Annotated in this window: 50 protein-coding genes, 1 tRNA gene, 1 rRNA gene and 1 pseudogene (1 of these 53 running past the window's edge); 26 read left to right on the forward strand and 27 right to left on the reverse strand. The window is 71.3% G+C overall.

Annotation, left to right across the window (positions count from 1 at the left end; all coding sequences use genetic code 11):
* The 3 genes from BMY97_RS39835 to BMY97_RS39845 form a co-directional block, all read right to left on the reverse strand.
* A 16S ribosomal RNA gene (locus tag BMY97_RS39835) occupies positions 1-199 on the reverse strand; the annotation flags it as partial.
* 408 nt (positions 200-607) lie between these two features.
* Positions 608-1,798: a low temperature requirement protein A gene (locus tag BMY97_RS39840; RefSeq protein WP_091628081.1), complete on the reverse strand. Its 1,191-nt coding sequence runs from the start codon at positions 1,796-1,798 to the stop codon at positions 608-610.
* Positions 1,799-2,310: 512 nt separating this feature from the next.
* Positions 2,311-3,786, reverse strand: a complete 1,476-nt coding sequence (locus tag BMY97_RS39845; protein WP_091628083.1) for an MFS transporter — start codon at positions 3,784-3,786, stop codon at positions 2,311-2,313.
* A 1,265-nt stretch (positions 3,787-5,051) separates the two neighbouring features.
* Here BMY97_RS39845 and BMY97_RS39850 point away from each other — a divergent pair.
* The 4 genes from BMY97_RS39850 (at position 5,052) to BMY97_RS39865 (ending at position 9,816) form a co-directional block, all read left to right on the forward strand.
* Positions 5,052-5,723 (forward strand): FadR/GntR family transcriptional regulator, encoded by a 672-nt coding sequence (locus tag BMY97_RS39850; protein WP_091628084.1) that lies wholly within the window; start codon positions 5,052-5,054, stop codon positions 5,721-5,723.
* A 4-nt stretch (positions 5,724-5,727) separates the two neighbouring features.
* Positions 5,728-7,164, forward strand: coding sequence for an amino acid permease (locus BMY97_RS39855; RefSeq protein ID WP_091628086.1), 1,437 nt, complete (start codon positions 5,728-5,730; stop codon positions 7,162-7,164).
* A complete protein-coding gene (locus BMY97_RS39860; RefSeq protein WP_281246960.1) occupies positions 7,161-8,105 on the forward strand; it encodes an asparaginase in 945 nt (314 codons plus the stop codon). The genes BMY97_RS39855 and BMY97_RS39860 overlap by 4 nt, the downstream gene beginning before the upstream one ends.
* 85 nt (positions 8,106-8,190) lie before the next feature.
* Positions 8,191-9,816 carry a CocE/NonD family hydrolase gene (locus tag BMY97_RS39865; RefSeq protein WP_091628088.1) on the forward strand — a complete coding sequence of 542 codons (1,626 nt, stop codon included), beginning with the start codon at positions 8,191-8,193 and terminating at the stop codon, positions 9,814-9,816.
* Here BMY97_RS39865 and BMY97_RS39870 read toward each other — a convergent pair.
* Positions 9,806-10,573 (reverse strand): metallophosphoesterase, encoded by a 768-nt coding sequence (locus tag BMY97_RS39870; RefSeq protein WP_091628089.1) that lies wholly within the window; start codon positions 10,571-10,573, stop codon positions 9,806-9,808. The genes BMY97_RS39865 and BMY97_RS39870 overlap by 11 nt on opposite strands.
* 5 nt (positions 10,574-10,578) lie before the next feature.
* A complete protein-coding gene (locus tag BMY97_RS39875) occupies positions 10,579-11,202 on the reverse strand; it encodes a GntR family transcriptional regulator (RefSeq protein ID WP_091628091.1) in 624 nt (207 codons plus the stop codon).
* A gap of 47 nt (positions 11,203-11,249) precedes the next feature.
* On the opposite strand from BMY97_RS39875, the gene BMY97_RS39880 reads away from it, so the two are divergent.
* Positions 11,250-12,455, forward strand: a complete 1,206-nt coding sequence (locus BMY97_RS39880) for an aminotransferase class V-fold PLP-dependent enzyme (protein WP_177231765.1) — start codon at positions 11,250-11,252, stop codon at positions 12,453-12,455.
* On the opposite strand, the gene BMY97_RS39885 is transcribed toward BMY97_RS39880, so the two are convergent.
* Both BMY97_RS39885 and BMY97_RS39890 read right to left on the reverse strand, forming a co-directional pair.
* Complete coding sequence (locus BMY97_RS39885; RefSeq protein WP_091628093.1) at positions 12,434-13,573, reverse strand: acyl-CoA dehydrogenase family protein; 1,140 nt, start codon at positions 13,571-13,573, stop codon at positions 12,434-12,436. The genes BMY97_RS39880 and BMY97_RS39885 overlap by 22 nt on opposite strands.
* A 35-nt stretch (positions 13,574-13,608) precedes the next feature.
* Positions 13,609-14,118 (reverse strand): MarR family winged helix-turn-helix transcriptional regulator, encoded by a 510-nt coding sequence (locus tag BMY97_RS39890; protein ID WP_091628095.1) that lies wholly within the window; start codon positions 14,116-14,118, stop codon positions 13,609-13,611.
* 21 nt (positions 14,119-14,139) lie between these two features.
* Between BMY97_RS39890 and BMY97_RS39895 the strand changes: the two genes are divergently transcribed.
* The gene (locus BMY97_RS39895) at positions 14,140-14,685 is read left to right on the forward strand and encodes a carboxymuconolactone decarboxylase family protein (RefSeq protein ID WP_091628096.1); all 546 of its coding nucleotides are present in this window, start codon (positions 14,140-14,142) and stop codon (positions 14,683-14,685) included.
* A 58-nt stretch (positions 14,686-14,743) separates the two neighbouring features.
* Here the strand turns inward: BMY97_RS39895 and BMY97_RS39900 are convergent, their stop codons facing one another.
* The 4 genes from BMY97_RS39900 to BMY97_RS39915 form a co-directional block, all read right to left on the reverse strand.
* Positions 14,744-15,616 (reverse strand): hypothetical protein, encoded by an 873-nt coding sequence (locus BMY97_RS39900; RefSeq protein ID WP_091628233.1) that lies wholly within the window; start codon positions 15,614-15,616, stop codon positions 14,744-14,746.
* A 358-nt stretch (positions 15,617-15,974) separates the two neighbouring features.
* Positions 15,975-16,046, reverse strand: a tRNA-Val gene (locus BMY97_RS39905).
* A gap of 56 nt (positions 16,047-16,102) precedes the next feature.
* Positions 16,103-16,564 carry a peroxiredoxin gene (locus BMY97_RS39910; RefSeq protein WP_091628098.1) on the reverse strand — a complete coding sequence of 154 codons (462 nt, stop codon included), beginning with the start codon at positions 16,562-16,564 and terminating at the stop codon, positions 16,103-16,105.
* Positions 16,565-16,637: 73 nt separating this feature from the next.
* Complete coding sequence (locus tag BMY97_RS39915) at positions 16,638-17,072, reverse strand: DUF3052 domain-containing protein (protein ID WP_091628099.1); 435 nt, start codon at positions 17,070-17,072, stop codon at positions 16,638-16,640.
* A gap of 419 nt (positions 17,073-17,491) precedes the next feature.
* Between BMY97_RS39915 and aceE the strand changes: the two genes are divergently transcribed.
* The 3 genes from aceE (at position 17,492) to BMY97_RS39930 (ending at position 23,428) form a co-directional block, all read left to right on the forward strand.
* Positions 17,492-20,287, forward strand: a complete 2,796-nt coding sequence (gene aceE, locus BMY97_RS39920; protein WP_091628100.1) for a pyruvate dehydrogenase (acetyl-transferring), homodimeric type — start codon at positions 17,492-17,494, stop codon at positions 20,285-20,287.
* 139 nt (positions 20,288-20,426) lie between these two features.
* Positions 20,427-21,638 carry an alpha-hydroxy acid oxidase gene (locus BMY97_RS39925; protein ID WP_091628101.1) on the forward strand — a complete coding sequence of 404 codons (1,212 nt, stop codon included), beginning with the start codon at positions 20,427-20,429 and terminating at the stop codon, positions 21,636-21,638.
* Positions 21,639-21,811: 173 nt separating this feature from the next.
* Positions 21,812-23,428 (forward strand): L-lactate permease, encoded by a 1,617-nt coding sequence (locus BMY97_RS39930; RefSeq protein WP_091628235.1) that lies wholly within the window; start codon positions 21,812-21,814, stop codon positions 23,426-23,428.
* On the opposite strand, the gene BMY97_RS39935 is transcribed toward BMY97_RS39930, so the two are convergent.
* From BMY97_RS39935 to BMY97_RS39950, 4 genes and pseudogenes are all read right to left on the reverse strand, one after another.
* Positions 23,409-24,044, reverse strand: a complete 636-nt coding sequence (locus BMY97_RS39935) for a nicotinamide mononucleotide transporter family protein (RefSeq protein WP_091628103.1) — start codon at positions 24,042-24,044, stop codon at positions 23,409-23,411. The genes BMY97_RS39930 and BMY97_RS39935 overlap by 20 nt on opposite strands.
* Positions 24,045-24,865: 821 nt before the next feature.
* Positions 24,866-25,540 (reverse strand): annotated as a pseudogene (locus BMY97_RS39940) (mechanosensitive ion channel family protein); the annotation flags it as partial.
* 541 nt (positions 25,541-26,081) lie between these two features.
* Complete coding sequence (locus BMY97_RS39945) at positions 26,082-27,296, reverse strand: ABC transporter permease (RefSeq protein ID WP_177231766.1); 1,215 nt, start codon at positions 27,294-27,296, stop codon at positions 26,082-26,084.
* Positions 27,293-28,216: an ABC transporter ATP-binding protein gene (locus BMY97_RS39950; protein WP_091628104.1), complete on the reverse strand. Its 924-nt coding sequence runs from the start codon at positions 28,214-28,216 to the stop codon at positions 27,293-27,295. The genes BMY97_RS39945 and BMY97_RS39950 overlap by 4 nt, the downstream gene beginning before the upstream one ends.
* 147 nt (positions 28,217-28,363) lie before the next feature.
* Here BMY97_RS39950 and BMY97_RS39955 point away from each other — a divergent pair, with 147 nt between their 5' ends.
* The 5 genes from BMY97_RS39955 to BMY97_RS39975 all read left to right on the forward strand — a co-directional run bounded on the left by BMY97_RS39955 (position 28,364) and on the right by BMY97_RS39975 (position 33,333).
* The gene (locus BMY97_RS39955; protein ID WP_091628106.1) at positions 28,364-29,578 is read left to right on the forward strand and encodes a PucR family transcriptional regulator; all 1,215 of its coding nucleotides are present in this window, start codon (positions 28,364-28,366) and stop codon (positions 29,576-29,578) included.
* A 215-nt stretch (positions 29,579-29,793) separates the two neighbouring features.
* The gene (locus BMY97_RS39960; protein ID WP_091628108.1) at positions 29,794-30,717 is read left to right on the forward strand and encodes an ACP S-malonyltransferase; all 924 of its coding nucleotides are present in this window, start codon (positions 29,794-29,796) and stop codon (positions 30,715-30,717) included.
* Positions 30,714-31,697 (forward strand): beta-ketoacyl-ACP synthase 3, encoded by a 984-nt coding sequence (locus tag BMY97_RS39965; protein WP_091628110.1) that lies wholly within the window; start codon positions 30,714-30,716, stop codon positions 31,695-31,697. Before BMY97_RS39960 ends, BMY97_RS39965 begins: the two co-directional genes overlap by 4 nt.
* Before the next feature lie 75 nt (positions 31,698-31,772).
* Positions 31,773-32,018, forward strand: coding sequence for an acyl carrier protein (locus tag BMY97_RS39970; protein WP_091628111.1), 246 nt, complete (start codon positions 31,773-31,775; stop codon positions 32,016-32,018).
* Positions 32,019-32,082: 64 nt separating this feature from the next.
* The gene (locus BMY97_RS39975) at positions 32,083-33,333 is read left to right on the forward strand and encodes a beta-ketoacyl-[acyl-carrier-protein] synthase family protein (protein ID WP_091628113.1); all 1,251 of its coding nucleotides are present in this window, start codon (positions 32,083-32,085) and stop codon (positions 33,331-33,333) included.
* A 60-nt stretch (positions 33,334-33,393) separates the two neighbouring features.
* Here the strand turns inward: BMY97_RS39975 and BMY97_RS39980 are convergent, their stop codons facing one another.
* The 3 genes from BMY97_RS39980 to BMY97_RS47450 form a co-directional block, all read right to left on the reverse strand.
* Positions 33,394-33,993 (reverse strand): hypothetical protein, encoded by a 600-nt coding sequence (locus tag BMY97_RS39980; protein WP_177231767.1) that lies wholly within the window; start codon positions 33,991-33,993, stop codon positions 33,394-33,396.
* Positions 33,994-34,024: 31 nt separating this feature from the next.
* Positions 34,025-34,528 carry a DUF3145 domain-containing protein gene (locus BMY97_RS39985; RefSeq protein ID WP_091628116.1) on the reverse strand — a complete coding sequence of 168 codons (504 nt, stop codon included), beginning with the start codon at positions 34,526-34,528 and terminating at the stop codon, positions 34,025-34,027.
* A gap of 231 nt (positions 34,529-34,759) precedes the next feature.
* The gene (locus tag BMY97_RS47450) at positions 34,760-35,380 is read right to left on the reverse strand and encodes a hypothetical protein (RefSeq protein ID WP_177231768.1); all 621 of its coding nucleotides are present in this window, start codon (positions 35,378-35,380) and stop codon (positions 34,760-34,762) included.
* Between the two features lie 1,678 nt (positions 35,381-37,058).
* Between BMY97_RS47450 and BMY97_RS47455 the strand changes: the two genes are divergently transcribed.
* Positions 37,059-37,511, forward strand: coding sequence for a hypothetical protein (locus BMY97_RS47455; RefSeq protein ID WP_177231769.1), 453 nt, complete (start codon positions 37,059-37,061; stop codon positions 37,509-37,511).
* A 3-nt stretch (positions 37,512-37,514) separates the two neighbouring features.
* Here the strand turns inward: BMY97_RS47455 and BMY97_RS39995 are convergent, their stop codons facing one another.
* Positions 37,515-38,909, reverse strand: coding sequence for a dihydrolipoyl dehydrogenase family protein (locus BMY97_RS39995; RefSeq protein ID WP_177231770.1), 1,395 nt, complete (start codon positions 38,907-38,909; stop codon positions 37,515-37,517).
* Between the two features lie 146 nt (positions 38,910-39,055).
* On the opposite strand from BMY97_RS39995, the gene BMY97_RS40000 reads away from it, so the two are divergent.
* A complete protein-coding gene (locus BMY97_RS40000) occupies positions 39,056-39,745 on the forward strand; it encodes a histone-like nucleoid-structuring protein Lsr2 (protein ID WP_091628120.1) in 690 nt (229 codons plus the stop codon).
* A 104-nt stretch (positions 39,746-39,849) separates the two neighbouring features.
* Here the strand turns inward: BMY97_RS40000 and BMY97_RS40005 are convergent, their stop codons facing one another.
* The 5 genes from BMY97_RS40005 to BMY97_RS40025 form a co-directional block, all read right to left on the reverse strand.
* Positions 39,850-40,581, reverse strand: a complete 732-nt coding sequence (locus BMY97_RS40005; protein ID WP_091628122.1) for a lipoate--protein ligase family protein — start codon at positions 40,579-40,581, stop codon at positions 39,850-39,852.
* Between the two features lie 13 nt (positions 40,582-40,594).
* Entirely contained in the window at positions 40,595-41,983 is a 1,389-nt protein-coding gene (locus tag BMY97_RS40010; RefSeq protein WP_091628124.1) for an NAD(P)(+) transhydrogenase (Re/Si-specific) subunit beta, read from the reverse strand.
* The gene (locus BMY97_RS40015; protein WP_091628238.1) at positions 41,980-42,282 is read right to left on the reverse strand and encodes an NAD(P) transhydrogenase subunit alpha part 2; all 303 of its coding nucleotides are present in this window, start codon (positions 42,280-42,282) and stop codon (positions 41,980-41,982) included. The genes BMY97_RS40010 and BMY97_RS40015 overlap by 4 nt, the downstream gene beginning before the upstream one ends.
* Before the next feature lie 2 nt (positions 42,283-42,284).
* Positions 42,285-43,391, reverse strand: a complete 1,107-nt coding sequence (locus BMY97_RS40020; RefSeq protein ID WP_091628126.1) for a Re/Si-specific NAD(P)(+) transhydrogenase subunit alpha — start codon at positions 43,389-43,391, stop codon at positions 42,285-42,287.
* 115 nt (positions 43,392-43,506) lie between these two features.
* Positions 43,507-44,145, reverse strand: a complete 639-nt coding sequence (locus BMY97_RS40025) for a TetR family transcriptional regulator (protein ID WP_245787749.1) — start codon at positions 44,143-44,145, stop codon at positions 43,507-43,509.
* 130 nt (positions 44,146-44,275) lie between these two features.
* Here BMY97_RS40025 and BMY97_RS40030 point away from each other — a divergent pair, with 130 nt between their 5' ends.
* From BMY97_RS40030 to BMY97_RS40065, 8 genes are all read left to right on the forward strand, one after another.
* The gene (locus tag BMY97_RS40030; protein ID WP_091628130.1) at positions 44,276-45,364 is read left to right on the forward strand and encodes a ferredoxin reductase; all 1,089 of its coding nucleotides are present in this window, start codon (positions 44,276-44,278) and stop codon (positions 45,362-45,364) included.
* 19 nt (positions 45,365-45,383) lie between these two features.
* Positions 45,384-46,505: a fatty acid desaturase family protein gene (locus BMY97_RS40035; RefSeq protein ID WP_091628132.1), complete on the forward strand. Its 1,122-nt coding sequence runs from the start codon at positions 45,384-45,386 to the stop codon at positions 46,503-46,505.
* 9 nt (positions 46,506-46,514) lie between these two features.
* Positions 46,515-46,733 carry a hypothetical protein gene (locus tag BMY97_RS40040; RefSeq protein ID WP_091628133.1) on the forward strand — a complete coding sequence of 73 codons (219 nt, stop codon included), beginning with the start codon at positions 46,515-46,517 and terminating at the stop codon, positions 46,731-46,733.
* Positions 46,734-46,823: 90 nt separating this feature from the next.
* Complete coding sequence (locus BMY97_RS40045) at positions 46,824-48,089, forward strand: sensor histidine kinase (protein WP_091628135.1); 1,266 nt, start codon at positions 46,824-46,826, stop codon at positions 48,087-48,089.
* Positions 48,090-48,117: 28 nt separating this feature from the next.
* A complete protein-coding gene (locus BMY97_RS40050) occupies positions 48,118-48,762 on the forward strand; it encodes a LuxR C-terminal-related transcriptional regulator (RefSeq protein WP_091628137.1) in 645 nt (214 codons plus the stop codon).
* Positions 48,763-48,783: 21 nt separating this feature from the next.
* Complete coding sequence (locus tag BMY97_RS40055) at positions 48,784-49,194, forward strand: YjbQ family protein (protein ID WP_091628139.1); 411 nt, start codon at positions 48,784-48,786, stop codon at positions 49,192-49,194.
* A 32-nt stretch (positions 49,195-49,226) separates the two neighbouring features.
* Positions 49,227-49,931 carry an HAD family hydrolase gene (locus BMY97_RS40060; RefSeq protein ID WP_245787750.1) on the forward strand — a complete coding sequence of 235 codons (705 nt, stop codon included), beginning with the start codon at positions 49,227-49,229 and terminating at the stop codon, positions 49,929-49,931.
* A gap of 202 nt (positions 49,932-50,133) precedes the next feature.
* On the forward strand, positions 50,134-52,338 hold the full coding sequence (locus BMY97_RS40065) for a bifunctional lysylphosphatidylglycerol flippase/synthetase MprF (protein ID WP_091628140.1): 2,205 nt from the start codon (positions 50,134-50,136) through the stop codon (positions 52,336-52,338).
* Here the strand turns inward: BMY97_RS40065 and BMY97_RS40070 are convergent.
* Positions 52,284-53,360: a DUF8017 domain-containing protein gene (locus BMY97_RS40070; RefSeq protein ID WP_091628142.1), complete on the reverse strand. Its 1,077-nt coding sequence runs from the start codon at positions 53,358-53,360 to the stop codon at positions 52,284-52,286. The two genes, BMY97_RS40065 and BMY97_RS40070, sit on opposite strands and share 55 nt — an antisense overlap.
* Positions 53,361-53,373: 13 nt before the next feature.
* Positions 53,374-55,122, reverse strand: a complete 1,749-nt coding sequence (locus tag BMY97_RS40075) for a proline--tRNA ligase (protein ID WP_091628143.1) — start codon at positions 55,120-55,122, stop codon at positions 53,374-53,376.
* Positions 55,123-55,246: 124 nt separating this feature from the next.
* Between BMY97_RS40075 and BMY97_RS40080 the strand changes: the two genes are divergently transcribed.
* Both BMY97_RS40080 and BMY97_RS40085 read left to right on the forward strand, forming a co-directional pair.
* Positions 55,247-55,603, forward strand: a complete 357-nt coding sequence (locus BMY97_RS40080; RefSeq protein WP_091628145.1) for a VOC family protein — start codon at positions 55,247-55,249, stop codon at positions 55,601-55,603.
* A gap of 412 nt (positions 55,604-56,015) precedes the next feature.
* A complete protein-coding gene (locus tag BMY97_RS40085) occupies positions 56,016-56,915 on the forward strand; it encodes a 2-hydroxyacid dehydrogenase (protein WP_091628147.1) in 900 nt (299 codons plus the stop codon).
* Here the strand turns inward: BMY97_RS40085 and BMY97_RS40090 are convergent.
* Positions 56,908-57,671, reverse strand: partial view of a GNAT family N-acetyltransferase gene (locus tag BMY97_RS40090; protein ID WP_091628148.1) — the 3' portion only. 196 nt of this gene lie beyond the right edge of the window; only the last 764 of its 960 coding nucleotides appear in the window; the start codon falls outside the window, past its right edge; its stop codon occupies positions 56,908-56,910. The two genes, BMY97_RS40085 and BMY97_RS40090, sit on opposite strands and share 8 nt — an antisense overlap.

The raw sequence follows: 57,671 nt of genomic DNA on the forward strand, positions 1-57,671 counted from the left end.
CAACCCCCCATGCGAGGAGATGTGATATCCGGTATTAGACCCCGTTTCCAAGGCTTATCCCAGAGTACAGGGCAGATTACCCACGTGTTACTCACCCGTTCGCCACTCATCCACCACCGAAGCGGTATCAGCGTTCGACTTGCATGTGTTAAGCACGCCGCCAGCGTTCGTCCTGAGCCAGGATCAAACTCTCCAACAATGAACAGTTCGATCGAGACCATTCTCAATCATTCTCAAAGAAAAACCCCGACGAGGGGGTTTCATATAAGCTCTACTGGCTTAGTTCACTAGCACACTGTTGAGTTCTCAAGCAACACACTTCGGAGAATTCCGCTTCACGCGGCCTTTTCCGAGGCATTGTTTCAAGCCGTTTGTTCAGAAGACACACCGTACACCCTGCGAAACTTGCGCTTCAGCGGGGGGTCTGGCTTGATCTCCTGCTTTGGAACCACCCACTCTACCACCTGAGGTGGGAGCTTGGTTCGTGGTCCCGGCGGCCGCCCGGTTTCCCTGGCGACTTGGAGAACTTTACATGCCCCGATCCGGCCCTGCCCAGGGGGGTGCCCATTGATCGCGTCAAGCTCCTGACCTGCGTCGATAGAGGGGCTCAGGCGAGTCGGGGCTCGCCGTGTGTCGCGATCACGGTGACGGCCACGAGCGCGGCGGCCAGTACCGCCGTCACGTGGATGGGCGCGGGGCCGAACGACGCGGCGAGCACGAGCACCGCCGCGACCGGGAAGCCGATGGCGATCGGCCGGCACTCGTTGGTCGGCCCGATGTGCAGCAGCCAGACGCTCAGCAGGAAGAGCGCGACGGGGACAGTCACGAACAGCGCCACGACCGTGCCGTTCAGCTCGGTGTGGTGGGTGTCGAAGTCGACCGCCAGCTCGAGGCCGGCGCCGACCGCCGCGGCCGAGGCGAAGATCAGGTAGTGGCCGTAGCCCCAGCTCATGGTCGTGAGCAGGGACGGGCGGTGCACCAGCCGCGCGTGGCCCGGCTGGTCGAAGTAGAGCCACCACATGGCGAACACCAGCACCAAGCCCGCCGCGGCGAGGCCGACCAGCTCGCCGATGTGCTTGCCCTCGGTCACGCTCTCCTGCACCGCGGTCGTCGCGCTCAGCACCGTCTCACCGAGCACGATCAGGGTGAACAGGCCGTACCGCTCGGCGATGTGGTGCGGGTGCCACGGGGCCCCGGCCCGGCGCTCGGCCAGCAGCGGGACGGCCAGCTCGATCGCCGCGACCACCAGGAACAGCGCGATCTGCGTCGCCCCCGAGGCCGCGAGCCAGACGACCCACAGGATCTGGCAGAGCGTGATGCCCGCCGCGTACCGGAGCGCCGACGGCCGGCATTCAGGCGCGGTCCGCGCGGCGCGCAGCCACTGCGTGACCATCGCCAGGCGCATCAGCACGTAGCCGATCACCATGACGTGAAAGTCCCCGTCGAACCCCTTGCCCACCCCCGCGGCGACGGTGAGCCCGCCGGCGATCTGCACCAGGGTGGCCAGCCGGTACGGCACGTCGTCGGTGTCGAATGCCGAGGCGAACCAGCTGAAGTTCAGCCAGCCCCACCAGATCGCGAAGAACACCAGCGCGAAGCCGGCCACGCCGTGGCCGACGTGGCCCTCGGCCAGCTGGTGGTGCAGGTTCGACGCGGCCTGGCCGACGGCGACCACGAAACACAGGTCGAAGAGCAGTTCGAGCGGGGTGGCCACACGATGGCGCTCCGCGCTGTCCCGCGGCCGCATCGGCCGGTGCCACACCCGGATCCGGTTGCCCGGCAACGATTCCTGGGTCATCAACGCTCCCCGCACTCACCTGCACGCAACGCCGTCATCCCAGCATGATCGAGGTGAACAGGCGAGTGCGACGCTCTCAACCGGGTGAGATTCCTCGGCAGCGCAGGCGCGGCGAAAACGGGAGACGGGCGGGCCCGGATCCCCCTCTCCCGGGCCCGCCCAGACGCCTTCACCGCACTCGTGGCCACCCAGGGCAGTGCTCCCGGCGGTCGCCGTACGGTCCCCCGCGGACGCCGACGAACCTTGCCTGGGAGGTGACCAGGAGTGCCCGTTCCGCAGAACGGTGGAACTCCCTGCCGCCCGGCCGGTCGACCCATCCCCGGTCGACCGAACGAATTGCCACTGTAGGTAGCCAAAGTGGCGAGCTGAAGGCTCCATAAGGTCTACCCGGTTGCTCTGAGTAGCACCAGGGCCGGAAGTGACCGATCACTCGGATGGAGCAGCAACGATCGGCGGATAGTAGTTCACCAGTAGTGGTGCGTGATCGTGATCAGTTCACGGCCGGCGCCGGCTCAGCCACGCTGCACGTCGGCCGCCGCTTGGGCCGCGCGTTGCGCCTCGGTGAGGCCGGACCGGACTCGCCGCGCGCGCAGCTCGAGGATCGCGACCACCAGGGCGACGCAGGTAAGCGCCGCGGCGCAACACATCGCGACGGACAGCGCCACCGGGTAGTGCCTGCCTGAGGCCACCACCACCGACTGGAACACCGACGCGAGCACCGAGGTGCCGATCGCGGTCCCGATCCGCTGGCCGGTCTGCAACGCTCCCCCGGCGACGCCGGCCATGGTCGTCGGCACGCACTCCAGGGTCAGCGTGGTGTTCGGCGAGATCACCATGCCACCGCCCACCCCGCCGATCAGCAGCGGCACGGCCACGGCGAGGCCGGCCGCGGACGGCGGCACCAGCTGGACCACGAGCGCGACCGTCAGCAGCCCGAACGCGACCAGGCTGAGCCCGGTGACGGTGAGGCGCCGTCCCCAGCGCGGCACGAGCCGGCCCGCGACCGCCGCGGCCACCGCCGAGCCGAGTGCGAACGGCGTGACCGACAGCCCGGACTGCAGCGGCGTGTATCCCAGTCCCTGCTGGAAGAACAGCGCGAAGACCAGCCAGATCCCGGCGAACCCGCAGAAGTACAGCGCCCCGACGGCGGCGCCGCTCGCGTAGCCGGGGGTGGTGGTGAACAGGCGGGTGTCCAGAAGCGGCGAACGGCCGTTACGCGCCCGCCGGTGCTCCCAGCGGACGAACGCCACGCCGAACACCACGGCGAGCGGGAAGAGCCACCAGAGTTTTTCGAGCCCGCGCTGCTCCGACTCGACGAGCGGCAGCAGCACCCCGAGCACGGCGATCGCGAGCAGCAGCATGCCGGCGAAGTCGATCTCCGAGCGCAGCCGCACGGCCCGGGGTTCGGACTTCGGCAGCAGCCGCAGGGCCAGTGCGAACGCGACGACGCCGATGGGCACGTTCACGTAGAACACCCACCGCCAGCCGTTCGGGTCGCCGAACACGGCCAGGATGATGCCGCCGAGCACCGGGCCCACGGCCGTCGAAATGCCGACCACCGCGCCGAACATGCCGAACGCGCGGCCACGCTCGGCGCCGCGGAACAGGTCCTGGATCAGCCCGCTGTTCTGCGGCGTCAGCATGCCTGCCGCGACGCCCTGCGCGAGCCGCGCGATCACCAGCGTGGTCGGGTCTGGCGCCGCGCCGGCCAGCGCGCTGGTGACGACGAACGCGGCGAGCGCGATGAGGAACATCCGCCGCCGGCCCAGCGCGTCGCCGAGCCGCCCGCCGGCCACCAGCACGAGGCCGAACGACAGCGCGTAGCCCGAGACCACCCACTGGATCACGCCGCTGCCGGTGTTCAGGTCGCGCTCGATCGACGGCAGCGCGGTGTTGACGATGCTGACGTCGAGCAGGCTCATGAACCCGGCCGTCAGCGTGACGGCGAGGGCGCGCCAGCGCTTCGGATCGGGCTGGTACTCGGACATCAGGCACCGAAGGCGATTCCGTGGCGGCCGCGGGGCTCGCCGACGAGCGCCGGGCGCTCGGCACGGACGGGCGGGGTGGCGATGGAATCGTTTGACACCAGCGAAAAACCTCCCCTGAAGCAGCCGGCTTCCCGATCTCCGGCGGCGGCGCGGGCCTGGTTCTTCAGCCTAGCTCGCCCGGCTCCTCGAAGCTCGGTGGCGATCTCCCGGCGGCGCGCCGAAGGCCTGCCGACGGAGCAGGCAAGCGGCCCTTGGCGATTGCCGGAATCGGGCGATCGCTGCGCTGGACGATCGCTGGGGTCGGGCGGGCTCCCGGCTGGGCGATCGGCGGAACCGGGCGGCCATCGGGCTGGGTGATCCGCGGGGCTGGGCAGGATCCCGACCGGGGGATCTTCGAAACCAGGCGGTCGCCGGGCTGGCCGCGCGGGACCGGGCGATCAGCCGGTTGGACGATCGCCGGAGCCGAACCACCTGCGGGCCAGGCAATCCGAGGGACCGGGCAGGATCCCGGCCCGGCAATCCCCGAAACCAGGAGATCTCCACGCTGGCCGCCCAGGAACACGCGATCAACCAGCCGAACAATCACCGGAACCGAACCACCTCCAGACCAGACAATCCGCGAGACCGGACAGCCACCGGGCCGAGCAATCCGCGAGGCAGGGCAGCCTCCCGGCCTGGCAATCCCCGAAACCAGGCGGTCACCACGCCGGCCGCCCAGGTACAGGCGATCAACCAGACGAACCGGACCACCTGCGGGCTGAGCAATCCCCTGGACCGGGCAAACTCCCGGCCGGGCAGCCGGAACCGGGGCACCTCCGAACGGAGAAACCACCGGGACCGAGCGATTTCCAGGCCGGGTGATCTCCGGCGATGCGGCCGACTCCCCCTTTCCGGGTGAACCGCTGGTCACCCATATGACCGTGGCCAGGAGGAGGACGGCGGCCAGGACGCAACCGACGGCCCGCGACGGGCGAGCCCGTCGTGGGCGGTCGGGGTTCTTCTCGTCCGACAGGGCATCCACGGCATCCACAGCCTCACCATCGCATCCCGCACCGACAAAAACGGCCGGGTCGGGCGGTCGGCGCCGGAGGGTGAAACCGGCCACAGGATCCGGTGGTTTCCCCAGTTCACCTGTGGTCCGCGCGCCACCGCGCCGGCCCACAGGCGCCATCGCTTGACATCAGTTCGGGCGATCTTCACGATCTCGTTCCATGAACCTGTCCGACAACCAGACAGCCGGACAAGGCCCTCGTCGCGTGAGTGCCATGGAGGCTGTGCTGGCATACCTGCGACGGGCGATCGAGCGCGGGGACTACGCGGTCGGCGACAAGCTGCCGTCCGAAGCGGCGCTCAGCCGGGAGTTCGAGGTCAGCCGCTCGGTGGTCCGGGAGGCGCTGCGCGGGTTGCAGGCGCTCGGGCTCACCGTTTCCCGCACCGGCAAGGGCACGTTCGTCACCGCCACCGGGCCGGCCGAGAACCCGACCTTCGGCGACTACTCCGCGCGCGACCTGTTCGAAGTGCGCCGTCACGTCGAGATCCCCGTCGCCGGGTATGCCGCGCTGCGACGCACCCCCGATCACCTCGACCTGCTCGGTCACCTGGTCGGGCGCATGGACGCCGAGACCGACAACAGGGCCTGGGTCGCGCTCGACTCGCTCTTCCACATCAGCATCGCCCAGGCCTCGGGCAACCCCGTTTTCGCGAAGGTGATCGAGGAGATCCGCGACGCACTGGCCCGCCAGTCGGCGTTCCTCAACCAGCTCGGCGACCGGCGGGCCGAGTCCAACGTCGAGCACCGGCGGATCGTGACCGCGATCGCCGGGGGCTCCGACGCCGACGCCGTGGCCGCGATGACCGCGCACCTCGAGCACGTCGAAAAAACACTGACCACCATCGTGCGGCCGGTCCGCGCGCCGGAGCAGAACGGGAACGACTGAAACCGTGAGCGAACAGACCCTGCAACCCACCGAGGGCGAGAGCGGGCACCGAGACGCGGGTGACGCGGGCTACAGCAAGGCCCTGAAGTCCCGGCACATCAACATGATCGCCATCGGCGGCGCGATCGGGACCGGGTTGTTCCTCGGCGCGGGCGGGCGGCTGGCGCAGGCCGGACCGGCGCTGGCCATCGTCTACGCCGTGTGCGGGCTGTTCGCGTTTTTCGTCGTGCGCGCGCTCGGCGAGCTGATCCTGCACCGGCCCTCCTCGGGCGCGTTCGTCTCGTACGCGCGGGAGTTCATGGGTGAGAAAGGCGCGTACGTCGCCGGCTGGATGCACTTCCTGAACTGGTCGACCACGGGCATCGCGGACATCACCGCGATCGCCCTCTACGCGCACTTCTGGTCGTTCTTCACCCCGGTGCCGCAGTGGGTGCTGGCGCTGATCGCGCTCGCCGTGGTGCTGACGCTGAACCTGGTCTCGGTGCGGCTGTTCGGCGAGATGGAGTTCTGGTTCGCCATCGTCAAGGTCGCCGCGCTGGTCCTCTTCATGATCATCGGCATCGTGCTGCTGGTCACCCAGCACCCGGTGGACGGCCTCGCGCCCGGCCCCCAGCTGATCGCCGCCCACGGCGGGGTCTTCCCGGCCGGCGTGCTGCCGATGGTCCTGATCGTGCAGGGCGTGGTGTTCGCGTACGCCTCGGTCGAGCTGGTCGGCGTCGCGGCGGGCGAGACGGAGAACCCGAAGAAGATCATGCCGAAGGCGATCAACTCGATCATGTGGCGGATCCTGGTGTTCTACGTCGGCTCGGTGGTGCTGCTGGCGATGCTGATGCCGTGGAGCTCCTACTCCGCCGACCAGAGCCCGTTCGTCACGGTGCTCTCGCACCTCGGCGTGCCGGCGGCGGACAGCGTGATGAACCTCGTGGTGCTGACCGCCGCGATGTCCAGCCTGAACTCCGGGCTGTACTCGACCGGCCGCATCCTGCGCTCGATGTCGATGGCCGGCTCGGCGCCGAAGTTCACCGGCGTGATGAACCGCAACCAGGTGCCCTACGGCGGCATCCTGCTCACCGCGTCGGTCTGCGTGCTCGGTGTGGCGCTGAACTACCTGGTGCCCAAGGACGCGTTCGAGATCGTGCTGAACTTCGCCGCGATCGGCATCCTCGGCACCTGGGCCATCATCGTGCTCAGCCACCTGTTGTTCGTGCGGAAGGCCAACCGCGGCGAGGTGACGCGGCCGTCGTACCGGCTGCCGTTTTCGCCGTACACCGAAATCGTGACGCTGGTGTTCCTGGCCGTCGTGGTGGTGCTGATGGGCTTCGACCACACCGGCCGGATCACGCTGCTGGCGCTGCCGGTGATCGCCGCCGCGCTGGTCGTCGGCTGGTTCTGCGTGCGCAAGCGGATCGACATGAGCGCGTTCGAAAAGGCCGAGTCGTGACGCCCGCCCACGTGCCGCTGGTCCACCTGCTGCGTGACGGCATGGTCGAGGGCGTCCACTACGGCTCCGTGGTGGCGCTCGCGCCGGACGGCTCGACACTGTTCGAGGCGGGCGACCCGGACTCGCCGATGTACCCGCGCTCCACGGCGAAGCCGCTGCAGGCCGTCGCGATGGCGCGGCTCGGGCTCAGGCTCGACGCGGCCGGCTTCGCGATCGCCTCGGCCAGCCACTCCGGCGAGGCCCGGCACCTGCAGGCCGCGGCCGCCGTGCTGGCCGGGCACGCCCTCTCGCCGGACGAGCTGCGCAACCCCGAGGACTACCCGTTCGACCCGGTCGAGCGCGACGCCTGGATCGCCGACGGCCGGGGGCCCAGCCGGCTCGCGCACAACTGCTCCGGCAAGCACGCCGCGATGCTGGCCACCTGCCGTGAAAACGGGTGGCCCGCCGACGGTTACCTCGACCCGGGCCACCCGCTCCAGCAAGCGATCCGCGCGACGGTCGAGGAGCTGACCGGGCAGCCGGTGTCGCGCGTGGCTGTCGACGGTTGCGGCGCCCCGCTGTTCGCGCTCTCGCTGCGAGGCCTCGCGAAGGCCGCCTCGCGGATCGCGACCGCCACCCCGGGAACGCCGGATTTCCTTGTCGCCCAAGGAATCCGGCGGTACCCCGACCTCGTCGGCGGCTCCCGTCGTGACGTCACGGCGCTGATGCGGGCCGTGCCGGGACTGATCGCGAAGGACGGGTTCGAGGCGGTGCAGCTGGCCGCGCTGCCGGACGGCACGGCCGTGGCGGTGAAGATCGCCGACGGTGGCGACCGCGCCCGGCCGCCCGTGCTCGCCGCCGCGCTCGGGCTGTGCGGAGTGGACGCCCGGCTGCTGAAACCGTTGACGAGCGACGTCCTGCGGGTGACCGGCCCGCTGGCCGAACACCTGCGCGCGGCCTGATTTCCCCCGGAAGTGAACGGCCGCTCCGGATCGCGCGGAACCGGGTAGCTTCGGAGTGAGCCACGCCGCGTGAAAGGGGACCTCTGTGCTGAACCGTCTCGTCGACCGGCTGCTGGGCCTGCCGAAGGCCGAGGGCCCGGCGCCGGTGGTCACCAAGGACCTGCGGGTCCCGATGCCCGACGGCGTCCACCTGCTGACCGACCGCTACGCGCCGGCCGGCACGCACTCCGCGCCGGTGGTGCTGGTCCGCACGCCGTACGGCCGCAGCGGTCTGCTGTCGAAGCTGTTCGGCGACACCTTCGCGCGCCACGGGCTGCAGACGGTCATCCAAAGCACCCGCGGCAGCTTCGGCTCGGAAGGCGAGTTCCGCCCGTTCCACCTCGAACGCGAGGACGGCGTCGCGACCGCCGAGTGGCTGCGCGCGCAGCCGTGGTGCGACGGGCGGCTGGCCATGGCGGGCGCGAGCTACCTCGGGCACACGCAGTGGGCGGTCGGGCCGTACCTCGACCCGCCGCTGGAGGCGATGTGCCTCGGCGTCACGGCGTCGCAGTTCATCACCAACTTCTACCCGGGCGGCGTGCTCGCGGCGGACGACATGGTGTCGTGGGCTTCGATGATCGGGCGGCAGGAGCAGCGGTTCGCCGCGCTGCCGAATCCGTTCCAGAACCGCAAGACCCGCGCGGCCATGGCACACCTGCCGGTGAGCGCTTCCGACGTCGCCGCCATCGGGAAGCCGGTGAAGTTCCTCGAGGACGTCACCGCGCACGCGGAGCCGGGCGACGACTACTGGGCCATGTCCGACCACAGCGCCGGCGTCGCCGATCTGACCGTGCCGGTGACCATGGTGAGCGGCTGGTACGACCTGTTCGTCCGCGCCCAGCTGCGGGACTTCGTCACCCTGCAGAACGCCGGGCGCGCGCCGCGGATCACCATCGGCCCGTGGTCGCACGGCGAGCCGGCCAGCCTGCGCGTGATGATCCAGGACCAGCTGGGCTTCCTGCGCGCGCACCTGGCCGACGACCGCACGCAGCTGCAGCGCTCCCCCGTGCGGATCTACCTGCAGCAGGCCTCGACCTGGCTGGACTTCGAGCAGTGGCCGCCCGCGTCGACGGCCACGTCCTCGCACCTGCGCCCGGTCGGCGGGCTGGGTGAGCCCTTCGACGGCGAGGCCCGGCCGACGCCGTTCACCTACGACCCGGCGGACCCGACACCCGCGGTCGGCGGCCCGCTGCTCTCCGGCGACAACAAGCAGCAGGACAACAAGGACATCGAGGCGCGCGACGACGTGCTGGTGTTCACCGGCGAGCCGCTGGTGAACGACCTCGACGTGATCGGCGACGTCAGCGCCACCGTCTTCGTGCGCACCGAACTCGGCCACGCGGACGTGTACGTGCGGGTCTGCGACGTCGACCAGGGCGGCCTTTCCCGCAACGTCACCGAAGGCATCCTGCGGCTGCGCCCCGGCCGGCCGGAAGCCGACGCCGACGGCGTGGTGACGGCGGAGGTTCCGCTGGACCCGACGGCCTACCGCTTCCGCCGCGGGCACCGGCTGCGCGTGCAGGTCGCGGGCGGCGCGTTCCCGCGCTTCGCCCGCAACCACGGGACCGGCGAACCGGTGGCCGCCGCCGTCGACGGCAAGCCGAACCGGTTCGAGGTGTTCCACGACGCGGCGCACCCTTCGCGGATCACGCTGCCCGTCTTCACCCCGTGAACGGCACCACCCGCTGATGGCTGGTGAGCCGGCCGTCGTCGTGCAGCACGTGGAGCAGCAGCGACGGCGGCCGCTCGAATTCGAGCGGGCCGCCCTCGTCCCAGCCGCGGTCGGCGCCAGGCTCGACCGGCAGCAGCGAGCCGGACACGACGCCGGGCGCGATACGGACGGGCACGCCCGCGAACGTCGTGCCCGCGCCGGTGTGGACGTGGCCGCAGAGCAGCGCGGCGATGCCCGGGTGCCGCCGGACGACCTCGGCCAGCCGTTCCTCGCCGGTCTGGCGGATGGCGTCCACGAGCGGGACGCCGACCTCCACCGGCGGGTGGTGGAACGCGACGAGCGACGGTCCTTTGTGGCCGGTGAGCACCTCGTCGAGCCAGGCCAGCGTCTCGTCGGCGAGGTAGCCGGCGCCGCGGCCCGGGATGGTCGAATCGCACATCGCGATGAGGACTCCCCCGAGGTCCGCCGCCAGGTTCACCGGCGCGTCGCCGGGCGCCTGCTCCAGCAGGATCTCGCGGAACGGCGCGCGGACGTCGTGGTTGCCCGGGCAGACGAGCACCGGCGCGGGGTTCTTGAGCAGCTCCGCGGCACGGCGGTACTCCTCGGGCCGGCCGTGGTCGGCGATGTCGCCGGTGACGAGCACGGCGTCCGCCGGCCGCGCGAGGTTGCCCAGGTAGTCCAGCACCGCCGCCGCGCGGGCGTCGGCGCGCTCGCCGCCGTCCAGGTGGATGTCGGACAGGTGCGCGAAGATCTTCATGCGGATCAGCCCCTTTCTATGTAGGCCAGCGCTTTGACCCAGTTGCGGACCAGCAGCGCCGACGCGCCGGGCAGGTCGCCCTCGCGCAGCGCGGACGCGATTCCCCGGTGCTCGTCGATGCTCTCGGCCGCTCGCGAGGCACCGCCGAAGTACACCGCCTCGTAGCGCTTGAGCAGCGGCTTCGTCTGATCGATCAGCCGCATCAGGTGCGGGTTTCCACAGCGGGACAACAACAACGCGTGCCAGCGATCGTCCACAGCGGACAGATCCGGCCCGGCGGGCAGCGCCGCCATCTCCTCGGCCAGCCGGTCCAGCCGGTCCGGCAGCGAGGACAGGTCGAGCGGCGAGGTCCAGCGCAGGGCGAGTGACTCCAGCTCGGCCACGAGCGGGTACAGCCGCCGGGCCTCCTCCGGATCGAACGGCGCGACGAGGAACCCGCGGCCCGGCGCGGCGACCAGCAGGCCGCGGTCGGCCAGCCCGATCAGCGCCTCGCGCAACGGCGTCCGGCTGACCCCGAGCTCGCGCGCCAGGTGCACCTCGTTGATCCGGGCGTCGGCGACCAGGCGGCCGTCGAGCACCCGCGTGGTGATCTCCTCGATCAGGTCGCCGCGCAGGAGTCGCTTGGTCATGCCCGGCAGTATTGCATGCAGAAGGCCAGTACTGTATTCAGTTGGGCATGGCCAGTTTCCTGCCCGCCGACGTCGCCCGTGCCCGCGCCGAGACGCCCGGCTGCACCGGTGCCGCCCACTTCAACAACGCCGGATCCGCGCTCCCGCCGTCGCGGGTCACCGACACGATGGTCGACTACCTGCGTCATGAAGCGCTGGTCGGCGGTTACGAAGCCGCCGCCGAGGCCGCCGAGCGCACCGAGGCGGTGTACGCGTCGGTCGCGCGGCTGCTCAACGCGGACGTCGACGACATCGCGCTGACGGACAACGCGACCCGCTCGTGGCAGGCGGTGTTCTACGCGCTGCCGTTCAAGGCCGGCGACCGGATCCTGACCTCGCGCGCCGAGTACGCGAGCAACGCGATCGCCTTCCTGCAGATCGCGCGCCGCACCGGCGCCCGCGTGGAGGTCGTGGCCGACGACGACGCCGGCCAGCTCGACGTCGACGACCTGCGCGCCCGGATCGACGACGACGTGAAGCTCGTCGCCGTCAGCCACGTGCCGACGCAGGGCGGGCTGGTGAACCCGGCCGAGGCGATCGGCGCGGTGACCTCGGCCGCCGGCATCCCGTACCTGCTCGACGCGTGCCAGTCGGCCGGGCAGCTCGACCTCGACGTCACCCGCATCCGGTGCGACGCGCTGAGCGCCACCGGCCGCAAGTACCTGCGCGGGCCTCGTGGCACCGGATTCCTCTACGTGCACCCGCGGCTGCGCGACCGGCTGGAGCCGGCGATGCTCGACCTGTACTCCGCCAGCTGGGAATCGCCGACGGAGTACGTGGTGCACCCGACGGCGAAGCGGTTCGAGGTCTGGGAACGCGACTTCGCCGCCGTGCTCGGCCTCGGCGCAGCCGTCGACTACGCGCTGGAGTGGGGCCTGCCGGCGATCGAAGAACGTGTCGCCGCGATGGCCGCCACGATGCGGTCACGCTTCGGCGAGATCCCCGGAGTGCGGGTCCACGACGTCGGGGCGCGCCGGTGCGGGCTGGTTTCGTTCAGCCTCGCCGGGCTGCCCGCCGAGCAGGTCAAGGCCCGGCTGACGGAGGCGAAGATCAACACCAGCGTCACCCACGCGGTGTCCGCGCAGTACGACTTCACCGCCCGCGGCCTGCCCGACCTGGTCCGCGCGTCCGTGCACTACTACAACAACGACGACGAGATCGACCTGCTGGTCCGCGAAGTGACCCGGCTGGCTCAGGACTCCCGCAGCAGCTGACGGGCGATGACCAGTTTCTGGATTTCGCTGGTGCCCTCGTAGATCCGGAACAGCCGCGCGTCGCGGTAAATCCGCTCGACCGTGACACCGCGCAGGTAGCCGGCCCCGCCGTGGACCTGCACGGCGCGGTCGGCGACGCGGCCCAGCATCTCCGTGCAGAACAGCTTCGCCGAGGACGGGCCGAGCTTCCGGTCCTCGCCCGAGTCGTACGCCGCGGCGGCCTCGTGCACCATCGCGCGCCCGGCGGCGAGTTCGGCGTGCGACTCGGCCAGCAACGCCTGCACCAGCTGGTACTCGCCGATCGGCCGGCCACCCTGGCGCGCGGTGCGGGCGTACGCGACAGCCTCGCCCAGCGCGCGCTCCGCCATGCCGACGCACAGCGCGGCGATGTGCAGGCGGCCGCGAGCCAGCGACGCCATCGCGATCCGGTAGCCCTGCCCCTCCTCGCCGACGAGCGCGCTCACCGGCACCTCGACGTCGTCGAAGAACACCTCCGCGGTCCACGCGCCGGCCTGGCCCATCTTCTTGTCGTGCGGCCCGACGGTGACGCCCTTCGAGCCGGCGGGCACGAGCAGCGCGGAGATCCCGTCCCGGCCGGTGCTGCCCGGTTCGGTGCGGGCGAACACCACGAACAGTTCGGCGAGCGGCGCGTTGGTGATGAAGCGCTTGACGCCGCTGAGCCGGAAGATTTCGCCGTCACGAACAGCGCGGCTGGTCAGCCCGCTCGGGTCCGAGCCCGCTTCGGCCTCGGTCAGCGCGAACGACGCGATGGCCTGCCCGGCAGCGAGCCGCGGCAGCCAGCGGGTGCGCTGGTCCGGCGTGCCGTAGGCGACGATCGCCTGGCCCGCGATGCCGTTGTTGGTGCCGAACAGCGAGCGGAACGCCGGGGTCGTGTAGCCCAGTTCGATCGCGAGCCGGACGTCCTCGCCCATGCCGAGGCCCAGCCCGCCGTACTCCTCGGGCAGCGCCCAGCCGAACAGGCCGAGCCCGGCCGCCTTCTCCCGGATCGCGGCGGGGATCTCGTCCCGCTCGTCGATCTCGGCCTCGACGGGCACGACCTCCTTGCGCACGAACTCGCGCACAGCGGCCAGCACCTGTCCGAAATCTTCGGCGTCCACTCGCACCTCCACGTCGTCCTTGAGCCAGACGCTACTCAGCCGAACCAGCCCGCGACATCGACCCGGAACCCGTCGGCGGGCACCACGACGCGCAAGTCATCCTCGATCGCGCGGACGCGTTCGGCGCCGAGCGTGTCGACCCAATCGGCGCGCAGTTCCTCGAAGATCACCGCGGAACGGCGAAGCGAGTCGATCCCCCGCGGCGTCAGGCGGACGAGCTTGCGCCGCGCGTCGGCCGGGTCGTCAACGCGCTCGGCGTACCCGAGCCGGGCCAGGCGGTCGACGGTCTTGCCCGCGGCCTGCTTGGAGACGCCGAGGCGCCGTCCGAGCTCCGACGCCGTGGCCCCGTTCAGCCCGATCGCCTGCATGGCGAAGCCGTACGCGGGGCGGATGTCGGGGTGGCCCTGGCGCGCGAGCTCGGCGTGCAGGCGGTCGACGATCGTGCGGAAACCGCCGAACAGCAACAACGGCAGCTCGTAGCCGGGGGTATCCGGCTTGCCATATTCGACAACCTGGTTTACGTTTTGGTCAACCACGTTGTCCATCCTACGAGCCGGGAGTCCTCCGTGCATTTCCCCACACACACCGTCGATACCGCCCCGCCGTCCGCGCGCCGCTCCCTCACGGCGACCGCCGCCCAGTTCGGCGACGTGCCCGCTGCCGTCGCCCGCCTGGCGACGTCGCCGGAGCTGTTGAACGGCTTCCTGAAGCTCAGCGCGCTCTTCGAAACGACCACGCTGACGCCGCTCGCGCGCGAGACGCTGATCCTCACCATCGCGACCCGCAACGAGTGTCACTTCTGCGTTGCCATGCACACCGCGAAGCTGCTGAAGCTGGGCGCGCCCGCCGAAGTGGTGTCGGCGCTGCGCTCGTCTTCTGCACTGCCGTCGCCTGAATTGGAGGCCCTGCGCGCCTTCGTCCTGAAAGTGCTCGAGACGACGGGCGACGTGCCATCGGCGGACCTGGACGCGTTCCTCGACGCCGGTTTCACTCCGCAGCAGGCGCTGGAAGTGGTGCTCGGCATCGGCACCTACACGATGTCGACGTTCGCGAACCGCCTCGTGGCGGCCCCGCTGCACCCGAGCCTGGCCGAGCACGCCTGGACCGCGTGACCCGTACTCGACCGGACTGCGGGGGCGGCGGCGGAATCCGCCGCCCCCGCGGCATTCGTCAGGCCTTCTTCAACGTCACGACCGTCGTGTCGTCGACCGAGAGATTGGTGTTGTAGACGGGGTCGAGGGCGGTCGCCTGGGTGACGACCTCCGCCTGGCCCTTCTGGTACGGCGTGGTCCCGACCGGATCGACAGAGGCCTTCCACGGCACCGGCGCGCCCGGCGTGCACGCGACCTGGACCGAGTAGGTGCCGCGGATGATCACGTTGTGCTTGACCTGCGTGACCGAGCCGTTGAGCGTCACGGTCGCCGGCGCGGTGCACTCGACCGTGCCGTTCAGGCCGGCCTTGCCGTCGAGCGTGCTCGCGGTGCCGGCGGTGGCCACCTTGAGCCCGATGCCCAGCTCCGCGGGCGGGGCCGGGTTGGCGAGGTGGATCTCGCCGCGGGCGGCCGTCGCGCCGTTCTCGCAGTGCTGCTCGAACGTGGCGTCCAGCGTCTGCACGTAGCCGTGCGGACCGAACAGGATGTTCTGCACCACGAACGAATCGGTGCTCTGGTTGCAGCCGCGGCCGTTGCCGCTCAGGTCCAGCCCCGGCTGCTGGGGCGCCTGGAACGGATAGCGGTGCGCGTCGGTGTACGTGCCGGCCGCCAGGGTCTGCCCCTGGGGCGCGGCGAGGTTCAGACTCCACCAGTCGCCGTTGGCGCCGGTGAGGCCCACGGAGATGTGGTTGCCGGCCTCGTCGGCGGTCACCGAGAGCCGGTCGTTGGCCGCGATGGAGTAGGCGTACGTGCCGCCGCCGGTGATGTAGTCACCCGCGTCGCCACTGAACGCGAGTGTCCCGGTCGCGACGCCCTGCGCCCCCGCCGGTGCCGCAACGGCCACCGCGGCCGCCGCCGAAAAGACGACGAGAGCCGCCGCTCTCTTGGCCATCTTGAGAATCTGCACGAACTTCCCCCTGGTTCTGGTGCGAAACCTGCTGACCACTTTTCGACGGCGTCGCCGGTTCCGTTAGCAGGCGAACGGGTGACGCCGGCGTCGCGAAAAGGGGTTCCGGAACCCGCGGCGAAGATCACCCGTTCGGCCCAAGGCAACGATGTATCTCGCGGCCCCGCACCGGTCTCCTGAACCGTGCTACCCGCGACGTGCTGCACGGTGGCCGGGCCTGTCGAGGGGGCAGACCCGGCCCCGGCAGATGAGGCGTCAGCAGCACGAAGGCCTCCACCCCGGCGACGGTCGGGCTGGAGGCCTTCCTCTGGTCAAGGCTGATCGTGAGTGGGCTGATTTCCGGTGGGCGCAGCAGGGTTCGAACCTGCGACCGCTCGGGTGTAAACCGAGTGCTCTTCCGCTGAGCTATGCGCCCCGTGGCGACGCCCGCGCCCGGGCGAACCAGGACAACGGGCGCCGCCGGGAAGATCGTCAGGCCAGTTCGGCCACGGCCTTCTTCCAGGCCTGCTGGTCGCGGGCCTCGCCGGGCTGGTTGACCTCCGCGAAGCGCACCACACCGTCGGTGTCGATCAGGAAGGTGCCGCGCAGCGCGAGGCCGGCCTTGTCGTTGAAGACGCCGTAGGACTGCGCCACCTCGCCGTGCGGCCAGAAGTCCGAGAGCAGCGGGAACTGGTAGTTCTCCTGCTTGGCCCAGACCTTCAGCGAGAAGACCGCGTCACACGAGATGCCGAGCACCTGGACACCCTTGGTGTCGTAGTCCGAGAACTCGTCCCGGAGCTGGCACAGCTCCCCGGTGCAGACCCCGCTGAACGCGAACGGGAAGAACACCAGCAGCACCGGCTTCTCGCCCTTGAAGGACGACAGCTGGACGGGCTGCTTGTTGTAGTCGTTGAGCGTGAAGTCAGGGGCTGGTGAGCCGACCTCGACGGCCATGCGGCGATTCCTCTCCAGAGCGGACACGGGCCTGCGCCGACAACCCTATCGTGTCAGCGGCGCAGGCCCGGGCTCAGCGCTGCTTGGCCTTCGAGGACTTCGGCGACACCAGCCTCGTGCCGACCCAGTCGGCGCTCACACTGATGTTGGCGGTCTGCGCCAGGCCGACTTGCGGCACGGCTTCGGCGATCTCGCTCGGCTCGACGTGCCCTGGCTGACCTGTCTTCGGGGTCAGCACCCAGATCACGCCGTTCTCGTCCAGCGGGGTCCTGACTTCGATGAGGGTGTCACCCAGGTCGCCGTCGTCTTCGCGCCACCAGAGCAGCACGACCTCGACGACGTCGTCGGCGTCCTCGTCCAGGAGCTCACCACCGATCTCCTCTTCGATGGCGGCACGAACGTCTTCGTCGACGTCCTCGTCCCAGCCGATCTCCTGGACCACCATGTCCGGCTTGATGCCAAGCCTCTCGGCGACGCTGGCACTGCCGGCGTCTCCCGCGGCGACCACTGCTTCCACTCCTCCAACTACGACGGAGCGTGGCGTTCGTTCAGCCCTTCGGACCGGGACGGACCGCCACACTCGGGGTACACGGTTGTCATAGCGAACACTGGCGCGGCGCTGCGCGCAACCGTCCACACCGGATCTTTGACAACTCGTGTCGCAGCGTAGGGGCCCCCGGCGCCGTTACGCGACCCCGGGGCGGGTGTCCGCGACCAGTGTCCCACGACCGCTCCGACCGGGCCCGGAAACCTCTCCCCTAGGCTGGAGGAGAAAAACGCGCGCGCGTTACACCGCACGCGGGGAGTGGCGCAGCCGGGGCGTCCCTTGTTACCGCTCAGTAGCGGTGACGGGAGGCGGACCGGGGGCGACGATGGGTAGAGGCGAACACTCCCGCCCGAGAGCACAACCAGCTACAAGGAGACCCCTTGGCCCCGCAGAACGACGGCGCCTCCGGCAAGGAGACCCCGGCACGCGTACGCGTCATCCGTGACGGACTGGCGGCGCACCTGCCCGACATCGACACCGACGAGACGGCCGAGTGGCTGGACTCCTTCGACGAGGCGCTGGCCAGGGGTGGCCAGCAGCGGGCGCGATACCTGATGCTGCGCCTCCTGGAGCGCGCGCGGGAGCGCAACGTCGGTGTGCCCGCCCTGACCTCGACGGACTACGTCAACACGATCCCCACGGAGAACGAGCCGTGGTTCCCCGGCGACGAGGAGCTCGAGCGCCGTTACCGGGCGTACATCCGCTGGAACGCGGCCATCATGGTGCACCGCGCGCAGCGGCCGGGCGTCGGCGTCGGCGGGCACATCTCGACCTACGCCTCGTCCGCCGCGCTGTACGAAGTGGGCTTCAACCACTTCTTCCGCGGCAAGGACCACTCCGGCGGCGGCGACCAGATCTACATCCAGGGCCACGCGTCGCCGGGCATCTACGCCCGCGCGTTCCTCGAGGGCCGGCTGAGCGAGCAGCAGCTCGACGGCTTCCGCCAGGAGTACTCGCACGCCGGCGAGGGCGGCGGCCTGCCGTCGTACCCGCACCCGCGGCTGATGCCGGAGTTCTGGGAGAACCCGACGGTGTCCATGGGCCTCGGCCCGATGAACGCCATCTACCAGGCCCGGTTCAACCGCTACCTGCGCGACCGCGGCATCAAGGACACCAGCGACCAGCACGTCTGGGCGTTCCTCGGCGACGGCGAGATGGACGAGCCGGAGTCGCGCGGCCTGATCCACGTGGCCGCGGGCGAGGGCCTGGACAACCTGACCTTCGTGATCAACTGCAACCTGCAGCGGCTCGACGGCCCGGTGCGCGGCAACGGCAAGATCATCCAGGAGCTCGAGGCCTACTTCCGGGGCGCGGGCTGGAACGTGATCAAGGTCATCTGGGGCCGCGAGTGGGACTCGCTGCTGTCCGCCGACCGCGACGGCGCGCTGGTCAACCTGATGAACGTCACCCCGGACGGCGACTACCAGACCTACAAGGCCAACGACGGCGCCTTCGTCCGCGAGCACTTCTTCGGCCGCGACCCGCGGACCAAGGAGCTGGTCAAGGACCTCACCGACGCCGACGTCTGGAACCTCAAGCGCGGCGGCCACGACTACCGCAAGGTGTACGCGGCGTACAAGGCGGCCATGGAGCACCACGGCCAGCCGACGGTGATCCTCGCCCACACCATCAAGGGCTACGGCCTCGGCCCGTCGTTCGAGGGCCGCAACGCCACGCACCAGATGAAGAAGCTCACGCTCGACGACCTCAAGCTGTTCCGCGACTCCCAGCGGATCCCGATCAGCGATGAGGAGCTGGAGCGCGACCCGAAGCTGCCGCCGTACTACCACCCGGGCGCGAACTCGCCGGAGATCGAGTACATGGTCGGCCGCCGCAAGACCCTCGGCGGGTTCCTGCCGGAGCGCCGGCCGAAGTCCGCCAAGGCGCTCGTGCTGCCCGGCGACAAGGTCTACGAGGGGGTCCGCAAGGGCTCGGGCAAGCAGGAGGTCGCCACCACGATGGCGTTCGTCCGGCTGGTGCGCGAGCTGGCGAAGGACTCGGAGATCGGCAAGCGGATCGTGCCGATCATCCCGGACGAGGCCCGCACGTTCGGCCTCGACTCGATGTTCCCGACGGCCAAGATCTACAACCCGCACGGCCAGACCTACACCTCGGTCGACGCGAGCCTGATGCTGGCGTACAAGGAGTCCGAAAAGGGCGTCATCCTGCACGAGGGCATCAACGAGGCCGGCTCGACCGCGTCGTTCACCGCGGTGGGCACCTCGTACGCCACCCACGGCGAGCCGATGATCCCGATCTACATCTTCTATTCGATGTTCGGGTTCCAGCGCACCGGCGACGGCCTGTACGCGGCGGCGGACCAGATGGCCCGCGGCTTCGTGCTCGGCGCCACCGCGGGCCGCACCACGCTGACCGGTGAGGGCCTGCAGCACGCCGACGGGCACTCGCTGCTGCTGGCGGCGACCAACCCGGCGGTGGTGGCCTACGACGCGGCCTACTCGTACGAGATCGCGCACATCGTCAAGGACGGCCTGCGCCGGATGTACGGCGAGACGGGCCCGGACGGCAACGGCGAGAACGTCTTCTACTACATGACGATCTACAACGAGCCGTACCAGCAGCCCGCCGAGCCCGAGGGCCTCGACGTGGACGGCCTGCTCAAGGGCCTCTACAAGTACGCCGACGCCCCGGCGGGCGACGGCCCGGAGGCGCAGATCCTGGTCTCCGGCGTCACGATGCCGGACGCGCTCAAGGCCCAGCGGATGCTGGCCGAGGAGTGGGGCGTGCGGGCGGCCGTGTGGTCGGCGACCTCGTGGACCGAGCTGCGCCGCGAGGCCGTGGCGATCGACCACGACAACCTGCTGTACCCGGGCGACACCCCGCGCGTGCCGTACGTGACCGAGGTGCTCTCGGGCGTGCAGGGGCCGATCGTGGCGGTGTCGGACTGGATGCGCGCGGTGCCGGACCTGATCCGCCCGTGGGTGCCCGCCGACATGCTCACGCTCGGCACGGACGGGTTCGGCTTCTCCGACACCCGCCCGGCGGCGCGGCGCAAGTTCCTGGTCGACGCCGAGTCGATCGTGGTCGGCGCGCTCACCGCGCTGGCCAAGCGCGGCGAGGTCGCGCAGGACAAGGTGGTCGAGGCGGCGCGCAAGTACCGCATCGACGACGTGTCCGCCGCGGGCCCGCAGACCTCGGACTCGGGCAGCGCGTAACCAGCCGTGGCCGGACGGGCCCTCCGGGACGCACGATGTCCCGGAGGGCCCGTCCGTCTGGGCCCGATGTTTTTTCACCACCCCGGCCTCTAGGGTAGAGGTCGGATGTATTTCGGATGCTTGAGAAGGGTGATCGAGCGTGACCCAGCGTCGCCTGCCGCGGCCGAGCGAACTGAAGCAGATCCTGCGGCCGAAGCCGATCGTGCTCAACCCGACCGACCGGCGCCTCGCCGGCGCGCACACGATCGCCGACCTGCGGACGGTCGCGCGCAAGCGCACCCCGCGCGCCGCGTTCGACTACACCGACGGCGCCGCCGAGCTGGAGGACAGCCTCCGCCGCGCCCGTCAGGCCTACCGGCGGGTGGAGTTCCACCCCAACGTGCTGCGGGGCGTGTCCGATGTGGACACGAGCAAGGAGATCCTCGGCCGCCGCTCGGAGCTGCCGTTCGCGTTCGCGCCCACCGGGTTCACGCGGATGATGCAGCACGAGGGCGAGCGCGCGGTGGGCCGGGTGGCCGAACGCAACGGCATCCCGATGGGCCTGTCCACCATGGGCACGACCTCGATCGAAGACCTCGCCGAGGCCGCGCCGGGCGCGCGCCGGTGGTTCCAGCTCTACGTCTGGAACGACCACGGCGCCGGCGAAGATCTGATGAATCGGGCGTGGGAGAGCGGCTACGACACGCTGCTGCTGACCGTCGACACCCCGGTCGCCGGCGCCCGCCTGCGCGACGTCCGCAACGGGCTGACCATCCCGCCCGCGCTCACGCTCAAGACGTTCGCCGACGGCGCGATGCACCCCGCGTGGTGGATCAACCTGCTCACCACCGAGCCGCTGACCTTCGCCTCGCTCAACCACTTCGGCGGCACCGTGGCCGAGCTGCTGGACAAGCTGTTCGACCCGACGCTCGACTTCGACGACCTCGACTGGGTGCGCCGCACCTGGCCGGGCAAGCTGGTGATCAAGGGCGTCCAGAACGTCGACGACGCCCGTGACGTGGTGAAACACGGCGCCGACGGCGTGGTGCTGTCCAACCACGGCGGCCGCCAGCTCGACCGCGCGCCGACGCCGCTCGAGCTGCTGCCCGCCGTGCTCGACGAGCTGCAGGGCGCCGCCGAGGTGTGGGTCGACACCGGCATCCTCTCCGGCGGCGACATCGTGGCCGCGCTCGCCCGCGGCGCGGACGCCGTGCTGATCGGCCGCGCGTTCCTGTACGGCCTGATGGCCGGCGGCGAGCGCGGGGTGCAGCGGTGCGTCGACATCCTGCGCACGGAGCTGGTCCGGACCATGCAGCTGCTGGGCGTCCGGCGGATCGAAGACCTCCGGCCTTCGCACGCCACCCTGCGCTGATCTCCGGCTCGAAGCGCCCCACTGCGACATCGGGGTGGCATTGGGGCGTTTCGGGCGGACTGGGCCGGACGTGCGACACGGGTTGACCGAGGCGTGGGGTTGTGGTCAGGATCTCAGCCACCTCGTGAAACGCGGTTTCCGCCATGCGGAAGTACGGTCCCCCGGAGGTCGGCTTGTTCGTACAGGATCTCACTCCGCTGGCCGGTTCCCTCGCCGTCTCCGCGCTGGTCGCGATCATCCCGCTCGCCGTGGTGCTGGTGCTGCTCGGCGTGGTCCGGGCCAAGGCGCACCACGCCGCGCTGATCGGGCTGGCGGTCGCGCTGGTCGTGGCCATCGTGGTGTTCGGCATGCCTGTGGGCCAGGCGATCTCCGGCGCATTGCAGGGCGCCGCCTTCGGCCTGTTCCCCATCCTGTGGATCGTGGTCAACGCGCTGTGGGTCTACCGGGTGACGGTGCGCACGGGCCATTTCGACGTGCTGCGCCGTTCGTTCGGCCGGGTCTCCGACGACCCGCGGATCCAGGCGCTGATCATCGCGTTCTGCTTCGGGGCGCTGATGGAGGCGCTGGCCGGGTTCGGCGCGCCGGTGGCGATCAGCGCGGTGATGCTGGTGGCCGTGGGCTTCGGCCCGGCCAAGGCGGCGGTGGTCGCGCTGGTGGCGAACACCGCGCCGGTGGCGTTCGGCGCGATGGGCACCCCGGTGGTCACGCTGGCGCAGGTCACCGGGCTGCCGCTGGACCAGGTGTCGTCGATCGTCGGGCGGCAGACGCCGTTGCTCGCGCTGTTCGTGCCGCTGCTGCTGGTGATCATCGTCGACGGCCGCCGCGGCCTGCGTGAGACCTGGGTCCCGGCGCTGGTCTGCGGGATCGCGTTCGGGGTGGTGCAGTTCCTCGCGTCCAACTTCGTGTCGCCGCAGCTGGCCGACATCTGTGCCGCGCTCGCCGGCGCGGCGGCGCTGGTCGCGCTGCCGATGACCCGGCGCGCGGTGTCCGCCGAGGTCCGCGCGCGGGTGCTCACCGGCACCCGCACCGCGACGCTGGACCGGCCGGACGAGCGCGGCGAGGTCGTCCGCGCCTACCTGCCGTACGCGCTGATCATCGTGGTCTTCTCGCTCGCGCAGGTGCCGCCGGTGAAGAACCTGCTCGACCGGGCCACCTGGAAGTTCCACTGGGCCGGCCTCGACGTGCACGGCCCCGACGGGAAAGCCGTGTCCGGCAACACTTTCTCGCTGCCGTTCCTCAACACCGGCGGCACGCTCGTACTGCTGGCCGGAATCATCACGGTGATCGCGCTGAAGGTCGCGGCGAGCGGCGCCGCCGCGGAATGGCTGACGACGGTGAAGGAGCTGCGCTTCGCGATCGTCACGGTCGCGGGGGTGCTCGCGCTGGCGTACGTGATGAACCTGTCCGGGCAGACCGCCACCATCGGCACGTTCATCGCGGCGGCGGGCGCCGGGCTCGCGTTCCTGTCGCCGGTGCTCGGCTGGTTCGGGGTCGCCGTCTCCGGCTCGGACACCTCGGCCAACGCGCTGTTCGGCGCCCTCCAGGTGACGGCCGCCCACCAGACCGGGCTGCCCGCCGACCTGCTGGCGGCGGCGAACAGCTCCGGCGGCGTGCTGGGCAAGATGGTCTCGCCGCAGAACCTCACCATCGCGTGCGTGGCGGCGAACCTGCCCGGCGAGGAGGGCAAGCTGCTGCGGAAGGTGCTGCCGTGGAGCGTCGGCCTGCTGCTGGTGATGTGCCTGATCGTGTTCGGTCAGAGCACCCCGGTGCTCAGCTGGATGCTGCCGTGACCGGCGCCCGCCGGACGCTCTTGGCCGTGCGGTTCCAGCTCCACCACCCGTGCCCGACCAGCGCGGCGAAGACGATGTAGATGGCGGCGGAGAAGTACAGCCCGGACGAGATCTGCAGCGGCACGCCGATCGCGTCGACCACCAGCCAGACCAGCCAGAACTCCACCAGGCCGGCCCCCTGGGCCCCGAAGGCCACCAGCGTGCCGACGAAAATCGCGGCGTCCGGCCACGGCGCCCACGAAGCGTTCAGCGCCTGCAGCGCGAGCGCCATGACCACAGTGCCCGCGACGAACCCGGCGAGCATCGCGGCCCGCTCGGTCCAGCGGCCCTTGCGCACGACCACGCCGTACAGCGGATCGCTGCGGCGGTTCCACGCCCACCAGCCGTAGAGCGAGATGGCCAGGATGGCGATCTGACGGCTCGCCAGCCCGCCGAGGTGAGCGGAGATGTAGACGGAGAACAGCAGCACGGTCGCGCCGACCTGCACCGGCCACGTCCACAACGTCCGCCGCTCGGCGAGGAACACGACAGCGAGCGCGAACACCTGTCCCGCCAGCTCCGCGATCGAGATCCACTGGCCCAGCACGGTCACGCCGTGATGCAGCAGGAAGTCCACGTACCCACCCCTTCCGGTCTACCGCTCCCAACATGCAGCACCGCGGGGCAATTCCCCCACCGTTGTGAGGCGGAAGACATCCCGACCGGTGAGACAGATGCGACGGCATCCCCGGCCGAGCGATGACTCGGCACGGCGACCCACCGGGGCGGCGGTGGCCGGGTGAGACGGCTCGGCAGGCAACCCACCATGACGGCCGCGCGAGGCGACGGGGCGGACTGGCCGGACTAGATGCCTCGGCAGGGCGACCACGGGGGCGGCGGTGTGGCGCAGCTGCGCGGGATGGCACGGCGAGGCGGTCAAGGCGGAATAGCTCAGCGGACATGGCGGGGCGACCCAGGGGAGCAGCTGCGCGAGGCGGCTCGGCGGGGCGACCGTCGCGGCGGCCGCGCGAGATGGCCATGCCCACTCGACCTAGCGGGCACGGGCCCGGGAACGGCGAGGGTCCGGTGCCCACCCGATGCACCGGACCCTCGCCGAGGAAAGGCTCAGAGTTCGACGCGGCCGAACCCGGCGGGTGGGGTCGGGGTGTCCGAGCCGGGCTGGTGGCCGTTGCCCGGGTGGGTGGCCGGGGTGTCTTGGGCCTGCTGCACCCGGGTTTGCTGAGGCTGGGCCTGGGCCTGCTGCGTCTGGCCCGGCTGAGCCTGCCGCGTCTGGCCCGGCTGCGCATCAGCCTGCTGGCCCGGCTGAGCCTGAGCCGCCTGAGCCTGGGCCTGGGCCTGCCGCGTCTGGCCCGGCTGAGTCTGGGCCTGCCGTGCCTGGCCAGACTGAGCGTGCGTCTGGCCCGGCTGGACCTGCCCGCCGACCTGGCGCGACGGGGTGCCGTCGCCGCTGCCGAGCTGGCCCTGGAGGTTCGCCAGCCAGCCGCCCCAGCGGTCCTGGGCCGGCTTGATCAGGCCGCCGCCGAAGCCGACCACGATCACGCCGCCGATGGTCGCCAGCACGGCGATCAGCACGGGGCCGGTCACCGCCGTCGCGATGTTCACCTGGCCCAGCGCCGCGATGATGCCGAACGCCATGATCAGCCAGTAGGCGACGGTGCCGAGCAGGCGCCCCGCGGGACGCGCCGCCATCGCGGACGTGACCACGTCACGCACCACCTTGGCGATGGCCGCGGCCACCACGATCAGCACCAGCGCCACCAGGATCCGCGGCAGGAACGCGATGATCTCGTTGAGCAGCTGGCTGACCGGGTTCGACGCGCCGAACACCCCGAACGCCAGCTGCAGGGCGATCAGCAGAATGAAGTAGTAGACGAGTTTGACCAGGATGCCGGTGGCGTCCACATTCGCCTGCTTCATCATTCCGGTGAGCCCGGTCTTCTCGATCAGCCGCGAGAATCCGAGCTTTCCGAGCACCAGTCCGAGTGCTTTGGACACGGCTTTCGCGATCAGCCAGCCGATGAACAGGATGATCAGAAATCCGACGAGTTTCGGGACGAACGTGGCCACCAGATTCCAGGCCTGTCCGAGTCCGTCCTTCAATTGCTGACCCACGCGGGCTCCCTTCGCCGTGGTCGGCTTCGAATCCGGCGGCGTCCGCTGTGCACCGGTTCGTTGACCAGGTACCCAGCGGACGAGAGTGCTGTGCACCACGATCGAGTGAGACGACTGGCGCGGGAAGATCAATGACGGCCATACTTGTACTACCGGTGGGGACCGGGGAGACGAGGCCGTCCGGCGCAGCGAAAACCGCAAGCGCCGGGCGGCCTCGAGCATTTCCGGGAAGCAGGCCGGAAGCAATCAGCGAGTACGCGCACCGTCGCTCTGCGAATACGCTTCGGGTTTCCCCGGATGACAGCGCTTGTCCACCACGGGTTACGCCGGCGCGTTTGTGGGCCCCTCACACCGAAGCCTGACGAAGCGGCACAGTTGACGGCATAGGCGCCACCACTCCGGCCCGGAGAGCCTCGCCCCGGCCATTCGGCCCAATCATCACCGCGTGAACACGCGCCTGGCCGCTCGCGATTCAACCAGCACCACACGGATACGCGAGTGGCCACGAACGCCCACCCGGACGCTCGTGGCCACCGCCCGATCAGGCCGCGCTCAACGCGTCCCGCAGCTTGACCTTCGCACCGGTGCGCATCACGGCATTGCGGTAGATCCGCGCGGCCAGCCAGATCAGCGCCGGGATCAGCAGCACCACCAGCCCCACCGACAGCACGGCCTCCCACACCGGCACCCCGCCCATCGCCAGCCGCATCGGCATCAGCGTCGGCGCGAAGACCGGGATGACCGAAAGCACCTCGGCGAACGAGTTCGACGGGTCCGAGGGCAGCACCGAGATGCCGACCACGTAGCCGGCGATCACCAGCATCAGCGCCGGCATCGTCGCGCCGCCGACGTCCTCCTGGCGGGAGACGAGCGCGCCGAGCGCGGCGAAGACGATCGAGTACATGAAGAAGCCGAGCAGGTACCAGACGATCAGCCACACCACGGTGCCGACGGCCGCCGACACCGAGATGGTGAGCACCCCCAGGCCCAGCCCCGCGGCCAGGCCGACCACGCCGATCGCCAGCATCTGGATCAGCCCCACCGTGCCGATGCCGAGCACCTTGCCCGCCATCAGCTGCCACGGCTTGATCGTCGACAGCAGCAGCTCGACCACGCGAGACGTCTTCTCCTCGACCACACCCTGCGCCACGCTCTGGCCGTTCAGCATCAGCGACAGGTAGATGAGGATGCCGGCGACGATGCCGAGGATGAGCTGCTGGCCGTCGTAGTTGTACGGCTGCTGCAGCGGCGGCAGCTCGTCGATCGAAGCACTGTCGACGGCGGCGCCGATCTTCGCCGGATCACCGCCGAGCCCCCGGATCTGCTCGCCCAGCGCGATCTGCCCGGCCACCACGTTCAGCACGTTCTTCAGCGTCGGGTCGAGGTCCTTCTTCACCTGGACGTGCACCCGCTGCGCGTCCTGCACCAGCAGCGCGTCGAACGAGCCGTCGTTCAGCTTCGCGATGCCGGCCTGCTGGTCGGGCACCTGCTCGGTGGCGACGTTCTTGCCGATCGACTTCGCCGTGGCCTTCACCGGCGCCGCGAGCGGGGCGGCCGCGGGCACGAAGCCGATGGTGGCGTCGGTGCCGCTGCCGCCGCCGATGATCTTGAACACCACCGTCACGCCGACGATGAGGATCAGCATGACCAGTGTGCTGATGCGGTAGGCCTTCGACTTCACCCGCGTGCCGATCTCGCGCGAGGCCACCAGGCCGACCGCGGACAGCGGGCTCATCCGGACGTCGGGCTCGCTCATGCCGCAGTCTCCTGGGTCTGGTGTTCGCTCACGACGGAGCGGAAAAGGTCGGTCAGGGAAGGCAGCTTCCGCGAGAACTCGCGCACCGGCCCGGTCGCCAGTGCCGCGCGCAGCACGGCCTGGTCGTCCGCGCCGTCGCCCAGCTCCACTTCGGTCACGGCGCCCTCGCGGCCGAGCACGGTGACGCCGGGCAGCCCGGCGGCCCAGCCGTCAGCGGCCTCGGGCGCGTCGACGAGCAGCCGGACCGCGCCGCCGGAACGCAGCTCCGCCACCGAACCGCACGCCTCCATCCGTCCACTTCGGACGATCCCGATCCGGTCGCACAGGCGCTCCACCAGATCGAGCTGGTGACTGGAGAACACGACGGGCACCCCCGTGGCCGCCTTCTCCCGCAGCACCGCGCTCATCACGTCCACCGCGACCGGGTCGAGACCCGAGAACGGCTCGTCCAGCACGAGGATCCGCGGCTCGTGCACCAGCGCGGCGGCGAGCTGCACGCGCTGCTGGTTCCCGAGGCTCAACGCCTGCACCTCGCTGTCGCGGCGCGCGGCGACACCGAGCCGCTCGGTCCACCGCTCGGTGGAGGCCTTCGCGTCCGACGCCGACATCCCGTGCAGCCGGGCCAGGTACGTCAGCTGCTCGCCGACCTTCATCTTCGGGTACAGACCTCGCTCTTCGGGCATGTACCCGATGTGGCGGCGGGTCTCGTAGTTCACCGGCTCGCCGGCGTAGCGCACCTCGCCGGCGTCGGCGCTGAGCACGCCGAGGGCGATGCGCATGGTGGTGGTCTTGCCGGCGCCGTTGCTGCCGACGAAACCGAAAAGCTCCCCAGGCCGTACGTCGAAAGTCATCTTCTCCAGCGCCACCACGGCGCCGTACCGCTTGGAGACCGCGTCGATCTCCAGTCCGGGCTCTGACATAGCCCGTTCCCCCTTGCCGTCGTCTTCGGTGCCGATTGTCACCTTCGGTGATCGTAGAGAGGAGGCGCTGGTTGTTCCTAGCACCCGTCGTTGCGTGTCCGCCGCCGAAAGTTGCTGGTACGGCGCCCCCGTAGGATCGGTCCCGACATGGCTGAAACGAGTTCCGGACGCCGGGTGCCCAAGCACCACGGGCTGTCCGCCAAGACCCTGCGCGGGTTGGAGCACGCGTCCGGGCGCCTCGCGAGCGCGAGCGTCGCGGTGATGGAGCAACGGCTGGTGTGGTTCGCGCGGCTGCCCGCGGACCAGCGCGCGAGCGTCCTGCTCATCACGCAGGCCGGCGCGGCGGGCTTCGTCGACTGGCTGCGTGACTCGAAGGAGGCGTTGAAGCTCACCACGGAGGCCTTCCGCGACGCGCCCGCCGAGCTTTCGCGCTGGGTCAGCCTGCGCCAGGCCGTCGGCATGGTGCGGCTGGCCATCGAGGTGTTCGAGGAGCAGCTGCCGGAGTTCGCCGCGAACGAGGCCGAGCGCGCCGCCCTGATCGAGGGAATCCTGCGCTACGGCCGGGAAATCGCCTTCGCCGCGGCCAATTCCTACGCCGCCGCAGCGGAAGCGCGCGGTGCGTGGGACGCGCGGCTGGAGGCGCTGGTCGTCGACGGCATCGTCCGCGGGGACGCCGAGGAGGCGGTGCTCTCCCGCGCCGCCGCGCTCGGCTGGGACCCGGCTTCGGCCGCGACGGTGCTCGTGGGAAACCCGCCGTCGGAGGACCCGCCGACGGTCGTGTTCGAGGTCCGCAGCCGGGCCGCGCGGGTCGGCCGGCCGGTGCTGCTGTCGGTGCAGGGCTCGCGGCTGGTCATCGTGATCGGCGGCCCCACCGACGGCGGGCCCAAGGAGCGCGAAACGCTCTCCCGGATGTCCGCGGTGTTCGCCGACGGCCCGGTGGTGGCCGGCCCGACCGTCCCCTCATTGGCCGAGGCCCACCACAGCGCGGCGGAGGCGTTGTCCGGGCTGCGCGCGGTGGTCGGCTGGCCGGGCGCGCCGCGTCCGGTCCGCTCCGGCGACCTGCTGCCCGAGCGCGCCCTCTCCGGCGACCCGGAGGCCGAACGGCTGCTGGTGGACCTCGTCGCCCGACCGCTGGAAGAGGCGGGCCCGGCGCTGCAGCGCACGGTGGAGACCTACCTCGAAACCGGCGGCGTGCTCGAACGCTGCGCGCAGGCCCTCTTCGTCCACCCCAACACGGTGCGCTACCGCCTGCGCAAGGCGGCCGAGCTGACCGGCCGCAACGCCACCGAGCCCCGCGACGCCCTGGTCCTGCGGATCGCGCTGACCGTCGGCCGGCTCGCGCGGGCCCGCGGCCTCTGGTGACCGGGCGTCTGTCGCGAGAGGACCGTTCGCACCGCGGCAGCGACCGAATCACTCCGTGACCGACTTCACGGCAAGCAATGGTTGAATCCCACAAGGCATCTGGGTTAAGGGCGGAGATTCACGGCGGGCCTTTGGAGGTTTCCTCCAATTACGCCGGTCGGACTTGGTGACCGCCCGCATCCGGTCCGGCCGGGTCCCCGTGGTGTCATAGACAGGTGACAGTCGCAGTCCTCTCTCCCGGCCAGGGCTCCCAGGCCCCCGGCATGCTCACCCCGTGGCTCGAGCTCGACGGCGCCCGCGCGCGCGTGGCCGAGTGGTCGGCCCACGCCGGGCTCGACCTGCTCCGGCTCGGCACGGAAGCCGGCGCCGAGGAGATCCAGGACACCGCCGTCGCGCAGCCGCTGATCGTGGCGCTGTCGCTGCTCTCGTTCGAGCACCTGCAGCAGGCCGCCCCGGTGGCGGCCGACGCGCCGGTGGCCGGGCACTCCGTCGGCGAGCTGGCCGCGGCCGCGATCGCCGGGGTGCTCTCCTCGGCCGACGCGGTGGCGCTGGCCGCCGTGCGCGGCGCCGAGATGGCGAAGGCCTGCGCACTGGAGCCCACGTCGATGGCGGCCGTGATGCTCGGCGACCCCGAGCAGGTCGTGGCGTGGCTCGAAGAGCGGGGCCTGGCCGCGGCCAACCGCAACGGCGCGGGCCAGATCGTCGCGTCCGGCTCGGCCGAGGCGATCGAACGGATCGTCGCGGAGCCGCTGGAGGGCACGAAGATCCGTGCCCTCAAAGTGGCCGGCGCCTTCCACACGCCGTACATGGCGCCCGCCGAGGCGACCCTGCGCGAGCACGCCGCCGGCCTCACCCCGGCCGACCCGGTCCGCCCGCTGCTGTCCAATGCGGACGGCAAGGTGGTCACCAGCGGCGCCGAGTACCTGGACCGCCTCGTCGCCCAGGTCACCCGCCCGGTGCGCTGGGACCTGACCATGGACGGCCTCGCCAGGCTCGGCGTGACCAGCACATTCGAACTCGCGCCCGCGGGCACGCTGACCGGCCTGGTCAAGCGGCAGCTCAAGGGTGTCGTCACCACTACCATCGCGCTGAAGACGCCGGCTGAGCTGGCGAACCTGCGCGAGGAGGACGCCCAGTGACCGACCGCCCCAGTCTGCGCCAGACCACCGGCCCGAGCAGCACCCGGATCCTCGGCACCGGGAGCCACCAGCCGGCGAAGATCGTCACCAACGACGACCTGTCGCAGCTCATGGACACCAACGACCAGTGGATCCGCGACCGCGTCGGCATCATCGAGCGGCGCTTCGGGGAGAAGAACGAGCTGCTGGTCGACTTCGCCGTCGCCGCCGGCACCGCCGCGCTGGCCGACGCGGGCCTCGACCCGTCCGAAGTGGACACGGTCATCCTGCCGAACTGCACCATGCCGACGCAGATCCCGAACGCGGCCGCCCAGGTCGCCACGCGGATCGGCATCCAGAGCGCCGGCGCCTTCGACCTCAACGCCGCGTGCGCCGGCTTCTGCTACGGCCTCGGTGTGGCTTCGGACCTGATCAAGTCCGGCTCCGCGAAGAAGGTGCTGGTGATCGGCGCGGAGAAGCTCACCGACTCGGTCGACCCGCTCGACCGCGCGAACGCGATCATCTTCGCCGACGGCGCGGGCGCCGCGGTGGTCGGCGGCGCCGACGAGCCGGGCATCGGCCCGGTGGTCTGGGGCAGCGCCGGCGACCTGGTCGACCTGATCTACATGCGCGACGACAAGTACATCTACCAGGAGGGCCAGTCGGTCTTCCGCTGGGCGACCACGCAGATCGCGCCGATCGCGCTGCGCGCGCTGGAGGCCGCGGGCCTGAAGGCGTCCGATGTGGACGTCCTGATCCCGCACCAGGCGAACCTGCGCATCGTCGAGTCGATCGCCAAGAAGCTGCGGGCCGCGGGCGCGCGGGAGGACATGGTCGTCGCCGACGACATCAAGTACTCCGGCAACACCTCGTCCGCGTCGATCCCGCTGGCGCTGGACCACATGCGCAAGGCGGGCACCGCGAAGTCCGGCGACGTCGTGCTGGCGGTCGGGTTCGGTGCCGGGCTTTCCTATGCCGGGCAGGCTTTCCTCTGCCCCTGAGTGGATACTTTCCCCGCGGGCGCCGTGCCCGCGGGGCAGCACCCGAAGTGAAGAACCGAGAAGGGAACAACCCCCATGGCTGACAACGCTGAGATCCTCGCCGGCCTCGCCGAGATCGTCGAAGAGGTGGCCGGTGTGGCTCAGGACGACGTCACCGCCGAGAAGTCGTTCGTGGACGACCTGGACATCGACTCGCTGTCGATGGTCGAGATCGCCGTGCAGGCCGAGGACAAGTTCGGCGTCAAGATCCCGGACGACGAGCTGGCCAACCTGAAGACCGTCGGCGACGCGGTGAACTACGTCTCCGCCAACCAGAACTAGGTCCTCTTCGTACCCGGGCCGGGAGTCCGGCTCAGGCCACACCGAGAGCCAACGAGGTGAACGCATGAGCAACATCGACGTCGTCATCACCGGCATGGGGGCCACCACCCCGCTCGGCGGAGACGTCGCGTCCACTTGGGACGGCCTGCTGGCCGGCCGCAGCGGCATCCGCCCACTGACCGCGGACTGGGTCGAGGAACTCGGCCTGCCCGTGAAAATCGGGGGGACGCTGGCGGTCGAGCCCAGCGAGGTGCTGCCGCGGGTCCAGGCCCGGCGGCTGGACCGGTGCGAGCAGGTGGCGATCATCGCCGCCCGCCAGGCCTGGGCCGATGCCGGCTTCACCGAGCAGACCGACGAGCACACCGACGTCGTGCCGGAGCGCCTCGGCGTGTCCATCGGCACCGGCGTCGGCGGCCCGGTGACGCTGCTGAGCCAGAACGACCTGTTGCACCAGCAGGGTCTGCGCAAGGTCTCCCCGCTCACGGTGCCGATGCTGATGCCCAACGGCCCGGCCGCGCACGTCAGCATCGACCTGAAGGCGCGCGCGGGCGTGCACTCCCCGGCCTCGGCGTGCGCTTCCGGCGCCGAGGGCATCGCGACCGGCTACGAGATGATCCGGTCCGGCCGGGCCGACGTCGTGGTCGCGGGCGGCACCGAGGCGTGCATCCACCCGATCACGCTCGCCGGCTTCGCCCAGGCACGCACGGTGTCGACCCGCAACGACGACCCGGGGGCCGCCTCACGGCCGTTCGACGTCAGCCGCGACGGCTTCGTCCTCGGTGAGGGCTCGGGCGTCGTGGTGCTGGAGCGGGCCGACCTCGCCAAGGCCCGCGGCGCGCGGATCTACGCGACGCTCGCCGGCTACGGGATCACCTCCGACGCCTACCACATCACGGGCAATCACCCGGACGGCATCGGGCAGATCGCGGCCATGCGGGCCGCGATGGACATGGCCCGGCTGTCCCCGGCGGACATCCAGCACGTGAACGCGCACGCCACGTCCACTGTGGTCGGTGACATCGGCGAGGCGGCCGCGATCCGGACCGCGGTCGGCGACCACACGGTGGTCACCGCGCCGAAGGGCGCCCTCGGCCACCTCGTCGGCGGCGCGGGCGCGGTGGAGGGCATCGCCACGATCCTCTCGATCTACGAGGGCGTGGTGCCGGCGACGCTGAACCTCAGCGAGCTGGACCCGAAGGTCCAGCTCGACGTGGTGTCGGGCGAGAACCGCAAGATGGAGATCACCGCGGCGATCAGCAACTCGTTCGGCTTCGGCGGTCACAACACCGCGCTGCTGTTCACCCCCGCCGTCTGATCGGCGAAAGTCACGAAACGAGGGCCCTTCCCACGCGGGGAGGGCCCTCTTCGTACGGGTTCAGCAGGCTTCGCCCTCCGGCGAGCGGCCGGTGCTGTCCACGGTGTCGATCTTGAAGCCGCCGCCCTGGAAGACCATCGGCCACACGAGCCGCCAGTGGATGCACCCGCTCTTGAGGTTCTCCGGCGCGTCCTCCTTCGACTGCGTGCTCGTGAACCCCAGCAGCACGCGCAGCGACCCGTGGGCGGCGGGCTCGATCCGGTAGATCATGATGCTGCCGTCCTTCGTGGACCGGAAGTCCTTCGCCCACGACTCGGCCGACGGCTTCTGCTGCACCCGCTGAACGCTGACCGTCTTCTTCCAGGCGTCGTAGTTGCGGTTGTTGATCGAGTCGAAGTAGGCCTGGATGACCGGGCGCACCGCCTCGTCCTGCGGGTGGTGCGCGACGTCGTCGGTCACTTCGACCTGGCCGGACCCCGGCTGGTCGTCGGGCTCCACCGAGGTGAGCGGGGCCACCGCGCCGGAGTCGACGGCTTTCGCCTCCGGGCGCAGGTACATCTCGCGCGCGAGCAGCCCGCCACCGACGGTGAGGGACAGCACCACGACCAGGACGGGCACCAGCCACCGCTGGCGGGAACGAACGGGCGGTTGGGCGGTCACCCCTGAGAGGGTACCCACCCGCCCCCGGCGGTCAGCCGACCTGGTGCAGCCACGTGACCGGGGCGCCGTCACCGGCGTGCCGATAGGGCTCCAGCGCCTCGTCCCAGCTCGCCGCCAGCAGCTCGTCCAGCTTGTGCGCCAAGGATTCGCCGCCACGCGTCATGCTCACCAGCGCGCGCAGCTGGTCCTCGCCCACCACGATGTCGCCGTTGGCGCTGGTCCGCCCGTGCCACAGGCCGAGGCCGGGCGCGAAGCAGAACCGCTCGCCGTCGAGGCCCGCGCTGGGCTCCTCGGTGACCTCGAAGCGCAGCATCGGCCACGCCTTGAGCGCGGCGGCCAGCTTGCCGCCACTGCCGGCGGGCGCACGCCAGCCGCATTCGGCGCGGAGCTGTCCCGGACTGGCGGGCTGCGCCGTCCACTTCAGCTCGACTCGGGCACCAAGGGTGCCCGAAATGGCCCACTCGACGTGCGGGCAAACCGCAGACGGCGACGAGTGGACGTACACCACGCCTCGGGTGTTGCCACGGGTGCTCACTGCTGACCTCCGCTTGCTCGACGAGGGACGTCTTCCCCTACGACCTCTCGACCAGCGACGGGCTCTGTGTGCTTTCCGTGTCTCTTCCCGACTTGCAGCACTGTGTAGCACATTCTGCACCCCAACCGTGCTGTTTGGCCACACGAACACCACAAGTCGCACCGGAACCCCCTTTAGGAGGGAGCCACGCCGACGCTTCCCCGTGTCGCGCCGTGTACGGGCCCGGGCGCGCTAGCGTGGTGCCCCGGAAACGGTCGAGGTGAGGAGGGTTTCGGTGCGACTGGTCCGCCTCGGGCAGCAGCCGTCGCGCGTCGCCGAAGACGTGCGGGCGGCGCTGGCTTCGCTCGGCCGCGGCAGCACCGTGATCGGCGGCGTCGCGCTGGTCGGCGCGCGCCCGGCCGGCGGCGACCGGGCCGTGGAAGCGGTGGTGGTGCTGCCGAAGGGCGTGCTGATCGTGATCGGCGTCGACCTGCCCGACCCGGCGCTGCGCCTCGAAGCCCCGCTCGGCGGCCCGTGGAAGGCCGACGGCTGGCCCCTGGTCCACGGCGACGACGCGGTCAACCCGGCCACGGAGGCGCTCGACCTTTCCCAGGAGTGCGAGCGGCGGATCGCGGAGCTGGCGCCCGGCACCGGCCCGGTCGGCACGATCATCGCGGTGGGCCCGTACGTCGAAACCGTCGACCAGCCGCCGGCCGACCTGGCCGGCCCGGTCCGCGTCCTGCACCCGACCCCCACCACCATGCTCGCCGCGACGGTCTCCCTCGCGACGGCCCGCCGCCCGCGCTCGCTGGACCAGGCCCGCGCCCTGATCACCGCCTTCGCCCCGGACGCCCCGGAACTACCGGACGACATCCTGCTGGGCGAGGGTTTCGTCCGCTACACCGACGACTCCCCCATGCCGCCGGAGAACCGGGCGTCCTCTGTGGCCACTGCGACCGGACGGGCGGCTGCTGCCTCTGGACCATCCGCCCCGGCTGCGTCATCGGGGGTCCCGGCTGCGGCTCCCCCGGTCGCGCCCGCTGCGGCGGGCCCGGCGACGCCGCCGGCGGGTGGGGCTCCGCCGACCGTCCCGATGTCCCATCCGGACAGATTCACCGCGGCCCGGCCGAAGATCACCTCGGTACCGCCTCCGCCACCGGTTCTCCCGACGATCGCGCCGGTCCCGCACATCGCCCCGGCCACCGTTCCGCCTTCCCCCGGCACGACTGCCCCCGGCACTGGTGCGGCCGATCCGGCTTCCCCCGGGGCGATGGGTTCCTCTTCCCCTGAACCGACGGCAACCGGCGTCACTTTCCCCGGAGCCACGGGTGCCACTCCCCCTGGCTCAACCGGCGCCGCTCCTCCCGGAGCCATGGACGCCACGCCTTATGGCGCGATGGGTGCCGCCTCCCCCGGAGCGACGGGCGCTGCGTCCCCCAGTACCACGACAACCGGTGCCGCTTCCGCCGGCGCAACGGGTTCCCCTTTCCCTGCCCCGACTGCGACTGGTGCCACTTCCCCTGGCGCCGGGCGTGGGTCGGTGGGTGGGGCTGCTCCCGCTGCTCGGAGCGGGGCGCCGGTCTTCCCCGGTGCGGGCGCCACCACCTCGCCGTCAGCGGAGGCGGGGCCACCCAGCCGGTCGGCTGCACCTTCCCCCGCGGCAGCCGCAGGAACCGATGAGATCTCGGCCAGGCTCGCCGATGAGCCGACCGAGTCCGTCGCCTCGCCGGGACGGCCCGGTCCGTCCACATCGGGCAGTGCTGCCGGCACGGCCGGTTCCTCGGCGGACAGTGAAGCGGTCACCGAAGCCATGGCATCGCCGCCGCGGTCCGCCGGGGCCGCGTCCCTGCCGGTGGCGAAACCTGGGCCGAGGCCGATGGCTCCGCCGTCTGGGAGCAGTCCGCACCAGGCGGCCGCAGGCCCAGGAGCGGCAACCGGCGCCGGGGCGGCAACAACGGCGGGCACCGGAACCGCGCCAGGCAGAGGAGCAGCGGCAGGCACTGGAACGGCAGCGAGCGCGGGCGCTGCAGCGCGCACGGGAACGGCGGCCAGCACAGGCGCTGCAGCAAACGCGGGCGCGGGCGCGGGCGCTGCAGCACACGAGGGCGCGGGCACTGCAGCACACACGGGAACAACGACGGGCACTGGCGCTGCGGCACGCACGGGAACGACAGCGGGCACAGCCACCGGAGCAGCAGGCGCGGGACCAGCGGGCGCGGGCACTGCAGCACACCCGGGAACGACAGCGGGCACAGGCGCTGCAGCACGCACGGGAGCAGCAGGCACAGGCACCGGGGCAGGCACCGGAGCAGGAGGTGCGGGACCAGCAGGCGCGGGCGCGGCGGCAACACCGCCGCCGAATGGTGGTTCCGGCAAGCAGTCGCGGACGGTGCGGTGGTTGCCGCTCGGGGCTATCGGGCTGTTGGTGGTGCTGTTGGTCACCGCGGTGGTGATCGCGGCTACCGGGGGTGGTGGGGACAGTGGGCAGACCGCGGCGCCGCCGGCGAGTTCCCAGGCCGTGGCCCCGAATCCGCCGGCGTCCCGTGCTCCGGTGTCCAGCGCGCCGGCGCCGAGCCTGACGTTCGAGGTGCGCGCGGGCAGCGGCGACCAGCGGTGCGCGTCGCACGCGTTCGGTGATGTGCAGGCGAGCTTGCAGCAGACGAGCTGCGTCGGCGTCCAGCGGGCGAGCTACACGGCCGAGGTCGACGGGCGCGCGGCCGCGGTGACCGTGGCCGTCGTCGCGTTCCCCGATGCCGCGCAGGCCTCGCACTTCAAGGACGTGGCCGACACGCCGGGCAGCGGCGGTATCATCGACGTCGCCACCGAGACCGGCAAGTGGCCGGGCCCCGCACCGCAGTTCGACGGCGCCGCCTACACCAGCAAGATCGAGGGCAACGGCGTGCGGCTGGTGCAGGCGGTCTGGCTCCCGGGACCGTCCACTTCGGACGATCCCGGCCTCGCCCGCGCCGCGAAGGGCGCGCTCGACCTGGTGCTGCCGAGCTGAGCGTCAGAGCCCGTACGCCTCCAGCAGCCGCAGCCACACCTCGCTGATCGTCGGGAAAGCGGGCACGGCGTGCCACAGCCGGTCCAGCGGCACCTCGCCGACGACGGCGATGGTCGCCGAGTGCAGCAGCTCGGCCACGTCCGGGCCGACGAACGTCACCCCGAGCACCACCCCGCGCTCGGTGTCGACGACCATGCGCGCCTTGCCCTGGTACCCGTCCGCGTGCAGGGACGAGCCGGCCACCGCGATGTCGATGTCCACCACGCGGTCGGCCGAGCCCTCGCGCGCCTCGGTGAGCCCGACGGACGTCACCTCCGGGTCGGTGAACACCACCTGCGGCACGGCGTGGTGGTCGGCCGTCGCGCTGTAACGGCTCCACGGTTCCGTCGAGATCTCCTCGCCCCGGGCGCGGGCCGCGACGCTGTCGCCGGCGACGCGCGCGGCGTACTTGCCCTGGTGCGTCAGCAGCGCGCGGCCGGTGACGTCGCCGGCCCCGTACAGCCAGCCACCGTCCACGGCGGACACCCGGCCACTCTCGTCGACGGCGAGCGGGGCGTCGGTGGGCAGGCCGAGCACGTCGAGGCCGACGTCGCCGGTCGCCGGGGCCCGGCCGGTGGCGACCAGCAGCTCGTCGACCACCAGCTGCTCACCGTCGGCCAGGGTGAGCGAGGCGCCGCCGTCCACAGCGGACACCTCGCGGATGCCGGACATGGTGTGCACGAAGACGCCTTCCTCGCGCAGACCGCCGAGCAGCAGGTCACCCGCGAATGACGGCAGCTTCGGCAGCGGGCGCTCGCCGGTGATCACCAGGTGCACCTCGGCGCCGAGCCGGGCCCACGCCTGCGCCATCTCGACGCCGACCACCCCGCCGCCGAGCACGCCGAGGCGCGCGGGCACCGCGGACGCCGACGTGGCCTCGCGCGAGCCCCACGGCCGGATCGTGTCGAGCCCCGGGATCGAGGGCGACCGGGGGACGCTGCCGGTGCAGACGATCACCGCGTGGCGGGCGGTGAGCACCTGGTCCTCGCCCACCGTCACCTCACGCTCGCCGGTGATCCGGCCGTGGCCGCGCACCGGCTCGATGCCCGCGCCGCGCGCCCAGCCCACCTGCCCGGCGTCGTCGCCCTTGCCGGTGAACCAGTCCCGCCGGGCGAACACCTGCGCCGGGTCGAGCGCGCCGGCGACGGGCACGCCGGGCACCCGCTTGGCCGCGGCGAGCAGGTTTCCCGGGCGCAGCAACGCCTTGCTCGGAATGCAGGCCCAGTAGGAGCACTCCCCGCCGAACAGCTCGTGCTCGACGAGCGCCACCTTCAGCCCGCCCTTGGCGGCGCGTTCGGCGGCCACCTCGCCGACCGGTCCGGCCCCGATCACCACAACGTCGAAAGTCTGTCCTGACATGGGTTCAGCGCACACCACCACGCGGCTTCGCGCAAGCCAGCGGCTATTCTCGTCAGACAGCTGCAAGAAAACCGGCGGCACCGGGGGGAGCCGGGGCGTCGCCGTGCCGGTTGCACGCATGACCACGATCGAGCACGGGAGGCTTCATGGCCAGGAACACTGCTGTCCGCGTTCTGGACGACCTGACCGGCGGCCCGGCGGCCCAGACCGTCGGCTTCGGCCTCGACGGCGTCGAGTACGACATCGACCTCACCTCCGCGAACGCGGCCGCACTGCGCAAGATTCTGAGCCGGTACGCGGAGGCGGCCCGTCGCGTCGGCGGGCGGAAGCAGCGGCCGCGTTTCGTGCCGGGTGCGAAGAAACCTGCGGCTGGGGCGGGGAAGCGTGCGACGAAGGTTGCGGGGGCGAAGGCCACCCCAGCCAAGAGGACTCGAGCCAAGAGCACTGCGGCCAAGGCCGCTGCGCCGAAGGCTGCCGCGAAGAGCGGTGCTGCGAAAGCAACCACGAAGGCCGCTACGCCGAAGTCAGCCGCGAAGGGCGGCACGACGAGGGCGGCTGCGAAGACCACTGCCAAGGCCGCGTCGCCGAAGGCCGCGAAAGCCACCGCGCCTAGGTCAGCTCCGGCGAAGACTTCGGCCACGAGGGCGGCTGCGGCAAAGGCTTCGGCAGTGAAGGCCGCTCCGGCGAAGGCAACCGCGAAGACCGCGGCGAAAACAGCTCCGGCGAAGACAGCCACGGCGAAGGCGGCTCCGGCCAAAACCACTGCGAAGGCGGCTGCGAAGCCCCGTCGCGCGGTGGCGGAGGTTCCGGCGGTCAAGTTCTCCGCGAGCGAGTGACCCGGGGCTGAACCCCGGAAACAGCGCCGGAAACCGCGCCGCAGACCGGAAACGGCAAACGCCCGGAGAAGGGCTCTCGCTGGTCCGGCCGGTGCGGTCCGGGGTCAGGGTTGGCGTTGCCGGCCGTCGGTGTGCCAGGCGTCGTAGTGGTAGCGGGTGTGCAGCAGGGTGCGCTGGCTGTCCAGCTCGGCCGGGGAAGGCGGGCGCGGTTCGAGTGGGCCGAGCAGCGAAACGGCGGCCGCGCGGACCACGGATTCGACTTCGCCCTCGGCGAACGACAGGCCGTGGCCGGACAGTGAGGCGACGGGGCTGCGGTGGGAGTCCAGCGGTTTCGGGTCCGGCGGCGGGCCGGTGAGGTACGCGCCGACGCGCGAAGGGTCCGTGTCGATCAGCAGGGTCGAGTGCGCCAGCAGACCGCCCTTGGTCCGGAAGACCGCGAAGCCGCACAGCTTCTGCGTGCCCACGAACAGGCCGCGCTCGCCCAGGTTCGGCGTCAGGCCCAGTTTCTCCACCGCCGCCGACATGACCAGGCCCAGCATTTCCAACGGGCGGGGCGGCGGGCCCGGCAGCACCAGGGTCACGTTCAGGTTCCCCGGGTCGTGGAAGACCGTGCCGCCGCCGCTCGCGCGGCGCAGGATCGGGACGCCGTCACGCGCGCACTCCGCGACGCGCACTTCCCGCGCTACCTTCTGGCCTCGCCCGACGACAACGCACACCGGGTTTCGCCACAGCCACAGCACCGGTGCCGAAGGCGCCACCCGCAGCAGCGCCTCGTCGAACGCCAGGTTCTCGGTCGGCTCGGCGAATTCGGCGCGTATATCCGACCCGCCGTTCACAGTGCCTTGAGATTCACAGCGCCTTTAACTCCTCCACGATCTCGCCCACCGAAGACTTGGCGTCGCCGAAGAGCATGCTGGTCTTGGCATCGTAGAACAGGTCGTTGTCGATGCCCGCGAAGCCCGAGCTCATCGAGCGCTTGAGGACGATCACCGAGCGGCTGTCGTTGACCTTCAGGATCGGCATGCCGTAGATCGGCGAGCCGGGGTCGGTCTCGGCGGCCGGGTTGATCACGTCGTTCGCGCCGATCACGAGGGCGACGTCGGTCTGGGCGAACTCGGAGTTGATCTCGTCCATCTCCTTGAGCTGCTCGTACGGCACGTCGGCCTCGGCGAGCAGCACGTTCATGTGGCCCGGCATCCGGCCGGCCACCGGGTGGATCGCGTAGGCGACCTCGATTCCCTTGGACTCCAGCAGTTTCGCCATCTCGCGCACGGTGTGCTGCGCCTGCGCCACGGCCATGCCGTAACCCGGCACCACGACCACCTTGCTCGCGTAGGCCATCTGGATCGCGGTGTCCGCCGCGCTGGTCGACCGCACCGGCCGCACCTCGCCCGAACCCGAGCCGGACGCCACGGCCGTGCCGCCGCCGAAGCCGCCGGCCACGATCGCCGGGATCGACCGGTTCATCGCCTTCGCCATCAGGTTGGTCAGGATCGAGCCGGACGCGCCGACGATCATGCCCGCCACGATCAGCGCCGTGTTGGACAGCGCCAGGCCCATCGCGGCCGCGGAAAGCCCGGTGCACGCGTTCAGCAGCGAGATGACCACGGGCATGTCGGCGCCGCCGATGGGCAGCACCGAAGTGACGCCGAGGATCGCCGCGGCCAGGAGCAGCCCGATCACCAGGATCTGCGCGTCGCCGCCGACCAGGATGATCACCGCGCAGGCCAGCGCGATCAGCAGGAGCAGCGCGTTCACCGGCTGCTGGAGCTTCCCGAGCGTGACCGGACGGCCGGTGATCACCTCCTGCAGCTTCCCGAACGCGATGATCGAGCCCCAGAAGGAGATCGAGCCGATCAGCGCGGCGAAGAGCGAGGCGATCGCGACGTACAGCGGCTCGTGGGCGTACGCGTCGGTGCTGCGGAATTCGACCCACGCGATCAGGGCCACCGCGCCGCCGCCGACGCCGTTGAACAGCGCCACCATCTGCGGCATCGCGGTCATCTTGACCTTGCGCGCGGACGGCACGCCGACCAGCGCGCCGATCGCGACGCCGAGGACGATCAGCAGCCAGTTGCCCATGCCGGGCGTGAGCAGCGTCGCGATCACCGCGATGCCCATGCCGACGGCGGCGATCCAGTTGCCGCGCACCGCCGTGCGCGGGCCGGTGAGGCCCATCAGGCCGTAGATGAACAGGGCGAACGCGACGATGTAGAGGACCGCGACGAGCTGGGTCACTTTTCGTCCTCCTCACCGGGTGCGGGCTTCTTCGCCTTGAACATCGCCAGCATCCGGTCGGTGACGAGGAAGCCGCCGACCACGTTGATGGTGCCGAACGCGATGGCGATCACCAGCAGGATCTTGTTGAGCACCCCGTCCACGCCCAGCCCCAGCACGACCAGCCCGCCGAGCAGGACGATGCCGTGGATGGCGTTGGTGCCGGACATCAGCGGGGTGTGCAGGGTGTTCGGCACCTTCGAAATCACCGTGAAGCCCACAAAACCCGCGAGCACGAGCACGGCCAGGTTCTCCACCAGCGTCACGATGCGCTCCCTTCGCGCCCGGCCACATTGGCCCCGGCGACGACCTCGTCGGAGAAGTCGAGTTTCAGCTCGCCTTCGGTGGTGACCAGGAGTTCGAGCAGCTCCGTGACGTTGCGGGCGTACAGCTCGCTCGCGTGGGTCGGCATCCCGGACGGCACGTTGAGCGGGGCGCTGATCGTGACGTCGTGCTCGACGACGTCCTCTCCGGGCCGGCTCAGCTCGCAGTTGCCGCCGCTCTCCCCGGCCAGGTCGAGCACCACCCCGCCGGCGGGCATGCCCTTCACGGCGTCGGCGGTGACCAGGGTCGGCGCCTTCCGCCCGGGCACCAGCGCGGTGGTGATGACCACGTCGAACTTCGTGATGGCCTCGGTGAGCCGCCGTTGCTGCTCGGCGCGCTCCTCGGCGGTGAGCTCCCGCGCGTACCCGCCCTCGCCGACGGCTTCGATGCCGAGGTCGAGGAACTTCGCGCCGATCGAGCGCACCTGCTCCCCCACCTCGGGCCGCACGTCGTACCCGGTGGTCTGCGAGCCGAGCCGCTTGGCCGTGGCGAGCGCCTGCAGGCCCGCGACGCCGGCGCCGAGCACCAGCACCTTCGCCGGCGGCACGGTGCCGGCCGCGGTGGTCAGCATCGGGAAGAACCGGGTGAACTTCTCCGCGGCGAGCAGCACCGCGCGGTAGCCGGAAACACTGCTCTGCGAAGACAGCGCGTCCATCGCCTGCGCCCGTGAGATCCGGGGCACGGCCTCCATCGCGAACGCGCGCACGCCGGCCCGCTCAAGCGCGGCAATGCCTTCGGGGTCGCCGCGTGGATCAAGGAATCCGATCAGGACGGTGCCCGTTTTCAGCTTGCCGACCTCGGTTTCGGACGGCGGGGCGACCTTCAGCACGACGTCGGCCGCCCAGGCGTCGCCGAGTTCGGCGCCGGCCTGCACGTACGCGTCGTCCGCCAGCTGCGCGCCGGCCCCGGCCCCGGGTTCGACCACCACCCGGAGGCCTCGCTGGGCCAGCCGGGCCACCAGCTTCGGCACCATCGCGACCCGGCGCTCCCCGGGCCGGGACTCCGCGACCACCCCGACCGTCAGCCGGTTTCCGCTCTCCGCCACGCGACCTCCTCGACCTTGAGGATCATCGATCTCCGCGATTTCTACCACGTGCGAAGGAGAGTCCCTAGCCGCTTGAGACGCATTTCGCGTCAGCAGACGGGTGAGCGGCCGCCCGTCAGGCGGACGGCTTCCAGCGGGGCACGCCGAGCAGGATCAGCCGCAGCCGCTTCTGGGCGACGTCGATCGTGCGCGCGTCCGCCGCCGCGTCGCCGTCGCGGACTTCCAGCAGTTCGACGACCGTCGCGAGCATCGCCGTGACGATCAGGTCGGCCAGGATGTAGAGGTCCTCGGACGGCCATTCCCGCAGGTGGTCGAACCGGGCGAGGTCGATCGCCAGCTCGCTGGAGAACAGCTTCAGCTCGACGGCGATGGCCCGCGCGACCGGGCCGGTGCCGCTGTAGCGCTCGCGCGTGAGGAACCGGAAGTGGTCCTCCCGGGCGCGGACGTGTTCGTACAGCGTGCGCACCGAGGCCTGGATCATCCGCCGGTAGCTGTTCCGGTCGGTCCGCGCGGAGCGGATCATGCCGCGCAGGGTCCGCGTCGCCTCCTCGACCAGCGCGACGCCCAACTCCTCCATCGACGCGAAATGCCGGTAGAACGCCGTGGGCACGATGCCCGCGCGCTTGGTGACCTCACGCAGCGACAGACTGGCGAACCCGCGGTCGGCCAGCAGCTCCAGCGCGGCGTCGAGCAGCGCCTGGCGGGTCCGCTGCTTGCGCTCCTGCCTGGTCACCGGCTCTTCGACTCCCACCACGTCCGGCAGCGTACTGACGGCTTCGTCATGGCACACGTCACATCACCTCGCTCTCGCGTTGACAGCACACCCGGCCATGCCCCCACACTAGTGAGTGTACAGATGTGCACTCAAACTTCTGGAGGGCGTGATGGCCACCCTGCTCCCCCGCCGGGTACGCAGCCTCGCCTCGCTCGCCGAGGCACTGCTCACCCCGCACGGCATGGACCGCTACCTGGAACTCGTCGACCCGATGCTGGTCCGCAACGAGATCCGCGGGCGGGTCACCGCGGTGCGACGGCAGACGCCGGACACCGTCACGTTCAGCGTCCGGCCCAGCCGCGCTTGGCGCGACTTCGCCGCCGGCCAGTACGTGCGGCTGACCGTGGAGATCGACGGCGTGCGGCGCACCCGCTGCTACTCGCCGTGCGGCCCGCAGGGCGGCCACCTCGAGTTCACCGTGAAGGCCGACCCGCACGGCCTGGTCTCCCGGCACCTGCAGGAAACCACCCGCGTGGGAACGGTTTTCGGACTGTCCCAGCCGGACGGCGAGTTCACCCTGCCGATGCCGAGGCCGGAGAAGATCCTCCTGGTCAGCGGCGGCAGCGGGGTCACGCCGGTGCTCGCGATGGTACGCACGCTCGTCGCCGAGGGACACCAGGGCGAGATCGTGTTCCTGCACTACGCCAACGCCGCGTCCGACGTGCTCTACCGCGAGGAGCTGGACGCGCTCGCGGCTTCGCACCCGGGCCTGCGCGTGGTGCACGCGCACACCCACAGCCGTCACGGCGGGGACCTGCACGGCTTCTTCACGAAGAAGCACCTCGCCGCCGCCGCGCCCTGGTACCGCGACGCCGAGACCTACCTCTGCGGCCCGAAGCCGCTGATGGACTCCGTCCGCGAGCAGTTCGCCGCCGAGGGATTGAGTGAACGGCTGCACACTGAAGAGTTCACGGCGCCGCCGTTGACCTTCGACGCGGCGGCCGCCGAGGGCCGGGTGCGCTTCGCGCGCAGCGGGCGCGAGTGCGACAACTCGGGCAAGCCGCTGCTGGAGCAGGCCGAGGACGCGGGCCTGACGCCGGAGCACGGCTGCCGGATGGGCATCTGCTTCTCCTGCACCCAGGTCAAAACCGCCGGGCGCGTCCGCAACGCGCGCACCGGCGAGATCTCCGGTGAGGAGAACGAGGAGATCCAGCTCTGCATCAGCGTCCCCGTCGGGGACGTCGAGATCCACGCCTAGCCAGACCCAGGAGGAACTCATGACCGGTCTTCAGGACCGCCTGACCCCGGAACAGGTCGAGGAGTTCGGCCGCGAGCTCGACGCGCTCCGCCAGCGGATCGTCGACGACCTCGGCGAGACCGACGTCGAGTACATCCGGAACATCATCAAGACGCAGCGCGCGCTCGAGGTCACCGGCCGCGGGCTGCTGTTCGCCGGTTTCCTGCCGCCCGCGTGGCTGGCCGGCGTCGCCGCGCTTTCGCTGGCCAAGATCCTCGACAACATGGAGATCGGCCACAACGTGATGCACGGCCAGTACGACTGGACGCGCATCCCGGAGCTGAGCTCGCAGCGGTTCGAATGGGACACCGTCGCGCCCGCCGAGAACTGGCGGCACTCCCACAACTACATCCACCACACGTTCACGAACATCATCGACAAGGACCGGGACGTCGGCTACGGCGTGCTGCGGATGGACACCGCGCAGAAGTGGCACCCGTACTACCTGGGCAACCCGGTGTACGCCACGCTGCTCGCGCTGTTCTTCCAGTGGGGCGTGATGCTGCACGACCTCGAGATCGAGCGGGTCGTGAAGGGCGAGCGGAGCTGGGCCGAGAACGTGCCGGTGCTGCGCAAGATCGTGCGCAAGGCGGCCCGCCAGGTCGGCAAGGACTACCTGCTGTTCCCCGCGCTGACCGGCCCGCTCGCGCCGCTGACCCTCCTGGGCAACGCGAGCGCGAACCTGGTCCGCAACCTCTGGGCGTTCTCGATCATCTTCTGCGGCCACTTCCCCGCCGACGTCGAGAGCTTCACCGAAGAGGAGACCGAAGGCGAGTCTCGCGGCCAGTGGTACCTGCGCCAGATCCTCGGCTCGGCGAACATCAGCGGCGGACCGCTGTTCCACCTGCTGTCGGGCAACCTCTCGCACCAGATCGAGCACCACCTGTTCCCGGACATCCCGGCGCGGCGCTACCCGCAGATCGCCGGCGAGGTCCGCGACATCTGCGAGCGCTACGGCCTGCCATACCACACCGGACCGCTGCACCGGCAGCTCTGGTCGGTGGCGAAGAAGATCGTGAAGCTGGCGCTGCCGGACAAGCTCGGGCAGCCGGGCCCGCGTGCGGATAGCCTGGACCACGACAAGCGACTCCGAGCAGCTTAGGGAACTCTCATGGTGGGTCAGTTCGAAAGCGGCAAGGACACGGTCCAGGAGCTCACGGAATCCGCGGCCACCCACATCGGGGCCATCGCGACGATCATCACCGGCGCCGTGCGCGACATCGCGCGCGAGACCGGCGACTGGATGACCGACCTGATCGAGATGCGGGAGGCGGCCGGGAAGGCCCAGGCCGACGAGGAGCGCCTCCAGCGGGCCGAACCGGACTCGTGAGTGTTCACGACGGTTAGAACCGGCGCAGCCACTCACGAGTAGGGAAAACCGGATGGGCGCGCGGGTGGCGAGCGCGGCAGACTCGGCCGGGTGACCGGGAATCCGAGCGCGCTGCGGCGGCTGCTGCAGCCGGTGCCGCCGCGTGACATCGCGCGCGAAACGGCGTGGCTGGTGCTCGCCGGCCCGTTCTCCCTGGTCGCCTTCTTCGGGGTGCTGGCCGGGGTGGTGGCCGGCATCGCGCTTTTCCCGCTGATCGTCGGGCCGGCGGTGCTCGCGGCGGTGCTGGACGGCGCCCGGCTGCTCGGGGCCGGGCACCGGCGGCTGGCGGGCGCGCTGCTCGGCGAGCGGGTGCCCGCCCCGCGCCCGGTGGCGCTCGAGCCGGGGCTGTGGCGCTGGCTGAAGATGCGGATCGGCGACCCGCTCGCCTGGCGGGCCGTGGCGTATCTGCTGGTTCGGCTGCCGTGGACGCTGATCAGCCTGTTCCTGGCCGGCCTGCTGGCGCTCTACGCCGGTGCCTCGATCAGTTACCTCGTGCTGTGGTTTCCCTTCCACGGCGCGGCCCTGCCGGTGTTCGGCATCCAGAGCGACGCCTGGGCGGGCACGCTGGTCTGGGCGGCGTCCGGGATCGCCGTGCTGGCCGCGCTGCCGCGGCTGATCCACGCGCTGACCACGGTCGACCGCGGGTTCGTGGCCGGCCTGCTGGGCCGGCCCCTGCTCAGCGGGCGGGTGCGCGACCTCGAGGAGAGCCGCGCGACCGCCGTCGAGGACGCGGCGCTGCGGCTGCGCCGGATCGAGCGGGACCTCCACGACGGCGCGCAGGCCCAGCTGGTCGCGCTCGCCATGCGGCTCGGGCTGGCGAAGGAGGAGCTGGGCGCCGAGCCGGTGGACCTCGGCCAGGTCCGCGACCTGGTGACCACCGCGCACGCCAACGCCAAGCAGGCGCTCACCGAGCTGCGCGACCTGGCCCGCGGCATCCACCCGGCCGCGCTCGACGCGGGCCTGGACGTGGCACTGTCCACTTTGGTCGCGAGGTCCGGGATCGACGTCCGGGTCGAGGTCGACCTGCCCCGGCGCCCGCCGCCTTCGGTGGAGACGATCGTCTACTTCAGCGCGGCCGAGCTGCTCACGAACGCCGCGAAGCACACCCGTTCCCCGGTCCGGCTGGCGCTCACCGAGGACGGCGGCGTGCTGCGGCTGGTCGTCGCCGACACCGGCGCGGGCGGCGCGGCCGTGGTCCCGGGCGGCGGCCTCGCCGGGCTCGCGGACCGGCTGCGGACGGTCGACGGCGAGCTGTCCGTGGCCAGCCCTCCCGGCGGGCCGACCACGGTCACCGCCGCGGTGCCGTTGCCTCGCTAGAGTCTGGCGGCGGAGAAGGGGGGAACGCGTGCGGATCGTCATCGCGGAGGATTCGACCATCCTGCGCCACGGGCTCGTCGAGCTGCTCACGCTGCGCGGGCACGAGGTCGTCGCGGCCGTGAAGGACGCCGTGGCGTTGCGCGCCGCCGTGCTCGAACACGAGCCCGACGTGTCCATTGTGGACGTACGGATGCCGCCGGCGCACACCGATGAAGGGCTGCGCGCGGCGATCGCGCTGCGCGGCGAGCGGCCGGGGCGGGCGATCCTGCTGTTCTCGCAGTACGTGGAGACGAAGTACGCGGCGCAACTGCTGGCCGACCGCGCCGGCGGCGTCGGCTACCTGCTCAAGGACCGCGTCGCGGAGGTCTCGGACTTCCTCGACGCGCTGCGCCGGGTGGCCGCCGGCGAAACCGTGCTGGACCCGGAAGTGGTGAGCCAGCTCTTCAGCGTCACCCGCCGCTCCGACGCGCTTTCGGAGCTGACCGCGCGCGAACGGGAGGTGCTGGGCCTGATGGCCGAGGGCCGGTCGAACTCCGCGATCGCCGCCGCCCTGTTCCTCTCCGCGGGCTCGGTGGAGAAGTACGTGACGAGCATCTTCGGCAAGCTCGGCCTGCCGCCGTCGGACGGCGACAACCGGCGGGTCCTGGCGGTGCTCCGGTACCTCGGCTCCTGAGCCCGACCTACGCTGGCGGGCATGTACTCCACCGAGATCGAGGTGCACACCGGCAACACCGCCGTGGTGTACAACCTGACCCGCGAGGCCGAGACATTCCTGCGTGACGCCGACTGCACCGACGGCCTGCTGCACGTGTGGGTGCCGCACGCCACCGCCGGGCTCGCGGTGCTGGAGACCGGCGCCGGCAGCGACGACGACCTGCTCGCCGCGCTCGACGAACTGCTCCCCCGCGACGAGCGCTGGCGCCACCGCCACGGCAGCGCGGGCCACGGCCGTGACCACGTGCTGCCCGCGCTGGTGCCGCCGTACGCGACCATCCCGGTGCTGGGCGGGGTGCTGCTGCTGGGCACCTGGCAGTCGATCTGCCTGGTGGACACGAATGTGGACAACCCGGTCCGGCGGGTGCGGTTCAGCCTGCTCGCGGGCTGAATTCGCCGGACCGCCCCGGTAGCCTCGCCAGCGTGACGACGACACGCGCGCACCGGCTGGTGCTCTGGGACATCGACCACACCCTCGTGGACTTGAGCGGCGTCGGCCTCCGCTGGTACACGGAGGCGCTGCTCGCGGCCACCGGCACCGAGCTGAGCGTGCACCCGGACTTCGGCGGCAACACCGAGCGCGCGATCAGCGGCAACCTGCTGACGCTGCACGGGATCGAGCCGGACGAGGAGACGATCCAGCGGCTGTGGGCCGAGCTGATCGCCGTCTCGGAGCGTGAGAGCGCCACGTTGCACGAGTCCGGCCGCGCCCTCGACGGCGCCGCCGCCGCGTTGGCGGCCATGGCGGAGCACGGCGGTGTGGTGCAGACGCTGGTCACCGGCAACCTGCCGGAGATCTCCGTGCACAAGCTGGCGGCGTTCGGCCTCGACGAGCACCTGGACCTGGCGATCGGCGGTTACGGCTCGCTCTCGGCGCACCGTCCGGACCTCGTGCCGCACGCCGTTTCCGCCGCGGCGGCGAAGCACGACGTCACCTTCGCCCCCGATGCCGTGGTGATCATCGGGGACACCCCGGAAGACGTCCGGGCCGCGCTCGACAACGGCGCCGTCGCGGTGGCCGTCGCGACCGGGCGTTACCGCGCGGAGGAACTCCGGGACGCCGGTGCCCACACCGTGCTGGCCGATCTGAGCGACCTGGACTCGGTGCGCAAGGCCGTGCTCGGCTGAAAACGCGCGTCAACCCCTGTTCTCGCGCGGCGGTGCCTTCCGCCGGCCCTGCGGCGCCCATCCGCGCTGGTCACCGGGGCAGCCCTCAGCCCGCATCCCCCCTTAGGTCAGGGTTGCGTCCCTCTGGGGTAGCACTCCCTTAGGGGGAGAAGTCCGCCGGACGAGGGATGTTCGCTTTAGGCCGGCAGGCCAGACTCGGATCATGACAACAGCAGCGCCGGCGGCGGGGACCGCCGACGGTGCCGGCACGGGGGGACGCGGACGGGCGGCAGAGGAGCCGCCGCGCGGCCGGTTCGCTGTGCTGTGGCACCGGCTTCCGTTCACGACCACGGTGGTGCTCGCCATGCTCCTCGTGGCGATCGCCAGTGGGACCCTGTGGCACGCGGCCGAGCACCAGCCGGGCTTCCACTACTACGCCTACGGCCTGCCCTCGATGCAGCACGGGCGCTGGTGGACGCTGGCCACCGGGCCGTTCTTCGCGCTGCGGCCGTTGTTCTACTTGCCGATGGTGGGGACTTTCGCGCTGCTCGCGGGCTTCGCGGAGTGGCAGCTCGGCACGCGGCGCGCGATCGCCGTGACCGTGGGCGGGCAGCTGGTGTCCACGATCGCTGCGATCCAGTTCCTCGAGCTGTGCCGCAATTCCGGCTGGGTCTGGGCGGGACGCATCGCGGGGACCCTCGACGTCGGCTTCTCCGGCGGCACGCTCGCGGCCATCGCCGTGGCCAGCGCCGCGTTGCGCCCGCCGTGGCGGCTCCGGCTTCGCGCCGGGCTGTGCGTGTACGCGTGCGTTGCCATCGTGTACGTCGGATCGCTCGCCGACCTGGTGCACTTCTTCGCGCTCCTGATCGCCCTGCCGCTCGGCCACCGGCTCGTCGGGGCCGCGCGGATCAAGGAGGCCGGCCGGCCGGGCCAGCGCGAACTGCGGCTGATGGTGTGCGCGGGCCTGTTGCTGCTCGCCTGCGCCGAGGTGGTGATGTGGCTGGTTCCCGGCGACGGCCCGTTCGGCCCGTCCGACGCGGTCTCCCTGTCGCCGGTCGAGATCCTGATCCTCTGCGCGATCGTGGTGCCGATGATGAACGGCCTGCGCCGCGGCAGCCGCACGGCCTGGCGCTGGGCGGTGGCGCTGTGCGCGTTCGCGATGTCGCAGGTGCTGATCCTCGGCGGGGTGGTCGCCGTGGCGAGACTGATGCGCTCGGGCTACGACGCCCACGGCCTGTCGCTGTTCTTCGTGGACAATCTCTTGTGGACGGTCGAACTGCTGCTGCTGATCGCCGCGCGCGGCGCGTTCCGCGTGCCGTCCCGGCGCCGCTGCCGCAAGCTCGGCCGCGGCGGCCCGGACCCCGCGTTCGCCCGGATGCTGTTGGGGCGCAACGGCGGCAGCACCATCTCGTGGATGACCACCTGGCCGCAGAACGCCTACTTCGTCGCCTCCGACGGCAGTTCCTACCTCGCCTACCAGCGTCACGCTGGCGTCGCGGTCGCGCTCGGCGACCCGGTCGCGCCGGACGGCTCGGCCGCCCGCGCCGTCACCGAGTTCACCGAGATGTGCGAGAACACCGGCCTCGTGCCGTGTGTCTTCTCCGCGACGGCGACCACCGTGGCCGTCACCCGCGAGCTGGGCTGGCAGCACGTGCAGGTCGCCGAGGACACCCTGGTCGACCTGGAGCACCTGGAGTTCCGCGGCAAGGCGTGGCAGGACGTGCGCTCGGCGCTCAACAAGGCACGCAAGGACGGCATCGAATTCCGGCTGGTGCGCCTGGCCGAGCAGCCGCGCGCGATCCGCGCCCAGGTGCGCGCGCTTTCGGAGGAGTGGATCGGCGACAAGGGCATGCCGGAGATGGGGTTCACGCTCGGCGGGCTGGACCAGGCGATGGACCCGGCCACCCGGGTCGGGCTGGCGATCGGCGCGGACGGCACCGTGCACGGCGTCACCTCGTGGCTGCCGGTGCACACCGGGGCCGGCACCGTCGGCGGCTGGACGCTCGACGTGATGCGCCGCCGCGCCTGCGGTTTCCGCCCGGTGATGGAGTTCCTGATCGCTTCGGCTTGTCTGGCCTTCCGTGAGGAGGGTGCGCGGTTCGTGTCGCTCTCGGGCGCCCCGCTGGCCCGCAGCCGCGACACCGGCCCGGCGCGCGCGGTGGAGCGGGTGCTCGACGCGTTGGGCGAGAAGATGGAGCCGTACTACGGATTCCGCTCGCTGCACGCGTTCAAGGCGAAGTTCCAGCCCCGGCACGAGCCGATGTACCTCGCGTTCCGCGACGAGGCGGACCTGCCGCGGATCGGCATCGCGCTCGGCCGGGCCTACCTGCCGAACGCCGGGCTGAAGGACTTCGCGAAGCTGGCGCTGAAGCGTCAGCGGGCGGCCGGCGTCGAGGTGACCCGGTCGGAAGCGAGCACCCCGCGGTAGCTGCGGAGGATGCGCGTCAGATCGTCACGGGGCACGTCCTGGTCGGCGTACGCCACCAGCACGGCGGACGAGGACGGGCCGGAAATGGCGATCGCGCCCATCACAACGTGCTTCGAGGCGCAGGGGCCGCCGTCCTTCGGCACGACGTCGGCGAAGACCATGCGCGTCGGCCGCGGGGTCCGGCCGATCTGGACTGTGGCGTCTTCTCCCGGTCCCGGCGTCCTCGCGGATTCGGGGCCGTACGCGCTCACGGCCAGGTCGTCCACGGCCTTGCGGACGGCCTGCTCCGCGTCACCGGTCGGCTCCGTCGTCACCCCGGCCCCGCCGCGGCGGCTGTCGCTGACGCCGGGGCAGAAACCCTCGTCCACGAAGGCGCTGGTGCCGAGCGTGATCCCGGGCGCGGTGGTGGTTTTGTCCCAGCCGTGCACCGTGCCGGGCTTCGGCGTCCAGCTCGGCGGCACGTCGTAGGCGTACGAGCCGTCGCGGCCCGCCACCGACTGCCACCCGGCCACCACGGCGGGCACGGTCACCCGCGGCTCGGGGGTATAGCCGACCGGCGGGCGGCTCGGGGTGGAGCGGTGGTCGCCGGTGCTGAAGACGTTCAGCGCCGCCGCGCCCAGCCCGAGCACCACGACCACCGCCCAAGCGACCCGCGAGCCCCGGCGTCTGCGGCCCGGCTTCCCGGGCGGGCGGATCCGCTGGGGCTCGGCCCTGACCCCGGGTTCGCCGGGTACCGCGGCGCTTGGCCAAGGGCCCTGAGCCGGATTCCCACTGCCCGCCGGGCCGACGCCCGGCCCGAAACTCTTGCCGCGCAACGATTCGGCGACGCCCGAGACCGGTGCGCCCGGCCCGAAAGGCTCGGCGATGCCCGAGGCCTGTGCGCTCGGCCGCGTGGTCTCGGGCGGCCGGACCTCGCCGTACCCGGTCGTCGGTGTGTCCGACGGCTCGTAGCCGCCGAAGCCGGTCAGGGCCGCGTTGTCCTGGTAGCCGCCGTCCCGGCGCTTGCGGTTACGGCCGAACACCGGCGGCGTCCCGTCAGGAGCGGACGAGCTTGACCAGGTGGTCGACCACCGAGTCGACCGCGATCTCCTCGCGCTCGCCGGTGCGCCGGTCCTTCACCTCGACCACTCCGCTGGCCAGTCCGCGCCCGACCACGAGGATGGTCGGCACGCCGACCAGCTCGGCGTCGGCGAACTTCACGCCCGGCGAGGACTTGCGGTCGTCGAGCAGCACCTCGATGCCGGCGGCGTCGAGGTCGGCGGCCAGCTTCTCCGCGCCGGCCGCGATGGTCTCGTCCTTGCCCGCGATGACCACGTGCACGTCGAACGGCGACACCTCGCGCGGCCAGACCAGGCCGTCCTGGTCGAAGTTCTGCTCGGCGAGCACCGCGACCAGGCGCGAGACGCCCAGCCCGTACGAGCCCATCGTGATGCGGATCGGCTTGGAGTCCGGGCCGAGCGCGTCGAGGCTGAACGTGTCGGTGTACTTGCGGCCCAGCTGGAAGATGTGGCCGATCTCGATGCCGCGCGCGGCGACCAGGGTGCCGTGGCCGTCGGGCGAGGCGTCGCCCTCGCGGACCTCGGCGGCCTCGATGGTGCCGTCGGCCGTGAAGTCGCGGCCCATGACCAGGTCGAGCACGTGGTGATCGGCCTGGTCGGCGCCGGTCAGCCAGGCCGTGCCCTCGACCACGCGGGGGTCGACGAGGTAGCGGACGCCGTTCTCCTTGAGCGACTTCGGCCCGATGTACCCCTTGGTGAGGAACGGGTTCTTCCTGAAGTCCGCCTCCTCGAGCAGCTCGACCTCGGCGGGCTCCAGCGACGCTTCGAGGCGCTTCATGTCCACCTCGCGGTCGCCCGGCAGGCCGACGCCGAGCAGCTCCCACTCCTTCGCGCCGGGCCGGCGCGTCTTGAGCATGACGTTCTTCAGCGTGTCCGCGGCGGTGAACTCGCGCCCGAGGCCGGCGGCGTTGAAAAACGCCACGAGCGACTCGATGGTCGGCGTGTTCGGCGTGTGATGCACCTGCGCGGCGGGCAGGCCCTCGAGCGGCTTCGCGGGGGGCGCGGGCGTGATGACGGCCTCGACATTCGCCGCGTAACCGGACTCCGTGCTGCGGACGTAGGTGTCCTCACCCGTCTCGGCGACGGCGAGGAACTCCTCCGACGCCGAGCCGCCCATGGCGCCCGAGGTCGCCGCCACGATGACGTACTCGAGGCCGAGGCGGTCGAACAGCCGCGTGTAGACGTCGCGGTGCGCCTGGTACGAGCGCGCCAGACCGTCGTCGTCGAGGTCGAAGGAGTAGGAGTCCTTCATGACGAACTCGCGGCCGCGCAGGATCCCGGCGCGGGGGCGCGCCTCGTCGCGGTACTTGGTCTGGATCTGGTACAGCGTGACGGGATAGTCCTTGTACGAGGTGTACTCGCCCTTCACGGTGAGCGCGAACAGCTCCTCGTGCGTGGGGCCGAGCAGGTAGTCGGCGCCCTTGCGGTCCTTGAGGCGGAACAGGTTGTCGCCGTACTCGGTCCAGCGGCCGGTGGCCTCGTAGGGCTCCTTCGGCAGCAGCGCGGGGAACTGGATCTCCTGCGCGCCCATGCGGTTCATCTCTTCGCGCACCACGTGCTCGATGCGGCGCAGCACGCGCAGCCCCAGCGGCAGCCACGTGTAACCACCCGGGGCGACCCGGCGGACGTAGCCGGCGCGTACCAGCAGCCGGTGGCTGGGTACCTCGGCGTCCGCCGGGTCCTCACGCAGGGTGCGGAGGAACAACGACGACATCCTGGTGATCACTGCGAACTCCCTGCGCTGGGCGGGTCTGGAGGTTTGGCCCAGCGTAGTCAACCGCCACGGTCTCCCTCCAACGGGTTATCCGCGGCCCCCGGTTTTTGTCGGTGGTGGGCGCTAGCTTCGCGGGATGGCACTTGAACTGGGCATGATCACGATCGACTGCACGAGCCCCCAGGACCTGGCCGGCTTCTGGACGGCCGCCCTGGGCGTCACCGTCGAGGGCGATTACGGGCCGTTCGTCATCCTCGCGCGCCCGGAGACCGGCGGGCCCGCGCTGGCCTTCCAACAGGTCCCGGAACCCCGAACGGGCAAGAACCGCGTACACGTGGACTTCAGCTCCCCCGACCCCGAGACCGAGGTGCGACGCCTGGTCTCCCTCGGCGCGACTGAACAGTCCCGGCACCGCCAGCCCGGGGTGGCGTGGACGGTGCTGACGGACCCGGAAGGCAACGAGTTCTGCGTGGCAGAGGCCGGGGGTCATTGATCTTGAGCCGTTGATTCCGGGCCGTTGGTGATCTTGGGCTTGGTGGCCCTGGGCCGTTGGTCCCGGACCTGGTGATCGTGGGCCTGGCGACCGTCGGCCTGGCGACCGTGGGCTCGGTGATCGTGGGCCGTTGATCCCCATCGGTATCGAGGTGGGGCGAGCCAGGTTGCGGCGACCCGCGGCAGCGGCGGACCGGGCCGCCGCGGTGGTAGCACGGTGGTGGTGGAGGCGAGGCACAGTCGCATGGCGCGATGGCGGTGGCGCGGTCACGGTCGTGAGGCGCCACTGCGGGTTCGCCGCGTCCGCCATAGCGAGGTGCGGCACTGACTGCCCTGGGCGCGGCAACGTGGCCAGGCCACCGCCGGCCGAGGCCATCGCCCATAGCGAAGCCGTCGCGGATTAGCGTGGGGGTGTGACTGCGCGCGTGTTGCTGCCCTGGACCGACATCGAGCTGCCCGAGGGGCTCGCGGCCGCCTGGTACGGGGGTGGGGCGCTGCCCGCCGATGACCTGAGCGGGGTCGAGTTCTACGTGCTTCCCTACGACAGCGGTACGGAGCCGGCGAAGCTGATCGGGCGGTTGCCGTCGTTGCGGGTGGTGCAGTCGTTGTCCGCGGGGGTCGAGACGTTGCTGCCGTTGGTGCCCGAGGGCGTCCGGCTGGCGAACGGGCGCGGGCTGCACGACCTCAGCGTCGCCGAGCACACGCTGGCGCTGATCCACGCGTCGCAGCGGGATCTTCCCCGGTGGATCGCGCAGCAGGCGACGGGCACTTGGGAGCGTGAGCACACCCGTTCCCTCGCCGACAGCCGCGTGCTGCTGATCGGGTACGGCTCGATCGGCCACGCCATCGAGCGGCAGCTGGTCGCGGCCGAGGCCGTGGTCACGCGCGTCGCGAGCCGGGCCCGGGCCGACGAGGACGTGCGCGGCATCAGCGAGCTGCCCGCGCTGCTGCCCTCGGCCGACATCGTGGTGCTGGTCCTGCCCGACACCCCGGCCACGCGCGGCCTGATCGGCGCGCCGGAGCTCGCCGCGCTGCCGGACGGCGCGCTGGTGGTCAACGTCGGCCGCGGCACCGCGATCGACACCGGCGCCCTGCTCGCCGAGACCTCCGCCGGCCGCCTGCGCGCGGCCCTCGACGTGGTCGACCCCGAGCCGCTCCCCGCCGACCATCCACTGTGGAAGGTCCCCGGCGTGATCCTGACCCCGCACATCGCGGGCGGCTCGGCCTCGTTCTACCCCCGCGCCAAGCAACTCGTGACCGATCAGCTCCACCGCTTCGCCACCGGCGCGCCACTGCTCAATCTGGTCAACTGACCGGCAGCACGTACCCGTAGCGAGTGTCGGCGACCCGGTAGCCGCACCGTTCGTAGACGCCGAGCGCGGAGTTGCTCGTGTCCACCGAAAGAGCCGACCTCTCGAAACCCTTCGCGCGCGCCTGAACCAGCGTGTGGCCCAGCAACGCCGACGCGATGCCCAGCCCCCGCAGCTCGGCGCGCGTACCGACGTACTCCACGTACAGCTCGCGCACACCCGTGGCTGCGGCCTCGGAAGCGATGAAGGAGCTCAGGACGAACGCCAGCACCCGATCGCGAGACGGAGTGAGGACCAAGTACGACAGGTCGGCCCGGAAGTCTTTCGAACCCGTCACGCGGTGTCGCCAGGCTTCGGGCGACAGGAGCGCGCTGCCCCAATGCTCGGCGAAGGTCACGTTGCGCGCTTCGAGGGTGAGGGCGTCGTAACGGTCCTCGAAACCCGCCACCTCGTAGCCCTCCGGAAGCGGCTTCATCGACGGCAGCTCGGCGAGATCGGCGCGCATCTCGACGAAGGTGCGAGCGCGCCGGTAGCCCGCGCGGGTGAGCGCCCCGGCGTACCAGTGCTCGTTCTCGTGCACGGTCGCGTGCAGTTCCAGCGGCGCCTGCGGGAAGAACTGCTCGTGCACCCGCTTGCCCGCGTCGAGCAACCAGGTCATGAGGTGGTCCGCGATCTCGCGAGTGCGGAAGTCCGGGTGCGTCAGCGTCTCGACGCGCGGCATGTCCACCGGGTCGGCGAGGTCGCGGCGGCCGACCGCGG

It is taken from the genome of Amycolatopsis saalfeldensis (genome assembly GCF_900110575.1).
Lineage (GTDB): Bacteria > Actinomycetota > Actinomycetes > Mycobacteriales > Pseudonocardiaceae > Amycolatopsis > Amycolatopsis saalfeldensis.

Bases quoted from the DNA above. Each gene is read 5' to 3' on its own strand.
- BMY97_RS39840 (WP_091628081.1), bottom strand. From the start codon at position 1,798: ATGACCCAGGAATCGTTGCCGGGCAACCGGATCCGGGTGTGGCACCGG.
- BMY97_RS39845 (WP_091628083.1), bottom strand. From the start codon at position 3,786: ATGTCCGAGTACCAGCCCGATCCGAAGCGCTGGCGCGCCCTCGCCGTC.
- BMY97_RS39850 (WP_091628084.1), top strand. From the start codon at position 5,052: ATGGAGGCTGTGCTGGCATACCTGCGACGGGCGATCGAGCGCGGGGAC.
- BMY97_RS39870 (WP_091628089.1), bottom strand. From the start codon at position 10,573: ATGAAGATCTTCGCGCACCTGTCCGACATCCACCTGGACGGCGGCGAG.
- BMY97_RS39875 (WP_091628091.1), bottom strand. From the start codon at position 11,202: ATGACCAAGCGACTCCTGCGCGGCGACCTGATCGAGGAGATCACCACG.
- BMY97_RS39880 (WP_177231765.1), top strand. From the start codon at position 11,250: ATGGCCAGTTTCCTGCCCGCCGACGTCGCCCGTGCCCGCGCCGAGACG.
- BMY97_RS39890 (WP_091628095.1), bottom strand. From the start codon at position 14,118: ATGGACAACGTGGTTGACCAAAACGTAAACCAGGTTGTCGAATATGGC.
- BMY97_RS39900 (WP_091628233.1), bottom strand. From the start codon at position 15,616: ATGGCCAAGAGAGCGGCGGCTCTCGTCGTCTTTTCGGCGGCGGCCGCG.
- BMY97_RS39910 (WP_091628098.1), bottom strand. From the start codon at position 16,564: ATGGCCGTCGAGGTCGGCTCACCAGCCCCTGACTTCACGCTCAACGAC.
- BMY97_RS39945 (WP_177231766.1), bottom strand. From the start codon at position 27,296: ATGAGCGAGCCCGACGTCCGGATGAGCCCGCTGTCCGCGGTCGGCCTG.
- BMY97_RS39950 (WP_091628104.1), bottom strand. From the start codon at position 28,216: ATGTCAGAGCCCGGACTGGAGATCGACGCGGTCTCCAAGCGGTACGGC.
- BMY97_RS39955 (WP_091628106.1), top strand. From the start codon at position 28,364: ATGGCTGAAACGAGTTCCGGACGCCGGGTGCCCAAGCACCACGGGCTG.
- BMY97_RS39970 (WP_091628111.1), top strand. From the start codon at position 31,773: ATGGCTGACAACGCTGAGATCCTCGCCGGCCTCGCCGAGATCGTCGAA.
- BMY97_RS39975 (WP_091628113.1), top strand. From the start codon at position 32,083: ATGAGCAACATCGACGTCGTCATCACCGGCATGGGGGCCACCACCCCG.
- BMY97_RS47450 (WP_177231768.1), bottom strand. From the start codon at position 35,380: ATGTCGTCCGGTAGTTCCGGGGCGTCCGGGGCGAAGGCGGTGATCAGG.
- BMY97_RS39995 (WP_177231770.1), bottom strand. From the start codon at position 38,909: ATGTCAGGACAGACTTTCGACGTTGTGGTGATCGGGGCCGGACCGGTC.
- BMY97_RS40000 (WP_091628120.1), top strand. From the start codon at position 39,056: ATGGCCAGGAACACTGCTGTCCGCGTTCTGGACGACCTGACCGGCGGC.
- BMY97_RS40030 (WP_091628130.1), top strand. From the start codon at position 44,276: ATGGCCACCCTGCTCCCCCGCCGGGTACGCAGCCTCGCCTCGCTCGCC.
- BMY97_RS40035 (WP_091628132.1), top strand. From the start codon at position 45,384: ATGACCGGTCTTCAGGACCGCCTGACCCCGGAACAGGTCGAGGAGTTC.
- BMY97_RS40040 (WP_091628133.1), top strand. From the start codon at position 46,515: ATGGTGGGTCAGTTCGAAAGCGGCAAGGACACGGTCCAGGAGCTCACG.
- BMY97_RS40055 (WP_091628139.1), top strand. From the start codon at position 48,784: ATGTACTCCACCGAGATCGAGGTGCACACCGGCAACACCGCCGTGGTG.
- BMY97_RS40065 (WP_091628140.1), top strand. From the start codon at position 50,134: ATGACAACAGCAGCGCCGGCGGCGGGGACCGCCGACGGTGCCGGCACG.
- BMY97_RS40080 (WP_091628145.1), top strand. From the start codon at position 55,247: ATGGCACTTGAACTGGGCATGATCACGATCGACTGCACGAGCCCCCAG.